This window comes from Arthrobacter sp. WCS2018Hpa-7, assembly GCF_031843805.1.
Taxonomy (GTDB): Bacteria; Actinomycetota; Actinomycetes; order Actinomycetales; family Micrococcaceae; genus Arthrobacter.
The window spans coordinates 115344-173014 of record NZ_JAVTJB010000008.1; the positions used below are offsets into that span (position 1 = coordinate 115344).

51 protein-coding genes and 1 tRNA gene (2 of these 52 cut by a window edge) are annotated in these 57671 nt (G+C 63.1%); 39 read left to right on the forward strand and 13 right to left on the reverse strand.

The annotated features are described in order from the left end of the window. A protein-coding gene (gene pepN, locus RQH14_RS11210; RefSeq protein WP_311213326.1) for an aminopeptidase N crosses the window boundary here: on the reverse strand, nt 1–203 show its beginning. It extends 2404 nt beyond the left edge of the window; 203 of the gene's 2607 nt are visible here — the first part of the coding sequence; its start codon is at nt 201–203; its stop codon lies off the left edge, out of view. A gap of 4 nt (nt 204–207) precedes the next feature. Then, complete coding sequence (locus RQH14_RS11215) at nt 208–1245, reverse strand: putative sulfate exporter family transporter (RefSeq protein WP_311213327.1); 1038 nt, start codon at nt 1243–1245, stop codon at nt 208–210. 111 nt (nt 1246–1356) lie between these two features. Here RQH14_RS11215 and RQH14_RS11220 point away from each other — a divergent pair, with 111 nt between their 5' ends. Genes RQH14_RS11220 through RQH14_RS11230 form a run of 3 tightly spaced genes read left to right on the forward strand, consistent with a single transcriptional unit; the run spans nt 1357 to nt 4743 of the window. Beyond that, nucleotides 1357–2913, forward strand: coding sequence for a circularly permuted type 2 ATP-grasp protein (locus RQH14_RS11220; protein WP_311213328.1), 1557 nt, complete (start codon nt 1357–1359; stop codon nt 2911–2913). 55 nt (nt 2914–2968) lie between these two features. After that, nucleotides 2969–3895, forward strand: coding sequence for an alpha-E domain-containing protein (locus RQH14_RS11225; protein WP_026540668.1), 927 nt, complete (start codon nt 2969–2971; stop codon nt 3893–3895). Beyond that, complete coding sequence (locus RQH14_RS11230) at nt 3892–4743, forward strand: transglutaminase family protein (RefSeq protein ID WP_089595100.1); 852 nt, start codon at nt 3892–3894, stop codon at nt 4741–4743. Before RQH14_RS11225 ends, RQH14_RS11230 begins: the two co-directional genes overlap by 4 nt. A gap of 86 nt (nt 4744–4829) precedes the next feature. On the opposite strand, the gene RQH14_RS11235 is transcribed toward RQH14_RS11230, so the two are convergent. Further along, nucleotides 4830–6281, reverse strand: coding sequence for an SDR family NAD(P)-dependent oxidoreductase (locus tag RQH14_RS11235; RefSeq protein ID WP_311213329.1), 1452 nt, complete (start codon nt 6279–6281; stop codon nt 4830–4832). 73 nt (nt 6282–6354) lie between these two features. Further along, nucleotides 6355–7767 (reverse strand): glucose-1-phosphate adenylyltransferase, encoded by a 1413-nt coding sequence (glgC, locus tag RQH14_RS11240; RefSeq protein WP_311213330.1) that lies wholly within the window; start codon nt 7765–7767, stop codon nt 6355–6357. A 93-nt stretch (nt 7768–7860) separates the two neighbouring features. Between glgC and glgA the strand changes: the two genes are divergently transcribed. Further along, nucleotides 7861–9057 (forward strand): glycogen synthase, encoded by a 1197-nt coding sequence (glgA, locus tag RQH14_RS11245; RefSeq protein WP_311213331.1) that lies wholly within the window; start codon nt 7861–7863, stop codon nt 9055–9057. Nucleotides 9058–9178: 121 nt separating this feature from the next. Here glgA and RQH14_RS11250 read toward each other — a convergent pair whose 3' ends face one another. Together RQH14_RS11250 and RQH14_RS11255 are read right to left on the reverse strand one after the other, a co-directional pair. Further along, nucleotides 9179–11281: an acyl-CoA dehydrogenase gene (locus RQH14_RS11250; protein WP_311213332.1), complete on the reverse strand. Its 2103-nt coding sequence runs from the start codon at nt 11279–11281 to the stop codon at nt 9179–9181. Between the two features lie 46 nt (nt 11282–11327). Next, nucleotides 11328–12083 (reverse strand): TetR/AcrR family transcriptional regulator, encoded by a 756-nt coding sequence (locus RQH14_RS11255; RefSeq protein WP_311213383.1) that lies wholly within the window; start codon nt 12081–12083, stop codon nt 11328–11330. Here RQH14_RS11255 and RQH14_RS11260 point away from each other — a divergent pair. Genes RQH14_RS11260 through RQH14_RS11270 form a run of 3 tightly spaced genes read left to right on the forward strand, consistent with a single transcriptional unit; the run spans nt 12082 to nt 15707 of the window. Then, nucleotides 12082–13434: an acetyl-CoA C-acetyltransferase gene (locus RQH14_RS11260; protein ID WP_311213333.1), complete on the forward strand. Its 1353-nt coding sequence runs from the start codon at nt 12082–12084 to the stop codon at nt 13432–13434. The genes RQH14_RS11255 and RQH14_RS11260 overlap by 2 nt on opposite strands. Nucleotides 13435–13443: 9 nt before the next feature. Further along, the gene (locus tag RQH14_RS11265; RefSeq protein WP_311213334.1) at nt 13444–14784 is read left to right on the forward strand and encodes a 3-oxoacyl-ACP reductase; all 1341 of its coding nucleotides are present in this window, start codon (nt 13444–13446) and stop codon (nt 14782–14784) included. Further along, complete coding sequence (locus tag RQH14_RS11270; RefSeq protein WP_311213335.1) at nt 14781–15707, forward strand: MaoC/PaaZ C-terminal domain-containing protein; 927 nt, start codon at nt 14781–14783, stop codon at nt 15705–15707. The genes RQH14_RS11265 and RQH14_RS11270 overlap by 4 nt, the downstream gene beginning before the upstream one ends. A 188-nt stretch (nt 15708–15895) precedes the next feature. Here the strand turns inward: RQH14_RS11270 and RQH14_RS11275 are convergent. Next, a tRNA-Leu gene (locus RQH14_RS11275) sits at nt 15896–15978 on the reverse strand. Between the two features lie 268 nt (nt 15979–16246). On the opposite strand from RQH14_RS11275, the gene RQH14_RS11280 reads away from it, so the two are divergent. Beyond that, nucleotides 16247–17551, forward strand: coding sequence for a M20/M25/M40 family metallo-hydrolase (locus RQH14_RS11280; RefSeq protein ID WP_311213336.1), 1305 nt, complete (start codon nt 16247–16249; stop codon nt 17549–17551). Between the two features lie 29 nt (nt 17552–17580). Next, entirely contained in the window at nt 17581–18741 is a 1161-nt protein-coding gene (locus RQH14_RS11285; RefSeq protein ID WP_311213337.1) for an acyl-CoA dehydrogenase family protein, read from the forward strand. Nucleotides 18742–18745: 4 nt separating this feature from the next. Here the strand turns inward: RQH14_RS11285 and RQH14_RS11290 are convergent, their stop codons facing one another. Continuing rightward, a complete protein-coding gene (locus RQH14_RS11290) occupies nt 18746–18979 on the reverse strand; it encodes a DUF5703 family protein (RefSeq protein WP_011774832.1) in 234 nt (77 codons plus the stop codon). 39 nt (nt 18980–19018) lie between these two features. On the opposite strand from RQH14_RS11290, the gene RQH14_RS11295 reads away from it, so the two are divergent. The 12 genes from RQH14_RS11295 to RQH14_RS11350 all read left to right on the forward strand — a co-directional run bounded on the left by RQH14_RS11295 (nt 19019) and on the right by RQH14_RS11350 (nt 32737). Next, on the forward strand, nt 19019–19276 hold the full coding sequence (locus RQH14_RS11295) for a hypothetical protein (protein WP_311213338.1): 258 nt from the start codon (nt 19019–19021) through the stop codon (nt 19274–19276). Between the two features lie 252 nt (nt 19277–19528). After that, nucleotides 19529–21211, forward strand: coding sequence for a sugar transferase (locus RQH14_RS11300; RefSeq protein ID WP_311213339.1), 1683 nt, complete (start codon nt 19529–19531; stop codon nt 21209–21211). Nucleotides 21212–21269: 58 nt separating this feature from the next. Continuing rightward, entirely contained in the window at nt 21270–22379 is a 1110-nt protein-coding gene (locus RQH14_RS11305) for a Gfo/Idh/MocA family oxidoreductase (RefSeq protein ID WP_311213340.1), read from the forward strand. Beyond that, entirely contained in the window at nt 22376–23395 is a 1020-nt protein-coding gene (locus tag RQH14_RS11310) for an NAD-dependent epimerase/dehydratase family protein (RefSeq protein WP_311213341.1), read from the forward strand. The genes RQH14_RS11305 and RQH14_RS11310 overlap by 4 nt, the downstream gene beginning before the upstream one ends. Continuing rightward, nucleotides 23392–24558 (forward strand): DegT/DnrJ/EryC1/StrS family aminotransferase, encoded by a 1167-nt coding sequence (locus tag RQH14_RS11315; RefSeq protein WP_311213342.1) that lies wholly within the window; start codon nt 23392–23394, stop codon nt 24556–24558. Before RQH14_RS11310 ends, RQH14_RS11315 begins: the two co-directional genes overlap by 4 nt. After that, on the forward strand, nt 24555–25217 hold the full coding sequence (locus RQH14_RS11320) for an acetyltransferase (RefSeq protein WP_311213343.1): 663 nt from the start codon (nt 24555–24557) through the stop codon (nt 25215–25217). Before RQH14_RS11315 ends, RQH14_RS11320 begins: the two co-directional genes overlap by 4 nt. Then, entirely contained in the window at nt 25214–26287 is a 1074-nt protein-coding gene (locus RQH14_RS11325; RefSeq protein WP_311213344.1) for a glycosyltransferase family 2 protein, read from the forward strand. The genes RQH14_RS11320 and RQH14_RS11325 overlap by 4 nt, the downstream gene beginning before the upstream one ends. Beyond that, nucleotides 26284–27792 carry an oligosaccharide flippase family protein gene (locus tag RQH14_RS11330; protein ID WP_311213345.1) on the forward strand — a complete coding sequence of 503 codons (1509 nt, stop codon included), beginning with the start codon at nt 26284–26286 and terminating at the stop codon, nt 27790–27792. The genes RQH14_RS11325 and RQH14_RS11330 overlap by 4 nt, the downstream gene beginning before the upstream one ends. Continuing rightward, nucleotides 27789–29060: a glycosyltransferase family 1 protein gene (locus RQH14_RS11335; protein WP_311213346.1), complete on the forward strand. Its 1272-nt coding sequence runs from the start codon at nt 27789–27791 to the stop codon at nt 29058–29060. The genes RQH14_RS11330 and RQH14_RS11335 overlap by 4 nt, the downstream gene beginning before the upstream one ends. Next, the gene (locus tag RQH14_RS11340; RefSeq protein ID WP_311213347.1) at nt 29057–30517 is read left to right on the forward strand and encodes an O-antigen ligase family protein; all 1461 of its coding nucleotides are present in this window, start codon (nt 29057–29059) and stop codon (nt 30515–30517) included. Before RQH14_RS11335 ends, RQH14_RS11340 begins: the two co-directional genes overlap by 4 nt. Then, nucleotides 30505–31377, forward strand: a complete 873-nt coding sequence (locus RQH14_RS11345; protein ID WP_311213348.1) for a chain-length determining protein — start codon at nt 30505–30507, stop codon at nt 31375–31377. Before RQH14_RS11340 ends, RQH14_RS11345 begins: the two co-directional genes overlap by 13 nt. A 10-nt stretch (nt 31378–31387) precedes the next feature. Next, nucleotides 31388–32737 carry a hypothetical protein gene (locus RQH14_RS11350; RefSeq protein WP_311213349.1) on the forward strand — a complete coding sequence of 450 codons (1350 nt, stop codon included), beginning with the start codon at nt 31388–31390 and terminating at the stop codon, nt 32735–32737. Here RQH14_RS11350 and RQH14_RS11355 read toward each other — a convergent pair whose 3' ends face one another. The 3 genes from RQH14_RS11355 to rfbB all read right to left on the reverse strand — a co-directional run bounded on the left by RQH14_RS11355 (nt 32738) and on the right by rfbB (nt 38161). Beyond that, nucleotides 32738–35560, reverse strand: a complete 2823-nt coding sequence (locus RQH14_RS11355) for a WecB/TagA/CpsF family glycosyltransferase (protein WP_311213350.1) — start codon at nt 35558–35560, stop codon at nt 32738–32740. 189 nt (nt 35561–35749) lie between these two features. Next, complete coding sequence (locus RQH14_RS11360) at nt 35750–37159, reverse strand: bifunctional dTDP-4-dehydrorhamnose 3,5-epimerase family protein/NAD(P)-dependent oxidoreductase (RefSeq protein WP_311213351.1); 1410 nt, start codon at nt 37157–37159, stop codon at nt 35750–35752. A gap of 3 nt (nt 37160–37162) precedes the next feature. After that, nucleotides 37163–38161, reverse strand: coding sequence for a dTDP-glucose 4,6-dehydratase (gene rfbB, locus RQH14_RS11365; protein ID WP_311213352.1), 999 nt, complete (start codon nt 38159–38161; stop codon nt 37163–37165). A gap of 53 nt (nt 38162–38214) precedes the next feature. On the opposite strand from rfbB, the gene rfbA reads away from it, so the two are divergent. Then, entirely contained in the window at nt 38215–39081 is an 867-nt protein-coding gene (gene rfbA / locus RQH14_RS11370) for a glucose-1-phosphate thymidylyltransferase RfbA (RefSeq protein WP_311213353.1), read from the forward strand. 6 nt (nt 39082–39087) lie between these two features. Here the strand turns inward: rfbA and RQH14_RS11375 are convergent, their stop codons facing one another. Continuing rightward, the gene (locus tag RQH14_RS11375) at nt 39088–40020 is read right to left on the reverse strand and encodes an aldo/keto reductase (RefSeq protein WP_311213354.1); all 933 of its coding nucleotides are present in this window, start codon (nt 40018–40020) and stop codon (nt 39088–39090) included. A gap of 52 nt (nt 40021–40072) precedes the next feature. On the opposite strand from RQH14_RS11375, the gene RQH14_RS11380 reads away from it, so the two are divergent. Beyond that, nucleotides 40073–40906, forward strand: a complete 834-nt coding sequence (locus tag RQH14_RS11380) for an undecaprenyl-diphosphate phosphatase (protein WP_089595127.1) — start codon at nt 40073–40075, stop codon at nt 40904–40906. 15 nt (nt 40907–40921) lie between these two features. Next, nucleotides 40922–42199, forward strand: coding sequence for a cysteine--1-D-myo-inosityl 2-amino-2-deoxy-alpha-D-glucopyranoside ligase (gene mshC, locus RQH14_RS11385; protein WP_311213355.1), 1278 nt, complete (start codon nt 40922–40924; stop codon nt 42197–42199). An 80-nt stretch (nt 42200–42279) separates the two neighbouring features. On the opposite strand, the gene RQH14_RS11390 is transcribed toward mshC, so the two are convergent. Further along, nucleotides 42280–43185: a PAC2 family protein gene (locus RQH14_RS11390; RefSeq protein ID WP_311213356.1), complete on the reverse strand. Its 906-nt coding sequence runs from the start codon at nt 43183–43185 to the stop codon at nt 42280–42282. Nucleotides 43186–43215: 30 nt separating this feature from the next. On the opposite strand from RQH14_RS11390, the gene RQH14_RS11395 reads away from it, so the two are divergent. The 15 genes from RQH14_RS11395 to tatC form a co-directional block, all read left to right on the forward strand. Then, nucleotides 43216–44028, forward strand: coding sequence for an HAD family phosphatase (locus RQH14_RS11395; RefSeq protein ID WP_311213357.1), 813 nt, complete (start codon nt 43216–43218; stop codon nt 44026–44028). Beyond that, the gene (locus tag RQH14_RS11400; protein WP_311213358.1) at nt 44029–45192 is read left to right on the forward strand and encodes a site-2 protease family protein; all 1164 of its coding nucleotides are present in this window, start codon (nt 44029–44031) and stop codon (nt 45190–45192) included. A gap of 115 nt (nt 45193–45307) precedes the next feature. Continuing rightward, on the forward strand, nt 45308–46387 hold the full coding sequence (locus tag RQH14_RS11405) for a tRNA (adenine-N1)-methyltransferase (RefSeq protein ID WP_311213359.1): 1080 nt from the start codon (nt 45308–45310) through the stop codon (nt 46385–46387). A gap of 97 nt (nt 46388–46484) precedes the next feature. Beyond that, the gene (arc, locus tag RQH14_RS11410) at nt 46485–48293 is read left to right on the forward strand and encodes a proteasome ATPase (RefSeq protein ID WP_311213360.1); all 1809 of its coding nucleotides are present in this window, start codon (nt 46485–46487) and stop codon (nt 48291–48293) included. A 50-nt stretch (nt 48294–48343) separates the two neighbouring features. Next, entirely contained in the window at nt 48344–49963 is a 1620-nt protein-coding gene (gene dop / locus RQH14_RS11415) for a depupylase/deamidase Dop (protein WP_311213384.1), read from the forward strand. Between the two features lie 119 nt (nt 49964–50082). Continuing rightward, entirely contained in the window at nt 50083–50286 is a 204-nt protein-coding gene (locus RQH14_RS11420) for a ubiquitin-like protein Pup (protein WP_026540702.1), read from the forward strand. Between the two features lie 80 nt (nt 50287–50366). After that, nucleotides 50367–51176, forward strand: coding sequence for a proteasome subunit beta (gene prcB, locus RQH14_RS11425; RefSeq protein WP_311213361.1), 810 nt, complete (start codon nt 50367–50369; stop codon nt 51174–51176). 1 nt (nt 51177) lies between these two features. After that, nucleotides 51178–51885: a proteasome subunit alpha gene (gene prcA / locus RQH14_RS11430; protein ID WP_311213362.1), complete on the forward strand. Its 708-nt coding sequence runs from the start codon at nt 51178–51180 to the stop codon at nt 51883–51885. Between the two features lies 1 nt (nt 51886). Further along, a complete protein-coding gene (pafA, locus tag RQH14_RS11435; protein WP_311213363.1) occupies nt 51887–53251 on the forward strand; it encodes a Pup--protein ligase in 1365 nt (454 codons plus the stop codon). Between the two features lie 112 nt (nt 53252–53363). Beyond that, a complete protein-coding gene (locus tag RQH14_RS11440) occupies nt 53364–54290 on the forward strand; it encodes an FKBP-type peptidyl-prolyl cis-trans isomerase (protein ID WP_311213364.1) in 927 nt (308 codons plus the stop codon). Between the two features lie 87 nt (nt 54291–54377). Beyond that, nucleotides 54378–54773: an FKBP-type peptidyl-prolyl cis-trans isomerase gene (locus tag RQH14_RS11445; RefSeq protein ID WP_011774867.1), complete on the forward strand. Its 396-nt coding sequence runs from the start codon at nt 54378–54380 to the stop codon at nt 54771–54773. 94 nt (nt 54774–54867) lie between these two features. Continuing rightward, on the forward strand, nt 54868–56880 hold the full coding sequence (locus RQH14_RS11450; protein WP_311213365.1) for a WYL domain-containing protein: 2013 nt from the start codon (nt 54868–54870) through the stop codon (nt 56878–56880). A gap of 9 nt (nt 56881–56889) precedes the next feature. Continuing rightward, entirely contained in the window at nt 56890–57240 is a 351-nt protein-coding gene (locus RQH14_RS11455) for a hypothetical protein (RefSeq protein WP_311213366.1), read from the forward strand. Between the two features lie 36 nt (nt 57241–57276). Then, the gene (tatA, locus tag RQH14_RS11460) at nt 57277–57546 is read left to right on the forward strand and encodes a Sec-independent protein translocase subunit TatA (protein ID WP_231340135.1); all 270 of its coding nucleotides are present in this window, start codon (nt 57277–57279) and stop codon (nt 57544–57546) included. A gap of 6 nt (nt 57547–57552) precedes the next feature. Then, on the forward strand, nt 57553–57671 hold the start of the coding sequence (tatC, locus tag RQH14_RS11465; RefSeq protein ID WP_311213367.1) for a twin-arginine translocase subunit TatC. Its footprint extends 718 nt past the window's final position; only the first 119 of its 837 coding nucleotides appear in the window; it begins with the start codon at nt 57553–57555; the stop codon falls past the right edge of the window.

Sequence of the window (57671 nt, forward strand, 5' to 3'; positions counted from 1 at the left end):
ACCGACTGCACGCCACCATGGATGAAATCCAGGAAGGTGGCAGAGCCCGGCTCGGCTGAAAAAGTGATGGTGCTGGTACTCGGGTAACCGGAAACGGCGGGATCTTCCGCGTCGCGGACATCGAGGGTGACGTCGTAGCTGTGGGTGGTGATCAGGGCTGAACGGGTAGCGGCTTCATCGCGCGATAGATTGTGATTCGACACACAGCTATCTAATCATGATCAAGGCGGCGCCCAGGCCCAGCGATGCGATGAGCAGCCAGGAGCCCAAGGCCACCAGGACAGCACGCCCTCCCGTGTGGATCAGGGTCCGTATGCGTACGGCTGAGCCCAGCCCGAACAGCGCCGTGGCCAGCAGAATGTCCTGAACCGCTGCCGCGACCTCCAAGGCCACCGGCGGTGCCCATCCCAGGGACCGAACGGCCACCAGTGCGAGGAAGCCCATCACGAACATAGGGACAATCGGCGGGAACCTTCTTTCCGTTCCGGCCGCGCCATTGGCGCGTTCCCGGACATCGAGGACCCGCTGATGAAGGCCCGCCGTGGCTGCTATCGGTGCCAACAGGACAACCCTCGTCAATTTCACGACGACGGCGATCGCAAGCGCCGAGGTCCCGGCGGTTTGGGCGGTGGCCACCACCTGGCCAACATCATGGACGGAGGCGCCTGTCCATGCACCGAACTGCGCCGGACTGAGGCTCAAGGGGTGCATGAGCAGGGGAAGCACCCCAATGGCCAAGGTGCCACAGAGGGTTACCAGCGCCACTGGCAGGACCGTGTCCTGGTGCTTGATCCTCCGGACTGCGGCCATGGCCCCGATCGCCGAAGCGCCGCAGATGGAAAAGCCCGTGGCGATCAACAAGGCCGCTTCGCCGGGGAGACGCAGCAAGCGGGCCAGGCCATACGTCCCCGCGAAGCTCACCAGTACCACCCCGGCGATCAGCAACAGTGCCACCCACCCGAGTCCGAGGACATCACCCATGCTCACTTTGAGTCCCAGCAGGACAATGCCCGCACGCATGAGGTGCTTCCCGGCGAAGTCGAGCCCCGGGCGGGCGCGCCCCGCCGTCAGGACAGCCGTGCCCGGTATATTTGCTGAGAGCAAGCCCAACGCAACAGCGAGCGTCATGGCAGGAACCGCCGGAAACACGGCGTGGATTGCGAAGGCAAGGCCCGTAGCGGCGATGCTCAGGACCAACCCGGGCCCCAGCCGGGACAGCTGGGGCACAAGACTGTTGAAGGGCATGCCTCAACCCTGCCGGATGGGGGCACGGAAAGGCGAACCGGGGGCATCCGGAAACCGCGACACAATCAGTGCGTAATGCGCTCGACTCAAAAAGGTGATTGTCTAATTCCCATGTCTGACCTATTCCAGGATTACTCCGAGGCCGCTGCGCGCAGCGGCGCCTATGACGAGATGTTTGCCCCCGGCCACGTTGCCAGAAAATCCTACGGTCAGGTTTCCGGCGCCTTGCGGGAGCTGTCCCTGGCCGACGTGACAGCCCGGGCCGACTCCATGGCGCGCACGTTCCTGGACCGCGGTGTCACCTTCGACTACGCAGGGGAGGAGCGCCCATTCCCGCTGGACATCGTTCCCCGCGTTATCCCTGCTGACGAATGGAATGTGCTGGAACGCGGGGTAGCCCAGCGGGTCAAAGCACTGGAGGCTTTCCTCAACGACGTCTACGGACGCATGGCGGTAGTCACCGATGGCGTGATCCCCCGGCAGCTCGTCACCACCAGCGCCCACTTCCACCGGGCAGTCCATGGATTCGAACCATCCGGCGGTGTGCGCGTCCATGTGTCGGGCATCGACGTCGTCCGTGATGCTGCCGGGACCTTCAGGGTGCTTGAGGACAACGTCCGCGTTCCCTCCGGCGTCAGTTATGTTCTGGAGAATCGCCGGGCCATGGCCAAGGGCCTTCCGGAGGCTTTCGGCCAGCAACACATCCGTCCCGTGGAGGAGTATCCCCGACGACTTCTCTCCGCACTCCGTAAGACAGCGCCGGCGGGCGTGGACGATCCCACGGTGGTTGTCCTGACACCGGGCGTGTTCAACAGCGCCTACTTCGAGCACACGCTCCTGGCCGGCCTTATGGGTGTGGAACTGGTGGAAGGCCGAGACCTCATCTGCCGCGGCAACCGCGTCTACATGCGGACCACTGCGGGCGAACAGCGTGTGGACGTCATCTACAAGCGCATCGATGACGACTTCCTTGATCCACTCCAGTTCCGTTCCGATTCCATGCTGGGTTGCCCGGGCCTGGTCAATGCCGCACGTGCCGGGGGAGTGACCATAGCCAACGCTGTGGGCAACGGCGTAGCTGATGACAAGCTCGTGTACAGTTACGTGCCTGACCTGATCCGGTACTACCTTCACGAAGAGCCGATCATCGCCAACGTCGACACTTTCCGGCTTGAGGAAAAGGAAGCCAGGGAGCATGTGCTGGACCGCCTTGAAGAACTGGTGGTGAAGCCCGTGGACGGCTCAGGCGGCAAGGGACTTGTCATTGGGCCTGATGCCACGAAGGACGAGCTCGATGCCCTGCGCAAGCGGGTTATTGCCGATCCCCGCGGATGGATCGCGCAGCCCGTCCTCCAGTTGTCAACCGTGCCGACGCTCTCCGGGGACAAATTTGGACCCCGCCACGTGGACCTCCGGCCGTTCGCAGTCAACGACGGCGACGACGTCTGGGTCCTGCCCGGCGGACTCACCAGAGTTGCACTCAAGGAAGGTTCCTTGATAGTGAACTCCAGCCAGGGCGGCGGTTCCAAGGACACCTGGGTGCTGGCCGACTCGCCGAAGCTCCCCGCTGAGGTCATCCCGCGCCAGTCCGTCACCGTCCGTGAACAGGTATCCGTGTGGCCCGTGGAAAGCAACTGGCGTGACCGCCAAACGGAGCAGCAACAGTGACCCCGCTCCATACCCACTTGAACTTCGACCTGCACCACTCGAAGGAGGCAGTTCCATGCTGAGCCGTATTGCTGAGTCTCTCTTTTGGATCGGACGCTACGTAGAACGCGCCGATGGCACGTCCAGGATCCTGGATGTGCACCTCGAACGACTGAACCACCTGCCCCTCGAAGAGCAGCGGAGCGTAGCCAGGGAACTCCTTGCCGTGATGGGCGCCAAGCCCCAGAGCGAGGATTTCGGCCTCCCTGAACTCCTGCATGCCCTGGCGTATGACAAACAGAGCGCGTCCTCCATTGCCGGCTCCCTGGGGGCTGCGCGTGAGAATGCACGGCGTGCCCGGGAAACTGTCTCGCAGTCCCTATGGGAAAGCCTGAACACCACGTATTACGGCCTCAACCAGCATCGCAAGGACGTGGTGGGAACCTACCGTTTCTGCAACTGGGTGCTGGAGCGGACAGCAATGGTCCGCGGCCTTGCGGACACCACCGTCAGCCATGACGAGAGCTGGTTGTTCATGGTACTGGGCCGTTCCCTGGAGCGGGCGGACATGACTGCCCGCATGCTCTCTACGCGCGATGTCCAGTCTGCAGGAATGTCGTGGGTCAACATGCTCCGGTGCGCAGGCGCCTATGAGTCCTTTATCCGTACACGCAGGGCGGCTTTCGGAGACCAGCATGCCGCGGAATTCCTGCTGCTGGACCGCTTGTTCCCGCGGTCCATCGTCTACGCCCTGCGTGATGCCGATGAATGCCTCGCGAAACTGGACCCATCAGCCCAGCGTGTGGGCTTCATCAACGATGCCCGGCGCATTGTTGGCCAGGCCCGCACGTTCCTCGAGTTCCACCGCACAGACGACCTCATGTCCGAGCTGCCCGAGCACATGGAACGCGTGCAGAAGGCCGTGACGCAGGCGTCCGATGCGATTTCCCGTAAGTACTTCAATCAGGCTGATGAGCACGCCTGGGTGGGAGAAGTTTCATGACCCGGCTGAGCATCGTCCACAAGACGGCTTACAAGTACAACCGCCGCGTGACGTTGTCATATAACGAGGCCCGGATGACACCCCTGACCGACGGCCAGCAGGTGGTCCTGGAGTCCTCGCTGAAGGTCTCACCAAACCAGGCGTCCGTCAGCACCTACCGTGACTATTGGGGTACCAGGGTCACGGCATTCGATATGCAAATGCCGCATGAGAGCCTTGAGGTCCTTGCCACGGCCACCGTGGAAGTGCACCGGACCGAACGCGTGGCAGTCGAGGACGACATCGTCGGATGGGACGTCATTGCGTCGGACAAGGTCCAGGACGAGTTCAGCGACTGGTTGCCCCAGTCCAGGCTCAGTGGACCGGGCGAGGAAGTCCTGGGCATTGTTCCCGGTGTTGTGGAGGGGAAGAATCCCCACGAGGCAGCCTTGGCAGTGTTCGCCTGGATGGCCGGTGAGATGACCTATATGAAGGGCACCACCGGGGTGACGACCAATGCCGAACAGGCCTGGTCCCAGCGCCAGGGCGTGTGCCAGGACCTGGCCCATTTGGCCATTGGGGCATTGCGCTGCAGCGGCATCCCCGCCCGCTATGTTTCGGGGTACATACACCCGAGGTCCTCGGCCGACATTGGCGAAACCGTTGCGGGCCAGTCGCACGCGTGGCTGGAATGGTGGGATGGGGAATGGCGCAGCTGGGACCCCACCAACCACAAGCCGGCAGGTGATTACCACGTCACGGTGGCGCGGGGCCGTGACTACCGCGATGTTCCCCCGCTGAAGGGCATCCTGTCCGGCGGCGGCGGTTCGGGACTCTCGGTTTCCGTGGAGATCACGCGCCTCGCGTAGGAGTTGGCTCGCACAGGAATTTGAGTACAGATAAGGCCCCTAAGAACCGCTCTTAGGGGCCTTATCTGTACAAAAACTTCAGATTTTTACCAGGGCGAGGGCTTGTAGTCCTTCAGGAAGACTCCGTATTGGTCCTCGCCCTTTTCGCCCATCACGATGGGGTCGTAGACTCTCGCGGCGCCATCCACCAGATCCAATGGCGCATGGAAACCTTCTTCCATGAGCCTGACCTTCGTGTAGTGCGGGCGTTCGTCGGTAATCCATCCCGTGTCCACTGCAGTCATGAGGATGCCATCGGAGTCCAGCATTTCCTGGGCGCTGGTCCGGGTCATCATGTTCAACGCGGCCTTGGCCATGTTGGTGTGGGGGTGTCCGGGGCCCTTGTACGCACGGGAGAACTGCCCCTCCATGGCCGAGACGTTGACGATGTACTTCCGATGCGCCGTGGATCGCTTCATGGCATCCCGAAGGCGGCTCACCAGCAGGAAGGGAGCAGTGACGTTGCACAGTTGGACCTCGAGCATCTCCAAGGGATCCACCTCGTCCACCACTTGAGTCCAGCTGTTGATCGACGCGAGGTCAGGAACCAAGCCGCCGGCATCGATCGCCGTTCCCGACTCGATCCGTTCCAGTGACGCCGATCCGGTGGAGAGTGCCAGGGAGGTGATCGCATCCCCCGCCAGGACGGGGTGCTCGGTGACGCTGCTGGCCAGGGCCAAAGGGTGTTTGTCATGGGCATGGCCGAACGTGACCAACTCGGGGCCACCGTTGGCAGCGTCAAGGGCCGCGGGCAATGGCTCGTCCTCTGCGTCGACCAAGGGCTTGTAGGCATTGCCGGAGCGCCGGACGGTCTGGGCCGCGTTGTTGATGATGATGTCCAGCGGGCCGGCCTTGTTGAGGGAGTCCGTGAGAGCCATCACCTGTGCCGGGTCACGGAGGTCGATGCCGACGATCCTCAGCCGGTGCAGCCACTCGCCGCTGTCTTCCATGGCAGCAAAACGACGGGCCGCGTCTTTGGGGAAGCGGGTGGTGATGGTGGTGTGGGCGCCATCCCTGAGTAGGCGCAGTGCGATGTACATGCCGATCTTGGCGCGTCCGCCGGTCAACAAGGCCCTGCGTCCTGTGAGATCTGTGCGTGCATCACGCTTGCTGTGGCTGAAGGCCGCGCATTCAGGGCAGAGCTGGTGGTAAAAGGCATCAACCTGCGTGTAGTGCTTTTTGCAGATGTAGCACGGACGCGAGCGGATGAGGTGACCGGCGACCTCGCCGGTGGCGGAGGGTGCCAGCTTGTTGCCGCGGGTTTCGTCGTCAATGCGGTCCGGAGCGGCGGTGGCCGTCAGGGCGATGACGGCCCGGTCTGCCTCGGCGATGGAATCGCGCTTTGTGACCCGGCGGTGTCGCTTGACAGCTTTGAACATCTTGCCGGTGGCACGGCGGACTGCAACGTAGTCCGGGTGCTCCTCGTCGTAGACGTGGATCGTGGTCAGAACCTTGAGGCAGGCCTGGATCTCTTCAGGCGTCAGATCGGTGGAGCTCATTGACCTGATTTTACAGCCTTGGGAGCCAGTGGCCTGCCTCGGGTTCTGTCGGCGTCAGCCGGGCGCCCAACGCTTAGTGCGAGGCCCCCTGCGCTGCGGCGTCCGCGACGCGTGACTGGATTCCTGCTGCTACCTTTTCGGCCGAGTCGCGGATGTCCGGATCATCGTGGGTGGCCGCCTTGACAGCCTCGGGCAGTCCACGGCGGTGTTGCGCGGACAGCGCGAGCTCCGCTTCGCCGGGCTCGGGCACGAGCTGGCCCTTTGCCAGTACCGTGATCCCTGACTCCGTCACCTTGTACCCCCGTGCCTTGTCCAGGGCGGGGTCCAGGCCGATGGCCGCTCCTGCAGGAACCTTCACGTTCTTGTCCAGGATGGCCCGCTTAATCACAGCGCCTTCGCCTACCCGGACCTTGTCCATGAGGACGGAGTCCTGGACACGGCTGCCGGCGGCCACATAGGCGTCGTTGGAGATCACGGAACCTTCGACGATGCCACCCGAAACCACCACGCCGCTGGCAACAATGGAATCGAGGGCCGTACCCACGGTGTTGTTCTCGCCACGGACAAACTTGGCAGGGGGCGAGATGCTCTGGCGCGTGTAGATCGGCCACTCGGAGTTATAGAGGTTGAAGATCGGCACGGGGGAGATGAGGTCCATGTGGGCGTCATAGAACGAGTCGATGGTACCGACATCGCGCCAGTAAGTCCGGTCCCTGTCGGTGGCACCGGGGATGTCATTGAGCGTGAAGTCATACACGCCTGCTTCGCCCTGGTCCACGAAGTAGGGGATGATGTCCCCGCCCATGTCGTGCTTGGTATCAAGTCTTTCAGCGTCAACATGCAGGGCTTCCACCAGGGCGTCTGCGTTGAAGACGTAGTTGCCCATGGATGCCAAGAACTGTGTGGGATCTGCTGCCAGCCCGGGGGTGCTGGCCGGCTTTTCGACGAACGCGGCGATTTTCTGGGGATCGTTCTGGTCTACCTCGATCACGCCGAATTGGTTGGCCATGTTCAGGGGCTGCCGCACTGCAGCAACAGTCGCTTTCGCGCCACTGGCAATGTGCTGCTCCACCATTTGGGAGAAGTCCATGCGGTACACGTGGTCGGCGCCGACCACAACCACGATGTCCGGGGCGTCGTCATGGATGAGGTTCAGCGATTGGTAGATGGCGTTGGCACTGCCAAGGAACCAACTCTTACCCACGCGTTGCTGCGCGGGAACAGAAGCTACATACCGGCCCAGTTGCGTTGACATACGCCAGGTTTCCGAGATGTGCCGGTCGAGGCTGTGCGATTTGTACTGCGTCAGTACAACGATTTTCAAATATCCCGAATTGACGAGATTGGATAGTGCAAAGTCAATTAACCTGTAGCCGCCTGCGAACGGAACCGCGGGCTTGGCCCGGTCCGCCGTCAGCGGCATGAGTCGATTGCCTTCTCCGCCTGCCAATACGATTGCCAGAACTTTCTTCAACGCCATGGTCACAGCTCCCCGTACGTCTTCGTATCCCCCAAAAGTCCGATTTTCCGGACTCTTTCACACTAGAACACATACGCCGGAACGACTACGTTGGTTAGCGTGCGAATAGACATTGTGACTAAAGAATTCCCTCCGGAAATTTATGGCGGTGCCGGTGTCCACGTTGCCGAGCTCAGCCGGGTGCTGGCAAAGCACGTCGACCTTCACGTCCGGGCCTTCGGCGCGCCGCGTGATGCCGACTATCACGGGGCTTCGGTGGCGTCCTACGCCACGCCCGACGACCTCGGCGATGCCAACGCCGCCCTCCAAACCCTGGGCGTGGACCTGAGGATCGTTCCGGACATTGCGGGAGCGGACCTGGTCCACTCGCACACGTGGTACGCCAACATGGCGGGCCACCTCGCCTCGCTGCTGCACGGAATTCCCCATGTGCTCAGCGCCCACAGCCTTGAGCCCCTGCGCCCGTGGAAGGCTGAGCAGCTGGGGGGCGGCTACGCACTGTCCTCCTGGGTGGAGAAAACAGCCTATGAGGCAGCAGCTGCGATCATCGCCGTCTCCGACGGCATGCGCCAGGACATCCTCCGCAGCTACCCCGACGTCGATCCCGACAAAGTCCGAGTCGTCCACAACGGCATCGATGTTTCCCTCTGGGAACGCGATGAAGAGGATGACGCAATTCGTGCGCTGGGCATCGATCCCGCCAAGCCCAGCGTGGTTTTCGTTGGACGCAACACCCGCCAGAAGGGGGTGCCGTACCTGCTTCGGGCGGCGTCAAGCCTGCCTGACGACGTCCAGTTGGTCCTGTGCCTGGGAGCCGCCGATACTCCCGAGCTTGCCGCCGAAACTGCACGGCTCATCGAGGAACTGCAGACCAAGCGCCAAGGGGTCGTCCTTATCGAGCGGATGCTGCCCCGAAAGGAACTCATCCAGGTGCTCAGCCATGCCACGGCATTCGCCTGCCCTTCGATCTACGAGCCGCTGGGCATCGTGAACCTCGAAGCCATGGCATGCGGTGCGGCGGTAGTGGCCAGTGCCACCGGCGGGATTCCGGAGGTGGTCCAGCACGGCGAAACCGGACTCCTGGTGCAGCTGGAGCAAGTCACCGACGGAACCGGGACGCCCCTGGACCCGGAGAAATTCGTCAGCGACTTCGCGGCAGCCTTGAACGAGGTAGTGGCAGATCCTGCACGTGCCCGCGAAATGGGTATAGCGGGGCGCCGCCGCGCGGAAGAGCACTTCTCCTGGGAATCCATTACGGAAACAACGCTTGAGGTCTACCGGTCGGTCCTGCGCTAAACCGGCAGCGCTCCAACAGCAGAAAATGAAAGCACGACGGCGCCGCCCCCTTTGGTGGGGACGGCGCCGTCGTGCTTTTCAACAGTTCCGCGAATGTTAACCTCGCGGCTGGTTGGCTCTGCTAGCGGGTTTTGGACGCTTTCAGGGCAAGAAGGGTTTTCTCGTCTGCGGGTGCACTGCCGCTGGCCCGCTGCTCACGGAAGTGCTTCCGTGCCTCGTCCTGACGGGTGGATTCTGCGCCGGTCGCGATCGAGGCCCGCAGGTGCTCAGGACCGTAGCCGAAAGCATCAACGAGGTCCACAGCGTGCGGGCGGATCTTGACGAGCAACCTGTTGATATACGTGCCCACCGTTCGGCCACGCTGCATCGAGAGCCTGCCGTTCATCAAGTACCAGGAAAGGTGCTTCTCAATCAGGGACAAACCGAACAGGTCGCGCAGCCAGGTCAGCACGCGCTTGGTTCCCTCATCCGTGACATGGGTCAGGGCCTCGGTGAAAGCTTCCCACTGGAGCAGTTCAGCGTGTGCCTGGGCCGCTTCTATGAGTTCGTGTTGGTGCTGGTTGAACAGGGCCGCGGCCTGGTGCTGGGGGAGTTTGTTGGCTCCCTTCAGTGCAGAACCGACCTCGGCGACCATGGACTGCACGCGGTCAGCCAGGAGGGTGCGCTGGCCTTCCTCGTCCCGCAAAGCCAAAGCCGCCTTCTGAACCGATCCGGTGTCGGCCACAAACTGGGCCACCTGGCGAAGGCCCGTCCGGTGGAGGGCCACACCGGCAGCCTGGTCCACCACATAGCGTGCAAGGACACCAAAATCAGCGCTGCGGAATTCCTTGGCGTAGTCGGCAAGGAGCCGCTTGGCCACCAACTGCAGCAGCACGGTGTTGTCGCCTTCGAAGGTGACATACACATCAAGGTCCGCACGGAGGGAGGCAAAGCGGTTTTCGATCAGGAATCCGGCGCCACCACAGGCTTCGCGGCATTCCTGGAGCGTGTCCAGGGCATGCCAGGTGCTCAGCGGCTTGAGGGCGGCTGCCAGCGTCTCCAGGTCCTGGCGGTCGGCGTCGGTGTCGTGCGCGCCGGAGAAGACGTCGTCGAATTTCTGCAGGAGTTGCTCGTGCGCGAAGCTGGCCGCGTAGGTAGTGGCGAGCCGGGTGGACAGTCGGCGCTGGTGACGCTGGTAATCCAGGAGGACTTCCTCATCGGTTGCCGAGGATGCGTTGAACTGACGGCGTTCGGTGGCGTACTGGATGGCCGTCTTCAAGGCCACCTTGCTGGCGGCAACCGCTGCTCCGTCCAGGGAAACACGCCCTTGGACGAGGGTGCCGAGCATGGTGAAGAAACGGCGCCCGGGGCTGCCGATGCTGGAGGAGTAGGTGCCGTCAACAGCCACATCCCCGTAGCGGTTCAGCAGGTTGGTGCGGGGGATCCGTACATCCGTGAAGTGCAACCGGCCGTTGTCGATGCCGTTGAGTCCGCCCTTGATGCCGTCGTCTTCGCCACCGATGCCGGGGAGGAATTCCTTGGTAGCGGGATCGCGCAGTTCCACATAGAAAGCGTGGACTCCGTGGTTGACGTTCTTGGTGATCAACTGGGCAAACACCACAGCGGCCAGGCCGTCGTTGGCTGCATTGCCGATGTAGTCCTTCCACGCCGCACGGAAAGGTGTGTTGATGACGAATTCCTGGCTGGCTTCGTCGTATGTCGCCGTGGTGGCGATGCTGGCAACGTCAGAGCCATGGCCGGTCTCGGTCATCGCGAAGCAGCCGGGAATCTCCAGGCTCATGATGCCGGGGAGCCACTTGTCCTGATGGTCCACCGTGCCGAGGTGCATCACGGCAGAGCCGAACAGGCCCCACTGGACGCCTGCCTTGATCTGAAGGGACGGATCGGCGGTAACGATCTCTTCGAAGCCTGCAATGTTGCCTCCGTGATCGTCGGAGCCACCCAACCGGGTGGGAAAGGCACGATGCACGGTGTTGTTGTCCACCAGGAACTTCAATTGCTCGAACACGCGGGCGCGGTGCTCGGTGTGGTGCAGCCCTTCGATCTTTTGTACCACCGGATTGCCGGCCACTTTGCGTGCCTCATGGCGGATATGAGCCCACTTGCCGAGGAGTTGCTCTCCCAGCGCGGCCACGTCCACCACAGGCTCGGCGCCAGTGGCGGCAGCGTCCTTACTGCCCGTGGGGTCTTGGGCGGATGCAGTCCGGTCCACTACTTCAGTCATGTTGCTTCCTTCTTTGGTTCCGACAACTGATGAGTCATTGCTGGTGTCAGGTGGATGTCTTGAGTGCTGGAGCAATGCCGAGGCACAGCCAGTCAGTGATTTGCGCCGCCATGGTTTCCTGGTCCGGCTTGGCTCCGCCTGCCGGGCTGCCGAGCCACATCTCTCCGGCGTTCCTGACGAGTCCGATTGCGGCGGTGGGCCAATACACAAGCACCGCTTCCTTCTCTTCGCCCAGGTACTCCCGCATGGGGGTGGCGATCATTTCAGTGATTTGCTCAAAGAAGTTCCCCAGCGCTCCAGACGCGGCGATGGCGTCCTGCGCTGACGCTTCACCTGGGGTGAGCCGGGTAATGAACGCATAGACGTGGGGGCTTGATTCGGCCATCTGCAGGTAGGCGGAGACCATGGCAAACAACCCTTCGCGGGGGGTCTGGGCCAACTGTGCGGCTTCCTGCATGCGGCGCTGCATCTGCCCCAGCACTACCTCGCCCATGGCTTGCTGAAGTCCGGCTTTGTCACCGAAATAGCGGTAGAAAACGGACTTGGACGTTCCGGCGGCTCCCGCGATGTCCTCCATGGACGCGTCACTGCCTAGCCTGTGAACGGCCTTGCGGGCTTGCCGGATGAGTTCGGCACGCCGCTCCTCGCGGTGGGACTGCCAGCGGGCGGTCCGGCCGTCGACGGCGGTATTCTGCGCGTCCGCTGCAGCACTGGCGAATTCTTCGTGGCGGTTGTTCACGATACCCAGCGTATCAGGTACGCTGGGTATCAGTAACTGGCATTGATCGAAGGAGACCAGCATGGCTGCAGCAGACGTCACCACGGGTGGAACCGGCGAACCGGCTACCACCACCCACGCACCACGCAAAGCGGTCATTGTGGGCGGCAACCGCATCCCGTTTGCCCGCACGGGGGGAGCGTACGTCAAGTCCTCCAACCAGGACATGCTCACCGCGGCACTGGACGGGTTGATCGCCAGGTTCGGGCTGCAGGACGAACGCATTGGCGAGGTAGCTGCCGGAGCCGTGCTCAAGCACTCGAGGGATTTCAACCTCACGCGGGAAGCCGTCCTCGGCTCAGCGCTGTCACCTGAAACCCCTGCATATGATCTTCAGCAGGCTTGCGCAACCGGGCTTGAAACAGTGATCGGGCTGTCCAACAAGATCAAGCTGGGGCAGATCGATTCAGCCATTGCCGGCGGAGTGGATTCGGCGTCCGATGCCCCCATCGCCGTAAGCGAGGGACTGCGCGAGATCCTGCTGGACCTGAACCGCGCCAAAACCCCTGTACAAAAGCTCAAGATCATCGGACGCATCCGCCCCAAGGACCTGGCCCCGGACGCACCGAATACGGGTGAGCCTCGCACCGGCCTGTCCATGGGGGAGCACCAGGCACTCACCACGGCGCAGTGGAAGATCACCCGCGAGGCCCAGGATGAACTTGCCTTCAACAGCCACCGCAATCTCGCTGCAGCTTACGAGCGTGGCTTCTTTGATGACCTCATTACCCCGTACCGCGGCCTCAACCGCGACTCCAACCTGCGCGCAGATACCACTTTGGAGAAACTCGGATCGCTGAAGCCGGTCTTCGGCAAGAACCTCGGCGCGGAAGCGACCATGACAGCGGGCAACTCCACACCACTCACTGACGGCGCGTCCACCGTCCTGCTCGCAACCAATGAGTGGGCCGACGCCCACGGCCTGCCCAAGCTCGCAACGGTCCTGGACGGAGAAGCCGCCGCGGTAGACTTCGTGCACGGCAAGGACGGCCTCCTCATGGCGCCCGTGTTCGCCGTTCCGCGACTCCTGGCCCGTCACGGCTTGACGTTCGAGGACATCGATTTCTTCGAAATCCACGAGGCATTCGCCGGCACGGTCCTGAGCACGCTCTCCGCCTGGGAGGATGAGGACTTTGGCCGCACCAGGCTTGGACTCGATGGCGCACTCGGAAAGGTGGACCGGGCCAAGCTCAACGTCAACGGCTCGTCCTTGGCTGCCGGGCACCCATTCGCCGCTACAGGTGGCAGGATTGTGGCCTCCCTTGCGAAAATGCTGCATGAGAAGGGCGCAGTTGACGGGCGTCCGGCCCGTGGCCTGATCTCCGTTTGCGCCGCAGGCGGCCAGGGCGTCGTCGCCCTTCTGGAAGCAGCATAGGGGAGCTCCATGACGGACAAATACACACAACTGGTGAGCCGCGGACTGGGCAGGGACGTTGCCAAACGGCTCGGATTGCCGCAACCGGTGGAACTTCGCCGCTACCAACCCGGCAGCCCGCTGGTCACCGGCCCAGTCCTGGTCAACGGAGACAGCCCAGGTGCGGATGATATTGCCACCACACTCCTCGGATGGGGTCTTGATGTCCGGCGGAACGCGTTGCCCAAGGAAAAGCTGGGGGCCATCATTATGGTCCTCGATGCCGTCCAGCATCCCGCAGACCTTGCCAAGCCGGTACTGACCGCAGGCACTTCGCTCCGTGATCTGGGCACCAACGCAAGGGTGGTCACCATCTCCCGGACGTCCCAATCAGCCCAAACCCCTGCCGCGGCTGCTGCGCGCCAAGGCATTGACGGGCTGGTCCGGTCCTTGGCCAAGGAACTCCGCACTGGCTCCACCGCCAATGGCATACTGCTCGACGACGACCTCGCCACCACCAGCCCGTCGGCATTGGGCGCACTGAGGTTCTTCCTCTCCGGGCGTTCTGCCTATGTGGACGGACAGTTCCTGACGGTCAGCTCGGCGTCAGGGGCTTTGCCCAGCGACCCGGACAAGCCGTTGGCCGGCAAGGTCGCAGTCGTCACCGGGGCGGCCCGGGGTATTGGAGCTGCCATCGCCCGGACTCTGCACCGCGACGGCGCCACAGTGGTTGCCGTGGACATTCCGGCGGCCGGGGACCACCTGGCTGCAGTGGCCAACGAGGTACGGGGCACCGCCCTTCAGCTCGATATCAGTCGTGATGACGCCGGGCACCGGATCATCGAACACGCAGTGGAACGCCACGGCCGGCTCGACATCGTGGTCCACAACGCGGGAATCACCCGTGACAGGCTGCTCGCGAACATGGACGAAAGCCGTTGGCAGTCAGTGATCGCCGTCAATATCGCAGCCCAGCTGAGCATCAACGAGGTCCTTCTCGCGTCCGAACACTTCAAGGTCGCACCGCGCATCGTGTCGGTGGCTTCCACCAGCGGCATCGCCGGCAACAGGGGCCAGACCAATTACGGCGCCTCCAAGGGTGGGGTGATCGGGATGGTGCGGTCTACAGCCCCGCTGATGGAACCTTTTGACGGAACCATCAACGCGGTGGCCCCCGGATTCATTGAAACCGAAATGACGGCCAGGATGCCCTTCGCCATCCGCGAGGCTGCCCGCAGGCTCAACTCGCTCAAGCAGGGTGGTCAGCCCCGGGACGTCGCCGAGACCATTGCCTTTTTGGCCAGTGATGCCGCTGGCGGAATTTCTGGTCAGGTACTGCGGGTCTGTGGTCAGCAATTGGTGGGAGCATGACCAATCCCCAGCCAGTGATCCTGGGCGAGCTGCCCTCACTGTCCAAGCTCTACGTCAACGCGGCAACAAGCGCCGCCCGCCGTCGGGTGTTGGGCGCGTCCACGAGCCAGCACACCGTGCCCTCGGTCAGCCACGAAGTGCGTAACGTCAAGGCAGACGTGGGAAACCTGACCGCTTACCAACATCTGGTAGGGGAGACCGCCAGCGACACCCTGCCGGCCGGATATGTCCATGCCCTGGCCTTTCCGGTCTCGTTGAGCGTCATGAACCGGGATGATTTCCCGCTGCCGCTCCTGGGCATGATCCACCTGAAGAACCATGTGGAACAACGGGTTCCCATAGCCTTCTCCGAGGCCCTGGACATCCGGTCATGGGCTGAGAACCTTGCTGGCCACAAAGCCGGAACGCAGGTGGATGTTGTGGCGGAGGTCCGCTCGGCGTCCAGCGGCGCCCTGCTCTGGCGTGGCGTCTCCACCTGCTTGGCCAAGGGCGTCTTCCTGCCGGGCATCGACAAACCCGGAAGCGCGAACGGAGCATCAGCACCCAGCGACTTTTCTCCTCCCAACCCCACCGCGCTGTGGCAACTCGGTTTGGACACAGGCCGAAGCTACGCAACGGTCTCCGGCGACTTCAACCCGATCCACCTCAGCGTCCTTTCTGCCAAGGCACTGGGCTTACGAGGGTCAATTGCCCACGGAATGTACCTTGCTTCCCGTGCGCTGGCTGACGTGGGGGCCGTCAAATCCGATTCGTATACCTGGGACGTTGCCTTTGAGGCCCCGGTGTTCCTCCCGGCACGGGTCGCCGTGGATATTTCCACGGTTCAGTCTGGTTCAGGCAGTTGGGAACGTTCGGATTATGTAGCGTGGAATGCCCGCAGCGGCCGGCGGCACTTCACCGGCACTGTGGCGGCGTTGGGCTGAGCAAGCTCCCGTCGATAACGGAACGACGGCGGTCACCGAAAGGTGACCGCCGTCGTCGTCGTTAATCCTTGACTGCTGCCCTGAAACTGCCCTGGAAACGCGGGCGGGACATAAGGCACGACGCCGGCACAACCCGGGCCACAGACAAAACAAGGCCCGGAATCCGTGGATTCCAGGCCTTGCGATAGTGCGCGGAGGGGGACTTGAACCCCCACCCCCTTTCGAGGACTAGCACCTCAAGCTAGCGCGTCTGCCATTCCGCCACCCGCGCAGGTGGTGTTCGGTTGAGCCGTTTTGCACCTTCCGGTGCTTCACTTTCCTCCGAAGCAGCGAGAAAAACTCTAACACGGTTTCCGGTGGCGGAAAAATCGGCGCTGGTCAGGACGGCCTCGAGGGACACCCGGAGACTTCCGGCGCCATGCGTTCCTGACGCGGTGCCGGTCCGGTGAGTAGGCTGATGGGATACGGGACGGTGCCGCTGCGGGAGCCGCAGTGCACGTCGCCGGAACCTGCAGCCCAGCCACGCAAGGAGAGTTTCCATGTCTGTCATCCGCCCCGAAGATGAAGTTGTCCGGATCTGCCAGGAGCTGATCCGCATCGACTCCTCCAACTTCGGCGACGACACCGGACCGGGGGAGCGCGCGGCGGCCGAATACACGGCCGGCCTCATTACGGAAGTGGGCCTCGAAGCTGAAATCTTCGAATCCGCCCCCGGCCGCGCCAACGTCGTGACCCGGATGGCGGGCGAAGACCCGTCTGCCGACGCCTTGGTGGTTCATGGACACCTGGATGTTGTTCCTGCCCTGAAAGACCAGTGGAGCGTTGATCCGTTCAGTGGCGAATTGAAGGACGGGCTGGTCTGGGGCCGTGGTGCGGTGGATATGAAGGACATGGACGCCATGATCCTGTCAGTCATGCGCGACTTCGCCAGGACGGGCCGCAAACCCAAGCGCGACATCATTTTCGCGTTCTTTGCCGACGAGGAAGCCGGTGGCACCTACGGCGCCCGCTACGCCATCGAACACCGGCGCGAACTCTTTGATGGCGCCACCGAGGCGATCTCGGAAGTGGGTGGCTTCTCCGCCACCATCGGCGGCCAGCGGACCTATTTGCTCCAAACAGCCGAGAAGGGCCTCTCCTGGCTCCGACTGGTGGCACACGGCCGTGCCGGCCACGGATCCCAGATCAACACCGACAACGCCGTCACCCGCCTGGCCGCTGCCGTCACCAGGATCGGCGAGTACAAGTGGCCGGTGGAGTTGACCCCTACCACCCGCCAGTTCCTGGACGGCGTTACCGAACTGACCGGCGTCGAGTTCGATCCCGACAACCCGGACATCATCCTGAAGGAACTCGGCACAGTAGCCCGCTTTGTGGGTGCGACGCTGCAGAACACCTCCAACCCCACGCTGCTGCGTTCGGGGTACAAGCACAACGTCATCCCGGAGTCGGCAGAGGCATTCGTGGACTGCCGGACGCTTCCTGGCCAGCAGGAACTGGTGTTCGAGACCATCAAGGAACTTGCCGGCGAGGGCATCGACATCAACTATGTCAACAAGGATGTTTCCCTGGAAGTGCCGTTCGCCGGCAATCTGGTGGATTCCATGATCGATGCACTGCACTCCGAGGATCCCGGCGCCAAGGTGCTTCCCTACACGCTCTCCGGCGGCACGGACAACAAGTCCTTGAGCAAGATCGGCATCACCGGGTACGGTTTCGCCCCGTTGATGCTTCCTGATGAGCTGGACTTCACCGGCATGTTCCACGGCGTTGATGAGCGCGTTCCGGCCGAGTCCCTCCAATTCGGCGCACGCGTCCTGAACAGGTTGCTGAGCAACTACTAGACCGCAATCAGCGAGAAAGAGGCCTGGAGATGTCTCCCGAGGAAATCCTCCCCGACGCCCTGCTTGAGCGGCTGCGCGGCCGCGCTGCCGGCTACGACCAAAACAACGCGTTCTTCCATGAAGACCTGGAGGAGCTGGCCGCGGCCGGCTACTTGAAACTTTTCGTACCGGAGTCCGACGGCGGATTCGGGCTCGGTCTCGAAGCGGCAGCTGCCTTGCAGCAAAGGCTCGCCACGGCGGCCCCGGCCACAGCGTTGGCCGTCAACATGCACTTGGTGTGGACCGGCGTCGCGCAGGTCATGGCTGCACGAGGCGATAACTCCCTGGACTTCGTCCTCAAGGAAGCGGGGCAGGGGGAAGTCTTTGCCTTCGGCATTTCCGAAGCCGGCAATGATTCGATGTTGTTCGACTCTGGCACCGTCGCCGAGCCGCTGCCCGATGGAGGTTACAAGTTCACGGGCCGGAAGATCTTCACGAGCCTGTCGCGTGGCTGGACCCGGTTGGGCACTTTCGGTAAAGACTCCGACGCCAGGGCCGGAGAGGGGGAGCTGGTGTTCGGCTTTCTTCGCCGCGACGAGCCCGGACACGAAACGCTCAGCGACTGGGACACCCTGGGCATGCGGGCCAGCGCTTCGAACACCACGCTCCTGCATGGCGCTGTGGTCCCGGCGGAGCGGATCTTCCGCAAGCTCCCGGCAGGACCTAACAATGACCTGCTGATCTTCGCAATTTTCGCGTGCTTTGAAACCCTTCTCGCCGCGGTCTATACGGGGGTGGCCCAGCGTGCTTTCACTCTTGGTGTAGAGAACGTCAAACGCAGGGTATCGGCCAAACACGGTGGACGCAGCTTCGCGCAGGACCCTGATATCCGGTGGAAGGTGGCCGACGCCGCACTGGCCATGGATGGCATCGCACCACAAATATCCAGCATTGCCCGCGACGTGGACAACCTGGTGGACCATGGAGCCCAGTGGTTCCCCCGGCTGGTGGGACTCAAATCCCGGGCTACGGAAAACGCGCGCTACGTGGTGGATCTTGCCATCCGTGTCACAGGAGGCTCCAGCTATTTCAGGGGCTCAGAGATGGAACGCCTCTACCGGGACGTCTTGGCGGGCATTTTCCATCCGTCCAACGACGAATCTGCACACAACACGGTGGCCAACGCCTGGTTGGGGCCGCTGGACGGTTAGGAGCCTAGACGGTCCGCTGGACCGAATACACCTTGCGGCGCAGCCAAAAACGGCGGCCACCGCCGAGGTAGAGCACGCTGCGTTCGAGCTCCCACTTGCCGTACTCGGAATGTTCGGCGAGCCGGCGCCGGGCGTCGGGCAGCGAATCGTCAGGTCCCACCGTCAGGACGAGGTACTCGTACTGACGTGCATAGTCTCGTTGGCGCTCTACGGAGCTACCCGGAAATTGTTCTCTCATCCCTCTCCATTTTCGTCCTTTTCCGGCTAACGTGAAGGCATGAGCATCGATCCGCGTGTCGCGCTTCAATCATTGACCGCCGCCCTCGAAGAGCACCTGGCTGCGTCATCCGCCCGCCGCGGTGAGGGCGACCCCAATGTCGAGGCCGCTTTTTTCGCTGTTGCCGATGCTTTCGAAGTGTACGAGGACGCACTCTACGAGGCGTATTCCGAGGTTACTCCGCTTCAGGTCTTCGATGACGAGGAAGACGAAGACGACGAGGTGCTCGACGAAGACCTCGAAATCGTCGAGGACTAGGAACGCCATCGACCGGCCGCCTGCGGGCGGCCGGTTTTTTGTGCCTTGACGTCTTGTTGGCAGCGTTTCACGCCCGGATTTCCGGGGTTTTTACTCGTCAGGGCACGTAGTCCCGGCACCCCTGGGTAGGTACTTGCACGTAGGGGTCATAGGTAATCCTGCGCAAAGTTGAGTATCGACTACTGGTGCGCCTTCGGAGCGCCGCGGCTTCACTGATAGGTAGGCAACGGCAGGTCTGTAAAGAGGGCTGACATGGTAAGAGTTCCAGTCTTGCGGTACGGCAAGGCAGCGGCACCCCAGGGTGCGGCTCACGCCCCCACGGGGTCAGCCTTCCGCGCTCACTCTGCCGCCGCCAACGTCAATCCGCCGGCGTCTCCTTGGATTGGCAAGCCCGCTGCTGCACAGCGGACTGAAAAGGCGGGACTGGCGGCGCCGGGGTCCGATGTCACCTTGGACCCCGTGCCGCCGCCAGTCACCCACCGCCGCCAGCGGGTCAAGGTACCGTTCAAAGACCGTTTGACGTGGACGCGATTCCTGACATACAGCCTCCGGCTCGCTGACACGGCGCTGGTTGCCGGAGCCGTCATCGCCGGGACAGTGCTGAACACCGATGGAATGGGAGGATCTCCCGGAGGGCCGGCGCAGGCCCAACACCTGGCCATGGGGTTGATCCTGGGAGTGGTCTGGTTGGCGGCCTTGGAGGTATACAGGACACGCGATCCGAAAGTCCTCGGTGTAGGCCCCGAAGAGTACAAGCGGGTACTTTCTGCCAGCTTCCGGGTTTTCGGGTTCCTGGGCATCGTTGCGGTGGTTTTCCGTTTGGAGGCAGTCAGTTCCTTTGTCCTGGTCTCCTTGCCGCTGGGCCTGGTGGCCCTGACCGGAAGCAGATGGGGTTTCCGCCGCTGGCTGAGCCACGAAAAGTCCAGGGGCCGTTGCCTGTCCCGCGCGATCGTTGTTGGCGAACCCCAGGACGTCAGATACGTCATCAAGCAAATCAATCGAAAGTCCGGCGCCGCCTACGACATCCTGGGGGCCTGCCTCCCAGGTGCCCGCCGCGGTACCGTCCTGGCCGTGGACCACCTGCGCGTACCGGTCTTGTCCTCCATCTACGGCGTGGCGCAAACCGTCCGGCAGACCGGTGCCAACGCAGTGATCGTGGCAGGCCCGGTTCCTGGTGGAAACCAGTTCATCCGCGAACTTGGATGGCGGCTCGAGGAAAATTCCGCTGAGTTGGTTCTGGCAGCAACCTTGACCAACGTGGCAGGACCGCGCATCCACTGGCGGCCCGTTGAAGGCCTTCCCCTGATGCACGTTGATATTCCGCACTACTCCGGCGGCAAGCATACGCTCAAGCGGCTGATGGACATCGCGGTATCTGCAGCGGCCTTGTTCGTTCTGGCTCCTGTCCTGCTCGTCCTGGCCTCGATCGTCAAGGCCGACAGCCCCGGGCCTGTCTTGTTCAAGCAGGAGAGGATCGGAAAGAAGGGCACTACCTTCCCGATGCTGAAGTTCCGTTCCATGGTGGTGGACGCCGAAGCACATCTTGAAGCCCTCAGCAGCCAGGATGAGGGCGCCGGTGTCCTGTTCAAGATCCGCGGAGACCCCCGCGTTACCCGGTGCGGCCGCTGGATGCGCAGGTACTCACTGGATGAGCTGCCGCAGTTCTGGAACGTCCTGGTGGGAAACATGAGCCTGGTAGGGCCCAGACCGCCACTGTCACGGGAAGTCAGCGGATACGAGCGCCACACGCACCGCCGGCTGTTGATCAAGCCCGGAATCACGGGATTGTGGCAAATCAATGGACGCTCGGACCTTCCGTGGGACGAGGCAGTCCGGCTGGATCTCTATTACGTGGAGAACTGGTCAATAGCGGGGGACCTCATGATCATGTGGCGGACCTTCCGGGCCATGACCCGACCGTCCGGCGCCTATTAGTAAACGCCATGCAGTACCTGACAAGAACCGCGCTTTCAGCACAGAAGTCGAGTGGGAAATGAGCATACGAACTATTCCATCAGGACAACGGAACGGCCACGCACTGCGGCCCAGGCTTCGCATTGCAGTGGTCGGAGCAGGCTATTGGGGTCCCAATCTCGCCAGGAACTTGAAAGCCAGCCCTGACTGGGACCTGGTGGCCATTTGCGACCTGGACGTAGAGCGCGGCCTCAGGCTCGCCGAAACGGTGGGTGGCGTGGCCGTCGTCGAATCTTTGGATGAACTGCTGGACACCTACAACCTCGACGCCGTCGCGGTGGCGACGCCGGCCCATACCCATCACGGAGTGGTGATGACGGCGCTGCGCGCAGGCAAGCATGTGCTGGTGGAAAAGCCCCTGGCGGACAGCCGGGCAAAGGGTCTGGAAATGGTGGAAGAAGCCAAAGCCAGGGGTTTGGTGCTGATGGCAGACCATACCTACTGCTTCACCCCTGCCGTTTTGAAAATCCAGGAGCTCGTAGCCACAGGCGCGTTGGGCGATATCCTCTACGTCGATTCGGTCCGCATCAACCTGGGCCTGGTCCAACCGGACGTCAACGTCTTCTGGGATCTGGCTCCCCATGACCTGTCCATCCTGGACTTCGTCCTGCCGGGTGGCTTGCATCCCACAGAGATCGCAGCCCACGGGGCAGATCCGCTGGGTACCGGCCGTGACTGCGTGGGCCATTTGACGTTTGGCCTTCCCAACGACGCCATGGTGCACATCCATGTGAACTGGCTCAGCCCCACCAAGATCCGGCAGATGATCATCGGGGGGTCGAAGAGGACCCTCGTGTGGGATGACCTCAACCCGCAGCAACGCCTCAGCGTCTATGACCGCGGGGTCAGCCTGGAACACCAGCCCCGGTCCACCGCCGACAAGCGGACCTCCGCCATTTCCTACCGCCTCGGCGACACGTGGTCACCTGCACTGCAGGAACGCGAGCCCTTGGGCCAGGTGGTGGCCGAACTCGCCGCGTCCATCCGGAACCACACCATGCCCCGAACCAGCGGTGAATCCGGGCTGCGCGTCCTCTCTGTCCTGGAGGCCGTCACCCAAAGCCTGAGCACCGACGGGCAGTCCACCGTGGTGGCCGGCAACGAGGTCAATCTCCAGGTTGCGCGGTGAAACGGCTCCTCGGCGCCAGCGTCCTGGTCACCGGTGGTGCCGGAACCATAGGCTCCACGCTGGTCGACCAGCTGCTCGACGCCGGTGCGGCGCACGTGGACGTCCTGGACAACCTGGTGCGCGGACGCCTCGCAAACCTGGACGACGCCCTGGCCAGTGAACGGGTGGACCTGGTGGAAGGTGACCTGCGGGACCGCGACCTGGTACATGACCTCACCCGTGGCAAGGACCTTGTGTTCCACCAGGCCGCCATCCGCATCACCCAATGTGCCGAGGAACCTCGTCTGGCACTTGAAGTACTGGTGGACGGAACGTTCAACGTGCTCGAGGCCGCCGCCCAAAACTCCCCGGACAAGCTCATCCTGGCCTCCAGCGCCTCTGTCTACGGCCAGGCCGAGGAATTTCCCACCTCTGAACGCCACCACCATCACAACAACGACACGTTCTACGGCGCAGCCAAGTCCTTCAATGAGGGAATGGCAAGGAGCTTCCGGGCGATGTCGGGCTTGAACTATGTGGCACTAAGGTACTTCAACGTTTATGGGCCACGGATGGACGTCCACGGGCTGTACACCGAGGTGCTGGTCCGCTGGATGGAGCGGATCGCTGATGGCCGTCCGCCGCTGATCTTCGGCAACGGTCAGCAAACCATGGACTTCATCCATACAGCCGATGTGGCACGGGCCAACGTCCTTGCAGCAGTCAGTGATGTCACCGAGGGCATATACAACGTAGCCAGCGGAACCGAAACCAGCCTCGCCGGGCTGGCGCAAACGCTGCTGGGGGTCATGGAGTCACCGCTGCACCTTGAGCACGGACCGGAACGGACCGTCAACGGCGTGGCGCGGCGCCTGGCCGATACCTCGGCCGCACGGGCGGACCTTGATTTCGAGGCTGCCGTCGGCTTGGAGGATGGACTGCGCTCGCTGGTTGCCTGGTGGCAGCCACTGCGCGATGAGATTGCCGCAGGACGGACCACCAACAGCCCTGATGTTCCGGTAGTTGGTGCGAGATGACCGCCTCCGGGCTCCACCTGGCACGCATCGACGTCATGAAGCCGTGGCTGGGCGAGGAGGAGGCCCAGGCAGTGGCCGAAGTGATCGCCTCAGGTTGGGTGGCCCAAGGCCCCAAAGTCCGCCAGTTCGAAGAAGCGTTCTGCCTGCTCCAACAGGCAGACTTCGCCGTGGCGACGTCCAACTGCACTACCGCCCTGCACTTGGCCCTTGTAGTGGCCGGGGTGGGCCCGGGTGATGACGTGGTGGTGCCATCGTTCTCCTTCATTGCCACAGCGAACGCGGCAACGTATGTGGGAGCGCGTCCGGTGTTTGCCGACGTCGACGTCACTACCGGCTGTGTCACCGCAGAAACTCTGCGGGCCGCCCTGACTCCGGCCACCAAGGCCATGATCGCTGTTGACCAAGGCGGGGTTCCTGTTGACCTGGATCCCATCCGTGCGTTGTGCGATCCCTTGGGCATCACCGTGGTCGAAGATGCTGCCTGCGCCATCGGATCCCGGTATCACGGCCGGCCGGTGGGGGCAGGCTCGGACGTGGCGGCCTGGTCCTTCCACCCACGCAAGATCCTCACCACAGGGGAGGGTGGCATGCTCTCCACCTCACGGCAGGACTTTGCGGATAGATCAAGGCGACTCCGTGAACACGCCATGAGTGTCTCTGCTGCCGACCGGCACGCAAGCATCCTGGCGCCCCCGGAGGAGTACCTCGAGATCGGGTTCAACTACCGCATGACTGATCTTCAGGCCGCCGTCGGTCTCGTCCAACTGGGCCGGCTCCGCGAAGCCATCCAGCGGCGGCGGGAACTGGCCGCCACCTACGCAAACGCCTTCGCAGGCGTTGAGGGCCTCCGGCTGGTCAACGACCCGGACTATGGAACCAGCAACTTCCAGTCCTGCTGGCTGGAAGTCGGGCCGGGGTTTCCCGTGGGACGGGACGGGTTGATATCTCTTTTGGCCGAAGATGGAATCTCCGCGCGTCGGGGGATCATGGCAGCCCACCGCCAACCGGCCTACGCCGGCAAGGACAGCGGTAAGGCAGACCTGGATGCCACAGAATGGCTGACTGACCACACGCTCATCCTGCCCTTGTACCACCAGCTTTCCCTGCACGACCAGGTCCGGGTCATCGATTCCGTTCTTCGGGCAGCAGGTCGACTGACATGAGTGAACTTCTCCTCATCGCCGCCAGCGGCCTGGCCAGAGAGGTCCTGGCCATGGTCCGCAGCAACGGGCCCTTTGACGTGATCGGGATACTCGACGACGACGAAGACAAACTCGGGCGGGTGGTAGACGGCGCACACGTCCTTGGCCCCATCCGGGACGCCCTGAAATTCCCTCATGCTCTTTTGCTGGTGTGCATCGGATCCGGAACCGGGCGGGAGGCCGTTGTGATGAGGCTCAGGACCCTGGGACTGGATGAAGAGCGTTATGCCACGGCCATTGACCCCTCCGTGCAGATTCCCGAAGGCTGCATGATCGGCAAGGGCAGCATCCTCCTTGCCCATGTGAGCATGACGGCGTCCGTGACGATCGGCAACCATGTAGTAGCCATGCCCGGAGTCACTTTCACCCACGACGACGACATCAGCGACTTTGCGACCTTCGCCTCCGGAGTGTCGCTTGGGGGCAACGTTCACATTGGGCGTGCCGCCTACGTGGGGATGAATGCCAGTGTCCGCGAGCGCACGTCCATCGGCGCGAATGCCACGATCGGGATGGGGGCGGCCGTTCTCACCGACGTACCGGCGGAAGAGACGTGGGCCGGGGTCCCGGCCCGGGTCATCAGGCGGGGAAATTCCCCTGCCTTGGAGGGCATCCAATGAAACTGATGCGGCCTGTTCCCCTGCGGCACCCGGTAAGCGTTTCGGTGGTGGTGCCGTGCTACAACTACGGACACTTCCTGCCTGAGGCTGTTGCCAGTGCGTTGGCCCAGGAGGGCGTGGACGTTGAGGTCATTGTGGTCGATGATGCGTCCACTGATGGCAGCGCCGCCGTGGCGTGGCGGCTGGCCTCCGAGGACCCGCGCATCAGCGTTGTTCTCCACGACAGCAACAAAGGGCACATTGCCACGTACAACGACGGCCTCTCCAGGGCGCGGGGCCGCTACGTGACGCTTCTCTCCGCGGATGATGTGATCGCCCCCGGTGCGTTGGGCCGGGCTGCTGCGCTGATGGAAGCCAACCCCCGGGTGGGAATGGTGTATGGCCTTCCCCGGGACTTCACTGGCGAGCCCCCGGCCCCTTCCTCCCATGACCACAGCACATGGACTGTGTGGGAAGGCCGGGCATGGATTTCCCTGGCGTGCGCCCGTGGAAGGAACTTCATCCTTTCACCCGAAGTGGTCATGCGGACCGCGGCTGTGCTCAGCGTGGGTGCTTACAGCACCACCTTGCCGCACTCCGGGGACCTCGAGTATTGGCTGCGGGCCGCCGGCTCCTGGGATGTGGGCCGGATCAACGGGCCGGTTCAGGCGTTCTACCGTGTCCATGGGGCCAACATGCATCAGACAGAGTTCGCAGCGGCCGCCGTGGATCTCAAGCACCGCTTGGAGGCTTTCCGGGTTCTTGAAGACTCCCGCTTTCCGGGCAACCCGAAGAACCGGGCACGGCAGGTGCAGCGGGCCAAGTGTGCCCTCAGCAAGGAAGCTGCCCGGTTGGGGTTCAGGGAAATCAACCGGGGCGGATCGGTGGAGACCGCAGTCGAGCTCCGTAAATTCATCGAGGGCCTTCACGAGGTTCCCGGGAACATCCATCGGGCCAACGTGTTGCATGCCAGGATCTCCCGGGCAGCCCGTAGACGGAAACCCCGGACGGGACGGCTCGCCGCCGGTTTCGTGCGGAGCCAGCTGGATCGGGTCCGATGGCGGCTATGGGCCATGACGGGAATCTCGTGACCGCCGTCAGCGGCCAGGACCGCACACTGGGCAACCGGGCTGCGAGCGCCACGCTCTGGGGTGGCGTCAATATGGCCCTGGGCCGGATTGTCCAGTTTGCCACCACCATCATCGTGGCCCGGATGATTGCTCCGGAGCACTTCGGGGCGCTGGCGGTTGCCATTGTGGTGCAGACCATCGCCACCAACATGGCCGAGCTCGGTGCGACCGCCGCCTTGGCACGCGGCACCGGGGATCCGGACAAGATCGCCCCTACTGTCTTCTCCATTGCACTGGTCACCAGCGTCGTCATGACCGCGGCAGCCATCGCCCTGGCACCTGCCTTGGCGGCTGCCTTTGATGACCCCGCGGCGACGCCCGTGATCCAGGTGCTCTCGCTCACCATTCTTCTCCAGGGGGTTGGCGCCGTCCCTTCCACCATGGTGTGGCGGGAGTTCCTGCAAAAGCCGCGGGTCGTCGTCGACCTCTGCAGCCTGGTCACCGTGCTGGTGCTGGTGGTGCCGATGGCGTTGGACGGTTGGGGAGCGATGGCGCTCGCCTGGTCCAGGGTGGGTGGGCAGCTGGTGGCCATGGCCGGCTATTGGATCATCACTCCCAAGAGGTACGCCCCTGGCTTTGACCGTGCGGTGGCAGCGGAGATCCTGCGTCTGGGCATGCCGTTGGCCCTGGCCAACCTGGTGGTTTTCGTGACACTGAACGTGGACTATCTCCTGGTAGGCAGGATGCTGGATCCAACCGCATTGGGCCTGTACCTGTTGGCATTCAATCTGGCCGGGCTGCCAAGTTCAGTGATCACTGCGGTCATCCGGGCCACAGCGGTGCCCACTTTTGGCAGGCTCTTCTCCGAAGGAACATTGGGTGTGTTGGCCGCCCGGTTCGTGACCGGGGTTTCCTATGGCGCTTTTCCGATCTCCGCCCTGGTGATAGCGCTGGCCCATCCCTTGATCGTCACCGCCTATGGCGGGGCATGGGCGCCGGCGGGCGTTGCACTTGCCACGCTGGGGGTCTTCGGCGCCACACGGATCCTGGTGGAACTCTTCGCTGACCTGAGCGTGGGTGCAGGCAGGACCGGATGGCTCTTCTGGGTCCAGGTCGCCTGGCTTGCCGCCCTGACCCCGGCCCTTTTCGCCGGCATCACGTGGTGGGGGATTGCCGGGGCAGGGATCGCCCATGCCGCGGTGGCCTGCCTGGTGGTCATTCCCCTCTACGTCACGTCCTTGACCTCGGTCCTGCAGACCAGCGCCTGGCAGCTCCTGCGCGGAAGTGTCCGCCCGTTGGCGGCGGCTGCAGTGGCGGGGGGCTGTGTTTGGCTGGCCACCCAGGGGATAACCAACCCTGCCTTGGCCTTGGTCTGCGGCATAGTGCTCGGTTCGGTCCTGTATGTGCTTCTGACTTTCCGCCAAGGCAAAGAGCTCGTGGTTGAGATCCGTGGGCTGCTCAAGGCCGGGGATGCCACGCCTGAGCCGTCCCCTGCCGGCATTCCCGGAAGCACGGTCCAACCATGATGCCCATCACTCTGTCTGCCGCCCGCCTGGCAGCCCAGCGTGTCCGCCGGGATGGCTGGCGGCCTGTTGCCCGGCTGGTGGCGGCAAGACTGGTCACCTCCGCTGTGGAGGCCTGGCATCTGGCGGAACCGGGCCTTCCCCTGAGGGAGGAAGACATCATGGACTCCAGGCCTCCTGCCCGTCCCGCCCCCGCACCCGTCACCACCGGACGCCTCAGGATCGGCTGGATCTGCACACCGCCGGCGCCCGGTTCCGGGGGACACACCACCTTCTTCCGCATGGTGGAGGAGATGGAAGAGCGGGGCCATCAGTGCACCTTGTTCCTCTATGACACCAACGATGACGACACCAGCCGTCACGAAGAGACTATCCAACGCCACTGGCCGGCGCTGCGTGCCGGGGTTCGCAGCGCCACACATGGGATGGAAGGGGTGGATGCACTCATTGCCAGTTCCTGGCCTACGGCACATGTTGCCGCGGGACGGGCACCGGGCAGCGTCCACCTCTTCTATTTCATCCAGGACTACGAGCCGTACTTCTACCCCCGCGGGTTCCTCTACTCACTGGCAGAGGACAGTTACCGCCTGGGGTTGACCAACGTGGCACTGGGCGGCATGATCGCCGAAGTCATGCAGGAAGAACTCGGCGAAAAGCCCCAAGCCGTTGTTCCGTTCGGATGCGACACCGGCACGTACAGGCTTCCCGCGTCCACTGAGCATCCGCCGCGGTCCGGCGTGGTCTACTACGCCAAGAAGAAGGTGGACCGACGCGGCTACCTCCTGGCCAAACTGGCCCTGCAACGCTTCCACGCCCTCCAGCCTGAGCAGGAAATCCACATCTACGGAGACAACGTCACTGGGTGGAGCATCCCCGTCACGAACCACGGCAACCTCACCCCGGCGGAATTGAACAGCCTGTACAACCGAACGGTCGCCGGGCTGGCCATTTCCTTCACCAACATTTCCCTGGTCCCCGGCGAGCTCCTCGCCGCAGGAAACATTCCCGTGTTGAACCAAGCGCCCTTCGCTTCAGGACTGCTCAACGACCCGGACGCCGTGTGGGCACCGGGAACACCCACGGGCTTGGCTGCTGCGCTCGCGGACGTTGTCAGTGCACCGGACATCGAGGAGCGTGCCGCAGCCGTTGCCGGCAGGAAACGACTGGATTGGGGAGATTCCCGTACGTCATTTGCTCACTTCGTGGAAGCCTCCTGTGCCCGGCTCCCACAAGAGACCCTTCAAGATTCCCTGCGTGGAGGCCTCACATGAGGCGGATGAAGAAGATCCTCATTTTCCCTCCGGCCCGCGAAATCGAGGTACGCGATCTTGAAGGAACGTCGGGCACCGCCGGCCATGTGGGCCTCCTGCTCAAATTCACGGCCTTTGCCGTGTTCTTCTTCCCGTCCAACATGGTGGTCAAACCGATCGGTGCCGTGGGGACGGTCCCCATCATGCTGGCCCTCCTGCTGCTGACTTTTTGGCTCTGCTCGGCATTCTTCGGCCTGCACCATCCACTGCAGACCCGGTATCCGGGACGGCTGGGGCTGGGACTGCTCTGGGTGGGAACGTGTGCGTCCTATGTGGCACTGTTCTCCGGCTTCACCGGTAATACCAACGTATCGGCCCAAGCTGCGGCCGACCGTTGGCTGATCCTGATCCTGGCCTGCGGCGGGATCGCGTTGGTGGCAAGCGAAGCCGTCCGCACCCTGGACAACGCCATGTCACTGGTCCGGGCCATCCTTGCCGGCGCCTTCTTCTGCTGCCTGGTGGCCTTGGTCCAGTTCCTCTTCCGGGTCAACCCGATGCTCTGGATCCAGGAGGCCATGCCGGGATTCACCGACAACGGAGGAAACACGGCCTTCCAAGTGCGCGGGCTCATGACCCGTGTTGCGGGAAGCACGTTCCACTCCATTGAACTGGCCGTTGTCTGCGCCATGCTCCTGCCTTTGTCCATCTGGCGGGCCATCTATGACCGGACGGGCTACAAATGGTTGCACTGGACGGGTACAGCCTTGCTGATCGTCGCCATCGCCTCCACGGTGTCCCGGTCCGGCGTCCTCGGACTGTTCCTGGGAATGCTGGTATTCATTCCCTTCCTCCCACGCTCAGCGCGGCGCTGGGCGGTGGTGGCCGCGCCGGCAGCCATGGCGGCACTCTTCGTTGCCATCCCCGGACTGGTGGGGACACTGACATCCTCCTTCACCGCGGGAGACAGCGACCCCTCCCTCACAACCCGCACCAACAACTACCCCCGCGTGGCCGAGATGTTCGGTGAACTGCCCTTCCTGGGGCTTGGACCCGGAAACTACATGCCGGAGAACGCCCTCTACATCCTGGACAACCAGTACCTCAACTCCCTGGTCACCCTGGGCCTGGTGGGCTTCATCGGCATGGTGGCATACCTGATCCTGCCCGCCGTATCATCCTTCATCGCCGCCCGCGCATCCCGTATCCCTGCCCTGCGCTGCCTGGCAGGAGCGGCCGCGGCTGCCGGCGCCGTGGCAGCAGGCTGCTCACTGACGTTCGACTCCATGGCTTTCCCCGTGTTTGCCCTGATGTACCCCTTTATTGTCGGCCTCGGAGGAGGCGCTTGGATCATGATCCGCCGTGAAATCGAGCTCAGGAAAACCACAGCTCCTGACCTGTTCAAGAACGGTCCGCCCCACGACGGACATCTCCGCAACCCATCAACTCCGAATGTCGAGGCGATCACATGGACCCGGTAGCAGTCATCAAGACGTTGTGGCATCACAAGTTCGTCGTGTTGCCTGTCCTGCTGGTGACGGTGCTGGCGGCCGTCTACGTGTACTCCTTTGCCCCACGCTCCTATGAAGCCAAGGCAACATACGCGATTGTCAATCCAAAAATCCCCACCGCTGCCGAGCTGGAGAAGAACCCGGCCCTGAACCTGCTCAACTCGGACAACCCCTACCTTCGATCAGCGGATTCCTCGTTGATTGCCCAGGTAGTGGGTACCAGGCTGAACGATGACACCACCGGGGATGCCCTCCTCCGGGAGGGACTGAGCACGGACTTCACAGTCCAACGTCCGCCTGCTTCTTTCCTGATCGAGATTGCCGCAGCGTCCGAGACCAAGGACAAGGCCGTTGCCACGGTCAAAGCCCTGGGGTCCCGGCTGGAAGCTGACCTGCTGGCCATCCAGTCCATCAACGGGGCAGATGAGCGCTTCCTGTACACCTCGCTGATGGTTGCCGCGCCCGACAACGCCACCGAGCAGTTCTCCAGCCGTCTCCGCTCACTGATCGTTGTCCTGGTGGCCGGAATCGTACTCACCTTTGGGGCCGTGTCCATAGCCCGGGGCCTGGAAACATCGCGGGTGCGGGCCCGTTCGGCGTCCCCTGCAGGGGAGCGGAAAAAGTCCCGCCGCAAAGGCCATCATGACCCCGACCCGAACGGGCCTGCAACCGGCGTCCCCGGCCTCGACGAGCTCACCATCCAGGAAATCCTGGCACCCTCCCAGGCAAGCCACAAAACAGAGCGGCTTTTCGCAGCAAACAGCCACGGGAGCGAACCCCTGCGGTCCACCAGCAACGGGAAGTCTCCCGTCAAGGAAACATCTGCCTGAAAGGTAGCCCGTGAAACCAAGGACAGCCGGGGTCCTCGGCGGGACTGTTCTCGCCGGCCTTGCCGTCGCCGTTGCGGCTGCTGCTGCCAGCGGAGTAGGTCCCTTCGCCGGGGCGGCCACACCCGAAGAAGGGCCAAGCAACGCCTCAACAACGTTGGCAGCAGGCCATGAAGGGGTGACGCTGCGCCCCATAGACGGTGGCGCCGACTACTACGGACGGTTCAAGGGCGGCCTCCCAGGCGATCCCTCGTTCTTCCCCATCGCAGTCTGGTTCGAAAGCGTCCTGGACAAAGGAAACATTGCCCTGGACACGGAAGCCGGACTCAACACCTACGTTGAGCTGACCGCCAACTCCGACCTGAACCTGGTGAAGGCGTCGGGCATGTACGCCATTCCCACCTTCGAGTCCCCGGACGCCTCCGGCTTCGCCCTCAGCGACGAAGTAGACATGTGGGCAGGGCCCGGCAGTGCTCCCTGGACGGGAAAGTACCCCGGCGAAGGCCCCCTCTGCGTGCCGGAGAGCAGCAAATGCGGGTACACCGTCCAGAACGAGCGGCGCGCAGCAGCACCCCCGGGGGCCATGCTGTACTCCAACTACGGCAAGGGCATCGCCTTCTGGCTCTCCGACGAAGAATCCGTGGAATTCTTCAAAGGAATCCAGGACGTCGTATCCGCAGACACCTACTGGTTCACCGACCCCAGCATCTGCGCCAAAGGCGAAGGCGGTGCGATTGTTAACTACACCCGGGACCTGACACAGGATGAATGCCGGTTGGCAGCCAACTACGGCTGGACCATCGAGCGGATCCGCACCCTGCAGGCCGGCGGCAACGCCACACCCATTTGGGCCTTCGTCGAAGCCGGGCACCCCTTCAAGGACTCCGCCAACGCCACCACCATCACAGCGCCACAGATCCGCGCAGCAGTATGGAGCAGCCTGATCCACGGCGCCAGGGGAGTGATCTACTTCAACCACAACTTCGGCGGCCCCTGCATCTCCCAACACGTCCTCCGCGACTGCGGAGTACAGGTCCGCCCCACCGTGACTGCGCTCAACCAACAAATCACCGCCCTCGCCCCCGTCCTCAACGCCCCGTTCCTCGACGGTGCCACCACGGCCACAGGCCCCGTGGACTTCACCACCAAACTCCACAACGGAAAAGTCCATGTTTTCGCCGGGGCGAACAAGAACGCCGGCGGCCAGGCAAGCTTCCACGTCCAGTGCGGCGGCAGCACCGCCGTCGTGATTGACGAGAACCGGACCATCCCGGTGGTGGGCGGCACCTTCACCGACACGTTCGCTGACGGAAACACCGTCCACCTTTACCGCATCGAAGGCGGCGGGAGCTGCGGCTTCTGACTAACGGCTGCTGTCGTCCCGCTCCCAGCCGGCTGACACCGAACGCCCCAACAGCGGACGACGGCGGCCGGCAACGGCGAAGGCCACGTAAACTACGGCGTCAACCGCCGTCAACGGCCCCCTGACGGCGGCAATAAGCTCCCGCACCGTCCGGGACGTCCCAACCCCACGCTCCTGCCCGTCCTGTTCCGCGTTGCCACGGTAGGCCCGGCGAAGGACAGCCAGCAGGGCTGACCGGGTCCGCGGGGTTCGCACCACCACAGGCACCGTGGGCAGCACAGCCTTCTCCACCCCACTGAAAAGGCGATCCACGTAATAGTCATCACCCGTCAGGATCGGAAACCCACCCAGGCGATCATGACCAGCCCTGCCCAGGGCGTACGCACCCGCACCCCACAGCCCCTGGGCGTTCGACGGTATCCTGGCCCGCGCCCGATAGTAGGACCGCACCAATGCCGAAGCGCCCACAGTGTCGTAGCGGAACGCCGGACGGGCCGCCAACAGCGGACCGTCCCCCAGTGCGGTCAAGACAGCGTGGACGGCCTCCGTGCTGACCTCGATGTCCGCGTCAAGATAAAGGCGGGGCCAACGCTCCGCCACCTGATCCGCCGCGTTCAAAGCAGCAGACTTCGAAGCCGCCTCTACCTGGAGGACCCTCACCCCCCGGAACCCCGAAGCAACGGTTTCCGTCCCATCCGTGCACCCGTTGCACGCCACAATGACCTCCACAGTGCCCCAAGCAGCCACCCCCTCCAGCGATTGAAGCGTCCGCCCAATGACGGAGGCTTCATTATGGGCGGGGATGATCACCGCACCTGATGGCGGCGCCATGCCCTGTATCAGGGGCTGCTGCGCAGCAGACCGTTCGCCGCTGGAAGCGTGAGGCAACGCCTTCCACCGCCTCCGGTCCACCACAGCCAAAGCAGCCTCACGATGCCCGGGCCTATTGAGCCGGACAAGCTCCGAAACCAACACCACAGCCCTGAACGCCGCCACCCTGCCCCGGCCGCCATACTTCGCTGCATACCGGACACGATTCACGGACATCAACGCCGTCAACTGCGGCGAAGACCCCGAACCCCCACGTTCATGCCACATCCGGGCCAACGGCTCACACCAGATCGAACGGCCCGCATCACGGACCCTCCGGCAATAGTCCGTTTCCTCCGAATACAAGAAGAACTGCTCATCCCACCCGCCCACGTCCCTGGCAGTATCGGCACTGATCAACAGCGCGGCACCCGTCGCCCAATCAACGCGGTGCGCATGGAGGTAACTCTCGGGATCAAAATCCATCTCAGACAACCACCCCGGCCTGCCCTGCACCCGGCCACCCAAAGCCGCATCACCCAGCGCTCGCAGAACGCCAGGCTCCCGCCGCAGCGATGGGTACACAGTGCCGTCGTCATCCAGCAGGACAGGAACCACCATTCCAGCGCCCGACAGTGCCATCCTTCGACGCAGCGCAGCTACCGCACCAGGCTCCACCCGGAGGTCCGGATTCAGGATGAGATACGCGTCCGCGTCTCCGGCCATACGCATTGCGGCATTGATTCCGCCGGCGTACCCGAGGTTGCCCCCAGTGCGTACGGCAGTGATGTCGGGATGCCTCAGTACCTCGTCCATGGTCCGGTCATCGGGGGAGTTGTCCGCGACCACGACCTTGATGGACTGCACCACCGTTTCTTCCCGCAGGCTGGCAACCAACGCCGGGACGTCGTCGGCGTTGTTGTACGTCACCACCAGCACTGCGACATCGGCCCTTGCACCTGCCGGGACGAACTGCCCCGGAGCACGGCTGGGCCCGTCCTCCGGGGCGCTGGTAACGGCAGGGGATAGGCCACCCGCAGCCGAGGCCACCGGGTCAGGCGGGGCGGCACTGCTACTGGAGGTCCTCAGCGTCAGGTAGGCCGCCGGGCCGTCCACCAGGTACCGGCGGGCCAGCCGTCGCGGTTCAAGCAGCAGCCGCCACGCCCATTCGAGTCCATGGGTGCTCACCCACACCGGAGCGCGCCTGATCCTGCCGGCGAGGAAATCAACAACCGCTCCGAAGGCCAGCAGGACCTTGGCCCCCGCCAGCTGCCCATATTCGGCAATCCAGAGCTCCTGCCGTGGCTTTCCCAAACCCACCACCAGGACGTCCACGCCGGCGTCAGCGATGTTCGCCGCCAAAAGCGTCGATGCGTGCACATCCACGAGGACGGGACGCTCTGGAGCCCACCAGCCCGCCACCGTCAAACCGGGCCGTTCCCGGGCAAACCTCTTCCGGATCAGTTCCTGCGCCTGCGGGCTTCCACCCAGGAAACCCACGCGAAGACCCCGGCGTTCGGCCTCATCCAGCAAGGGTTCCACCACATCGCTGCCGGCCAGCCGTGGCCAGGCCTGACCCGTGACTCTGGCCGCTTCGGTCACCAATGGCGCGCCGTCGAGCAGTGTCAGCCATTCCACCGGTGCAGGCTGGTCCAGCGTTCCGTTCCACCGGCTCCCTGCGCCGAAATGACGGAGGTGGTCAAGATTGGCGGAACAGACGCCCATAGGTGTCGCACCGCCGGACTGCGCACGGTCCATGATCAGCTCCACAGCCCGCTCGAAGTCCATCAGGTTCACCAAGGCGCCACCCAGGTTCACCGATTGCTCTGCGCTGGCTTTGCCTCGGCTGGGGCGGCCTGCGGTGGCGTTGCCCGTCGTGGAGCGGCCTCGGCCGGACCAGCCTTTGGACCGGCGCCCGCGGGGAGCCAGCAGCAGTGCGCTGCCGTTCATCTCCAGGGCGGACGAAGGGTGGGGGAGTGCGTCTTGTCGGGGCGCGATCTTCGGCAGCAGCATTCTCGGCTCTCCAGGCTTCAGGGTCCAGCTCAGGACACAACAATTGAGCCGGCGATCCATGCTGCTGCACTGCCTGGATCGCCGCGGACAGCCAAGGCTGCCCATCCAACGTGTTCACTTGAGTTGTCTCCCGGGCCCACCTGGGGCGGGCTGCCGTACGGCCACTGTAGGCCCTTTTTCCGGACGCCGCTAGGGTTCCAAACCCTCCAAATACTCCGCCAGGCGCAGGTGTGCCGGAGCCGGGTCAAATCCGGTGGCCCGGATCTTCGACAGGTCCAGAACGCTGCTTCGGGGGCGCGGCGCGGTACCGGGCTTGGCATAGTCTGCAGTGCTGACGGGCTGCACCCGGCCGGGATCGGCTCCGCAGTGCCGGAACACATCGCGGGCAATGCCGGCCCAGGATGCCCGCTCGCCGCTGTTGCTGACGTTGTACGTGCCATAGGGGGCCTGATGGTCCACCAAGTGGCGGATCGCGGCAGCGACGTCGACGGCGAAGCTCAGCCTGCCCCATTGGTCATCAACCACGGACGGCGAAATCCCCTGGGCGGCCAAGGCGGCCATGGTTCGAACAAAGTTTCGACCCGGGCCCACTACCCAACTGGTCCGCACGATGTAATGCTGCGGAACCGTCGCCGCGGCCACGTCTCCAGCTGCTTTGCTCTGGCCGTACACCCCCAGGGGCGTCAGGTTCTCGTCCTCCCGGTGAACGTCTGCAGTTCCGTCAAAGACGTAGTCGCTGGAAACATGGACCAGCGTCAGTGAATGCTCGACGGCGGTCCTCGCCAAGCGGGCCACGGCAGTTGCGTTGATGGCCCAGGCGGCCTCACGGCCCTCCGCGGTTTCTGCAGCGTCAACTCCCGTGAATGCTGCCGCGTTGATGATGGTGGAGTACTTCCCCCAGTTCCGTGCCGCAAACAATTCAGGGGCAGTGAGATCGAAGCCGGCCCTGTCGGCGAATTCCACGCTGGTCTCTCCGGCATACGCGCTCCGCAAGGCTTTGCCGAGTTGCCCGTCCGCTCCGAGAACCAGCGTCCGCCGCGGCTGCATGGGCTTGACGTCCCGCAAGCGTGGATGGTTCTTGTCCTGGGCCGACAGGACAGCACGGGCCAAGGGAATGGGCCACGGAACGGCCACGTGGTCATCGGCCGCGTTGAGGAAGGTGTAGTCCTTCTGCGCCTCAGCACTCCAGTGATCATTGACCAGGTACGTGTACGCCGTGTCATCGTCCAGGGTCTGGAAGGCGTTTCCAACACCGCGGGGAACGTACACCGCATCCTTGGCCGTCATTTCCGCACAGAACATGGTGCCGAAGCCGGGCCCTTCGCGCAGGTCCACCCACGCGCCGAAGATCCTCCCCGTCGCAACCGAAATGAACTTGTCCCACGGTTCGGCATGGATTCCCCGGGTAGTTCCCCGCGCAGCGTTGAAGGAGATGTTGTTTTGCACCGGCCCGAAATCCGGGAGCCCCAGGTCCAGCATCTTCTTCCGATGCCAGTTTTCCTTGAACCATCCTCGGTCATCCCCGTGAAGCGGCAACTCGAAAAGCACCAACCCGGGGATCGGCGTGGTCCGTGAACGCAGCTGCTGTGCCGGCTCCACGGCTTAGTGACCCTGGCCGGCGTATTTGGATTCCGTTGAGGCTTTCTGGGGCCGCCACCAGTCCTCGTTGTCCCGGTACCACTGAACGGTGGCAGCCAGGCCGGCGTCGAAATCCGAATACCGGGGCGACCACCCCAGTTCACGGCGGAGCTTGCTTGAATCGATGGCGTAGCGGAGGTCATGGCCTGGGCGGTCGGTCACCAGGTCGTAGGCGTCGCTGGGCTGGTTGGTGAGGGACAGCAACTTTTCCACCACCTCCTTGTTGGACCGTTCTCCGTCGGCCCCAATCAGGTAAGTTTCGCCCATTCGGCCACCGTCAAGAATGGCCACCACTGCCGACGAATGGTCTTCGACGTGGATCCAGTCGCGCACGTTGCGGCCATTGCCGTAGAGGCGCGGCCGGGTGCCCTCGAGGATGTTGGTGATCTGCCGCGGGATGAACTTCTCAACATGCTGGAACGGACCGTAGTTGTTGGAGCAATTGCTGATGGTTGCCTTGAGGCCGAAGGACCTGACCCATGCCCGTACCAGCAGGTCCGAGCCTGCTTTCGTGGCGGAGTAAGGACTGGTGGGCCGGTAGACGGAGTCTTCGGTAAACCGGCTCGGTTCATCCAGGGCAAGGTCCCCGTAGACCTCGTCCGTGGAGATGTGATGGAACCGGGTGCCGTGCTTTCGAGCGGCTTCGATCAGGGTGAACGTTCCCAGCAGGTTGGTGTCAAGGAAGGGCCGGGGCTCTTCCAGGGAGTTGTCGTTGTGGGACTCGGCAGCAAAATGCACCACTGCATCCACTGCGGCAGTCAACGGATCCACCACCGCGGCATCACAGATGTCACCCTGGACAAATTCGAGGCGTTCAGGTGGCAGCCCGGCAAGGGATTCGAGATTGCCTGCATAGGTCAATTTATCCAGGACCGTGACATGAAGGCCGGTGTGCCCCATGATGTAGTGGACAAAGTTGCATCCGATGAATCCGGCCCCGCCGGTGACAAGGATTCTCTGCATGGCCCTAGAGTAGCCGTCCGCGGCGGGACAGGGCACAGGTGAGGACGGCAGGTTTGCGAGGAATTATTCTTGCAGGTGGGACGGGTTCAAGGCTCCATCCCATCACGCTCGGAATCAGTAAACAGTTGGTTCCGGTGTTCGACAAGCCCATGATCTATTACCCGTTGTGCACACTGATGCTCGCAGGGATCCGCGATGTCCTCATCATCACCACTCCCGGCGATGCCACCCAGTTCCAGCGGCTCCTGGGCGATGGTTCCCAGTTCGGCATCAACCTTACCTACGCGGAACAGCCGACGCCGGACGGGTTGGCCCAGGCGTTCATCCTGGGGGAGCGGCATATCGGGTCAGGCAAGGTGGCCCTGATCCTCGGGGACAACATCTTCAATGGACCCGGCATGGGCAACCAGTTGCGCCACTACGTGGATGTCGACGGCGGTGCCATCTTCGGCTATTGGGTCAAGGATCCGTCCGCCTACGGTGTGGTGGAGTTCGACGACGACGGCCTGGCAGTATCCATTGAAGAGAAACCGTCCATGCCCAAAAGCAATTACGCCGTCCCCGGCTTGTACTTTTACGACAACACCGTGGTTGCCATGGCCAAGGACCTCAAACCCTCCCCGCGCGGGGAACTGGAAATCACGGACATCAATAGGAAGTACATGGACCTTGGCCGGTTGCACGTACAGAAGTTCCCCCGCGGAACCGCATGGTTGGACACCGGCACCTTCAGTGACCTGAACGATGCTTCAAACTACGTTCGCACCACTGAGAACCGGCAGGGCTTGAAGATCGGCGCACCGGAAGAGGTGGCGTGGCGGATGGGCTACCTGAACGACGACGAACTTCGCCAGCAGGCTGCCAAGCTGGCCAAGAGCGGGTACGGCAACTACCTGCTGGACATCCTGGACCGCCAGTAGCCCGGGCTACGGGGCCGAAACGTCCTCCAGGGCGCGTCCTATCTCCGCAGGCAAGGCCGTCAATTGTGCGTCCAGCAGTTCCTTGAGCTGGACGGCGTTCCTCGCCCCGACGATCGCCGTCGCGACACCGGGGCGTGAGAGCAGCCAGCTCAATGAAACATCCATGGGGGTGCGCCCCAGCCCGCGGGCGGCCATGGCCACCGCTTCCACCACACGCGAAGCCCTTGGTTCCAGGTACGGCTCAACATAGGCGGCGAGGCGGTTCTGCGCGGCGCGGGAGTCCACTGGAATCTGTCCACGGTATTTGCCGCTAAGGACGCCCCGGCCCAACGGCGCCCACGCCATAAGACCCAATCCGGCGTCTTCCACAGCAGGGATCAGTTCGTCTTCGGCCTTCCGTTGGACCAGGGAATACTCCGACTGGTTGGCTACCAGGGTGAATCCGGCCACGGCAGCGGCTTTGGCGGTCTGCCAGCCGTTGTAGTTGGAAATTCCCACGTACCGGGCGCGGCCGGTCCGCTGGGCCAGTTCCAGCGCTGAAAGGGTCTCATCAAGAGGTACGTTGGCATCCCACTCGTGGGCGAACCAAATGTCGATGTAGTCGGTTCCCAGCCTTGCGAGGCTGGCATCGAGCGCGGACAGCATGGCCCCGCGTGATGCATTGATGCTGCGCCTTGAGTCCGACGACGACGCGCCGGCTTTGGTGGAGATGACCAGTTCGGAGCGGGCCACGACGTCGCCCAGCATGGAACCCAGCATGGCCTCGGCCTGGCCTTGGGCATAGGAGGCTGCCGTGTCGACCACCGTGCCGCCGGCAGCGACAAAAGCGTGGAGAACTTCGGCAGCGTCCTGCTCATCGGTCTCCTGTGCCCAGGACATGGTTCCAAGGGACAAAGAGGACACGCGGAACCCACTGTTCCCGACATAACGCTGCTGCATAGCTGCTAGCTTACGGGGAGTTCCCAGTCTTCATGACGTAGGGTCTATTCACGTGAACTGGATAGAAGCAGCCTTGCTGGGCCTGGTGCAGGGCCTCACCGAATTCCTCCCGATCTCTTCGAGCGCACACCTGCGGATCGTCGGCTCATTCCTCCCGAATGCTTCCGATCCCGGTGCCGCGTTTACTGCCATCACGCAGTTGGGAACCGAAACCGCCGTCATCGTCTATTTCTGGCGCGACATCGTGAGGATCGTCCGCGCCTGGTTCGGGTCCCTCACCGGCAAAGTCGAACGCAGCAATCCCGATGCCCGTATGGGCTGGCTCGTCATCCTGGGCAGCCTTCCGATCATCGTGCTGGGCCTGCTGTTCCAGGATCAGATCGAGTCGGTGTTGCGCAGCATGTGGATCGTCGCCACCATGCTGATCGTCTTCGGCATGATCCTGGCTGTCGCGGATGCGATCGGGCGGCAGGAGAGGGATCTCACACAACTGACGTACAAGCACGGCATCCTGTACGGGTTCGCCCAGGCCATGGCCTTGATTCCGGGGGTCTCCCGCTCCGGTGGAACCATCACGGCCGGGCTCCTCATGGGCTACACCCGTGAAGCCGCTGCTCGGTATTCGTTCCTGCTGGCCATCCCGGCTGTCTTCGGCAGTGGCCTGTACCAGCTGTACAAAACGGTTTCCAATGATGGCCTGGCCGGTCCTTACGGCTTGGCGGAGACTGCCATGGCTACGGTCATCGCTTTCGTGGTGGGCTACATCATCATTGGCTGGTTCCTGAAGTTCGTCTCCACCCGCAGCTACCGGCTGTTCGTCTGGTACCGGATCCTCCTGGGCCTGGCCTTGTATGTCTTGCTGTATTTCAATGTCATCAGTGCCTAGCACTAAGGTTGAGTCGTGAAATCGTGGACCTCCCGCCCTGTTCCTGAGCTGCCCGGCAGCATGCCGCAACTACGGCTGTTCGACACAGCCCTTGGCCGTGTAGTGGAGGTTGAACGGCAACCGGAACAGTCCATGTATGTTTGCGGCATCACGCCGTATGACGCGACCCATATGGGTCATGCCTCCAGTTACGTGGCCTTCGATCTCCTGAACCGGGCATGGCGCGACGCTGGCCTCCGCGTCTCCTACGTCCAAAACGTCACCGACATTGATGACCCCCTGCTCGAGCGCGCCACGGCCACGGGCGTGGACTGGCGCGAACTGGCCCAGAGCCAGATCGAGCTGTTCCAGACAGACATGGACGCACTCAATGTCCTGGCACCCGATCACTACATCGGCGCCGTTGAAGCCATCCCGGACATCGTGCCTGCCATCGAGCGCCTCATTGCTGACGGCGTTGCCTACCGCGTTCACGGTTCTGACGGTGAGCCCGACGGCGATGTCTACTACGACGTCGAAATGGCCGGCAAGCGCTCGGACGCAACAGACGCCTGGACGCTGGGGGCAGTGTCGGGACTCGGTGAAACAGAGATGCTGGCGCTGTTCGCCGAACGCGGCGGAGATCCCGCAAGGGCCGGAAAACGCCACGCACTGGACCCCCTGCTCTGGCGTGCAGCCCGTGACGGCGAACCAAGCTGGCCCGGAGGCTCCCTGGGAGACGGCCGGCCCGGTTGGCACATCGAATGTACGGTCATCGCACAGAAGTACCTTCCGGCTCCCTTCACTGTCCAAGGCGGAGGCTCGGACCTCGTGTTCCCGCACCACGAAATGGGTGCCGGCCACGCGTACTCCCTGTCCGGAGTGCCGCTGGCACGGCACTATTCACATGCCGGCATGGTGGGCCTGGACGGAGTGAAGATGAGCAAGTCCAAGGGCAACCTTGTTCTTGTCTCCAAGCTCCGCGCGGCTGGTGAAGAACCGGCGGCCATCCGCCTGGCGATTCTGGCCAACCACTACCGTTCGGACTGGTCCTGGACCGATGAGGATTTCGAGGCAGCCAAGATGCGGCTGGCGCGATGGCGTGAAGCAGCGGAGCATGCCCAGGCAGGTTCAGCGGGACCGCTGGTGGCCGCCATGCGCAAGGAACTGGCCAACGACCTCAACGCGCCCGGAGCCATTGCAGCGATCGATCGTTGGGCGGAAGACGCCCAGCAGACCAATGCTGCGGCGTCCGAACACGACAGTGCCGTCGTTGCTGACGCCATCAATGCTTTGCTTGGCGTCGAACTCTGATCCCACAAAATCCTTGGAAACACAGCAGCGGCCCCGACATGACGTCGGGGCCGCTGCTGGTTTGTTACGGTGTTGGCGGGTCAGGGCCGTTCCTTGCCGCGTCGCTTGAGATACCGCTCGAATTCGCGGGCTATGGATTCCCCGGACGCTTCAGGAAGATCCGCTGTGTCCTTGGCCTCCTCCAACTGCCGCACATACGCGGCAATTTCCGGGTCCTCGGTGGCGAGTTCGTCCACGCCGCGCTCCCAGGCTTCCGACTCTTCAGCCAAGGCCAAGCTGTCCAGCGGAACCTGAAGCAGATCCTCAACCTTGTGCAAAATGGCGAGCTGGGCCTTGGGGGAGGGCGGCTGGGCCACGTAGTGGGGGACTGCTGCCCACAAGGAGACAGTCGGCAAGCCTGCAAGCATGGCAAACTCAGCGAGCACACCTACGATGCCCACGGGCCCCTCGTACTGGGAGGCCTCAAGGTTGAGCCGCTCCCGCAATGAGCTGTCCTCGGTGGTGGTGCTCACCGGGATGGGACGGCTATGGGGCACGTCAGCCAGCAACGCGCCAATCAGAATGACTGAGTCAACCTTGAGGGCTTCGGCGTGGACCAGCAATTCTGTGGTGTAGGCACGCCAACGATAGGAAGGTTCGGTGCCCAGGACAAAGACGACGTCCACGTTGCTGTCCGGTACCGCTGCCTTGTAGATGCGGGTCGAGGGCCACTTGACCTTGCGGGCCCCGGAGGATGTCCGCCGCACAGTAGGCCGCGTGAACTGGAAGTCGTAGTACTCCTCGGCATCCACGGTGGCAACCTTCTTGCCGTCCCACAGCTTGTTGAGATAGTGCAGCGCATCGCTGGCGGCTTCACCGGCATCGTTCCAGCCCTCAAAGGCGGCGAGCATTACGGTGACACGCTGGCCTTCCGCAGGTTCCTTGAGGAAACGCTCGGGCTCCGCGGTGCTGTCCTGTCCTTCGGGTGTCCCGTCCACACTGTTCATCCACTCACCCTACGTCCAAGACCCTCGTGGATGCATGGCATTTCATGTGGGTGCGTGTCCGGTATTCGCCCACAGCGCAAAGCAGGCACAGCCGGTCGCCCGGTTCCACGTAGACTGGAAACCATGCATTCCTCACCCAGCCAGCCCCTCCTCAAAGCCGTGCTCTGGGATATGGATGGCACACTCGTGGACACCGAACCCTACTGGATCGCTGCCGAGCGCGCGCTGGTGGAGGAACATGGCGGGAGCTGGTCCCACCAGGAAGCCATGCAACTGGTGGGGCAGTCGTTGCTGCATTCCGCTGCTGTCCTGCAAGCCGCCGGAGTCGGGCTTGAAGCCCGCGAGATCGTGGATACGCTCAGCGCCCAGGTCATTGAGCAGGTCCGCAAGGAAGTTCCCTGGCGTCCAGGCGCCCGCGAATTGTTGGACGAACTCCACCAATCAGGCATCCGCTGCGCCCTGGTGACGATGTCCGAGGGCCCGCTGGCCGGCGTTGTAGTGGACAGCCTGCCCAAGCCCTACTTCGAGTTCATGGTCACCGGGGATACCGTCGCCAACGGAAAACCGCACCCCGAGGCGTACCTTACGGCCGTGGAACGCCTCCGCCTGGATGATCCGTCTTTGACGATCCACCACTGCGTCGCCCTGGAGGATTCCATTCCGGGCGCCACCGCGGCCATCGCTTCGGGCGTGGTCACCGTGGGAATTCCGCATCAGGTACCACTGCCGGAGGATCACCGCATGGTCATGTGGGACACTCTGGTGGGCAGGACTGCCTCCGATGTACAGCAACTGGTCGTTGACCGCTTTCAGGCAGCAAACCTCCTCGAAGGGGCCAACTAGGTGACAAGCTCCTCCACCCCGCATCACGCAACCAGCAAGAAGGACGGCATACCCCTCGGAAAGATTGCAGGCATCCCTGTCTTTCTCGCCTACTCATGGTTCGTGATCGCAGGCTTCACGGTCATCGTGTACGGACCCGCGCTCCTGGTACGGATGCCGGATCTCGGCATCGGGGCCTACTTCGTTGCCTTGGGTTACGCCTTGCTGCTGGCCGTCTCTGTCCTGGTCCATGAACTGGCGCACGCCTTGAGCGCCAAAGTCTTCAACTGGCCCACGGAAAAGATTGTGCTGAACCTCTGGGGTGGCCACACCCAGTTCGAGAACTTCACGGCTTCACCCGGACGTTCAGTAGTGGTCGCCCTGGCCGGCCCTGCCTCCAACTTCGTCCTGGCGGCCGGGATGTGGGCCGTCCTCTCTACAGGCCTCCTCAACGGGGTCTCGGACATCCTGGCCAACATCCTGATGTGGGCCAACCTCCTGATCGGACTCTTCAATGTCCTCCCTGGCCTGCCTCTGGACGGCGGGCGTTTGGTTGAGTCGGCCGTGTGGAAAGCTACGGGCAGCCAGGACAAAGGCACCATCGCCGCCGGCTGGTCCGGCCGAATCATCGTTGCCGCCTTGGTCATCTGGTTCATCGGCCTGCCAGTCATCAGTGGTTCGCCGTTGGACATCAGCCTCATGCTCATCACCGTCCTCGTCTGTGGTTTCCTCTGGATGGGCGCGTCCAGTTCCATTCATCACGCGAAACTTCGCAGCCGCCTTTACCTCGTGAGCGCTGCGGGCCTGGCAGAGCGCGCCGTGGGCGTACCGAACTCAGCCACCGTGGCCGATGTCCTGGGCATATCACCGTCCGGAAGTCCCGCCGTCGTAATTTGTGGGCCGGATGGCAAACCGCAGGGCGTGGTGGACTTTGGCGCAGCGGCCGCAGTGCCTCCGCAGTCGACGACGACGACGCCGGTCACCGCAGTGGCCCACGCCCTCGGCGCCGGGGCTTACGTCCCGGAATGGTCCAAGGGCCAGGAACTGATCCAGTACTTGGCACGTCTTGAGGGCGGCGAATACGCTGTGGTGGACCACAACGGAATCGTCACCGGGCTTCTCCGTCAGCAGGCAGTAGTGACGGCCATAACAGGTAAGGAAGCCCGCCGGAGCGGGCGCCCCTGACATCCTTGCCGGTAGAGTTGCATGCCGGCGGTTTTACCGAAGAACCCATTGATTTTTGGCGCCCACCCGCCAGCACGATGTTGCGGCCAAGCCGTACAGGAGCGAGGAACAGTACATGAGCAGCGAAACCGCCGCCCCCGAAGCAAACGCAGGCACCGACGAGGCATCTGCTGGCCAGGCGATGACCGGCCAGGCTGTGCGACCGACGGGCGCTGCGCGTCGCCGCGGGCCGTTCCGCGTGGGTGAGCGGGTCCAGCTCACTGACGAACGCGGCCGCATGAACACCATCACCCTGGAGGTGGGCGGTGCTTTCCACACCCACCGCGGCTTCCTGAATCACGACGAAATCATCGGCAAGGTAGATGGCTCCGTGGTCAGCAACAACGTCGGCCAGCAGTACCAGACCCTGCGTCCGTTGCTCTCCGACTTCGTGTTGTCCATGCCTCGCGGTGCCGCTGTGGTCTACCCGAAGGACGCCGGCCAGATCGTCACCATGGCCGACATCTTCCCGGGCGCACGCGTCGTGGAAGCCGGCGTCGGCTCCGGTGCGCTCTCCATCTCCCTGCTGCGTGCCGTGGGTGACGGTGGCTACCTTCACTCCTTTGAGCGTCGCGAGGAATTCGCCGACATCGCCCGTGGCAACGTGGAGACCATTTTCGGCGGACCGCACCCCGCATGGCAGATCTCCTTGGGTGACTTCCAGGAAGAAGTAGTCAAGGCTGAGGCTCCCGGCTCCGTGGACCGCGTGGTCCTGGACATGCTCGCTCCGTGGGAATGCCTTGATGCCGTGGCCACCGTCCTGGCGCCCGGAGGTGTCTGGATCAACTACGTTGCAACCGTCACCCAGTTGTCCCGCACTGCCGAAGCCATCCGTGCTGACGGACGCTTTACCGAGCCTGATGGTTGGGAGTCGATGGTCCGCGGTTGGCACCTTGAGGGCCTTGCCGTCCGTCCGGACCACCGCATGGTGGCCCACACCGGCTTCCTCCTGGTGACACGCCGTCTCGCGGATGGTGTTACCGGAATTTCAGTCAAGCGCCGCCCATCCAAGACAGAGTTCAGCGAAGAGGACCTCAACGCCTGGACCCCCGGCGCAGTGGGGGAGCGGTCGGTCTCCGACAAAAAGCTCCGCCGGGCTGCCCGTGACGCCATCGCCGGAACCAACGTCCAGGATGATCCCGCAGTCACAAACTGACAAAGGTCACAATAGGGTCCGCATTCCGGATGTCGCCCAGCACCCTGAGCTTTTCGGGACTAAGGTCTTCTTAAGCGCAGGAAGGGGCTGATGAATCGTGGATACGTCAAACAACGACCTTGGACGGCCGACGCCGGAGGAAGCACACGCCGCAGCGGAAGAAGCAGCAGGCCGGGGGCCTGCCGCGGTCCAACCGCCAGAGCCCTCGAGTGATCTGACTGTTGCCGAACGGCAAATTAATATCCTCCGGGACAAGCTTCGCCACATCGACCGACAGTTGGCAGCCGCTACCCAGAACAACGGCAAGCTCGTGAGCATGCTGGAGACGGCGAAGGCCGAGATCCTCCGCCTAAAGGGTGCACTTGAGCAGGAGGGCCAACCACCCTACAGCTTCGGAACCGTGGTGCAGATCAACGCGCGGAAGCAGCCGGCTGCCGGTCATTCCGGCCAGGCCGCGACCGAAGAGTCGGTGGACATTTTCAATTCCGGCCGGAAAATGCGTGTGGGTGTCAGCCCGCTGGTCAACCTGAACCAGCTCGCAGTGGGCCAGGAAGTCCTCCTGAATGAAGCACTGCTGGTGGTGGCCGGCCTCGGCTACGAGCGTGCCGGCGAACTTGTGACGCTCAAGGAAATGCTCGGCAAGGACCGCGCGCTGGTGGTTGGGCGGGCCGATGAAGAGCGGGTGGTCCGGCTTTCGGGCGCCCTGCAAAGTGTTCACCTGAAGGTCGGAGACGCACTGTCCTTGGACTCCCGCACCGGTTACGCCCTTGAGAAGGTGCCGCGGGCCGAGGTGGAGAACCTGGTCCTCGAAGAAGTCCCGGATATCACCTACCAGGACATCGGTGGCCTTGGCCCCCAGATCGAACAGATCCGCGACGCCGTGGAACTGCCGTTCCTGCATCCGGACCTTTACCGTGAGCACGGGCTGAAGGCCCCCAAAGGCATCCTCCTCTACGGCCCTCCGGGCTGTGGCAAGACCCTCATCGCCAAAGCCGTGGCCAATTCGCTTGCAGCACGTGCGGCGGAGCGTGCCGGCAACACCGACCTCAAGAGCTACTTCCTGAACATCAAGGGTCCGGAGTTGCTGGACAAGTACGTGGGCGAGACTGAGCGGCACATCCGGTTGATCTTCTCCCGCGCACGGGAAAAGGCGTCCGATGGCAGCCCGGTAGTCGTTTTCTTCGATGAAATGGACTCGTTGTTCCGGACCCGCGGTACCGGCGTTTCCTCCGACGTGGAAACCACCATCGTTCCGCAGTTGCTCAGCGAGATCGATGGCGTGGAGCGCTTGGACAACGTGATCGTCATTGGCGCCTCCAACCGTGAGGACATGATCGATCCCGCCATCCTCAGGCCGGGCCGCCTTGACGTCAAGGTCAAGATCCAGCGCCCCGACGCCGAAGCCGCGGCTGACATTTTCGCTAAGTACATCACCACTGACCTGCCTTTCCATGCGCAGGACCTGGCTGAATATGGTGGAGACGTCCAGGCCACCGTCGATGCCATGGTCCAGCGCACCGTGGAAGCCATGTACTCAACGGAGAAGTCCAACGAATACCTTGAGGTCACCTACGCAAATGGCGACACCGAGATGCTCTACTTCAAGGACTTCAACTCCGGTGCCGTGGTGCAGAATGTGGTGGACCGTGCCAAAAAGTACGCCATCAAGGACCTCCTGACCAACAATCAAAAGGGACTCCGCATCGAGCACCTGCTGCGGGCCGTGGTGGACGAGTTCCGTGAGCACGAGGACATGCCCAACACCACCAACCCGGACGACTGGGCACGGATCTCCGGCAAGAAGGGCGAGAGGATCACGTACATCCGCACCATCGTCCAGGGAAAGGCCGGCCAGGAACCGGGCAAATCCATTGAAACCACTGCCAACACGGGCCAGTACCTGTGACAGCAAGACCCGAAGGTACGCCCTCTGAGAAGTTGCCCGCCGGCGGTGCCATGCGCGTCATGGGCTCGGAAACTGAATACGGCATCCATGCACCATCGGCTCCCGGAGCGAACGCCACCATGATGTCCGCGAGGATCATCCAGGCGTATGCCACAGTCACCCGGCAACGGGCGGCGGGGGGAGCGGAAACACGCTGGGACTACACCGATGAGGAACCGTTGCACGATGCCCGCGGCTGGACCGTGGACCGGGCAGCGGCGGACCCAAGCCAGCTGACGGACCAGCCACCAGTGCTCGACGCCGAGGCAGTCGCGTTGGCCTATGGCCGCCAGGAGCTGGAACTTGATGGCGCGGACGAGTCCGGTTCCCTGCTGATGAACATGGTCCTGGGTAACGGTGCACGCCTTTATGTGGACCATGCGCACCCGGAGTATTCGAGTCCTGAGGTCACCAACCCCCGGGATGTTGTTGCATGGGATGCGGCAGGCGATGTGGTTGCCTTGGCCACTGTCCGGAAAGTGGCGGCCGATGCGGGCCTCCCTCCCATCAACCTCTACAAAAACAATACGGACAACAAGTCAGTGTCCTATGGTTCGCATGAAAACTACCTCATGCCGCGTTCGGTTCCCTTCGGCGACATCATTCGCGGCCTGACACCGTTCTTTGTGTCCCGCCAGGTCATTTGTGGGGCCGGACGCGTGGGACTGGGGCAGGACAGCTCGACCCCCGGTTATCAGATCAGCCAACGCGCCGACTTCTTCGAGGCAGAGGTGGGTCTGGAAACGACAATCCGGCGCCCCATCATCAACACCCGGGATGAGCCGCACGCAACAGCCGACAAGTACCGCCGCCTCCACGTCATCATTGGCGACGCCAACCTCAGCCAGGCATCGAACTACCTCAAGTTCGGCACCACTGCCATGGTCCTGAGCCTCATAGAGGCCGGCCAGGCACCCAGGATCGAGGTCCACGAACCCGTCCAGGCCCTTCAGGCCATCAGCCACGACACAACGCTGACGGCAACCGTGAGGTTGCTTGATGGGCGGAGGGTGACTGCCCTGGACATCCAGTGGATGTACTACGAGGCTGCCGCCAAGCTTTCCCAGGAAACGGGAGTGGCGGATTCCGTGACCGGTGACGGCCACACCCATGGCGTTTTGTCGCGGTGGGAATCAACGTTGACCACGCTGGGCATCGACCTCGACGCCGCCGCATCCTCTGTTGAGTGGGTAGCCAAGAGATCGCTCCTGGAAGGGTACCGGAAGCGCGACGGACTGTCCTGGGACGACGCCCGGCTTGGTCTGGTTGATCTTCAGTGGTCCGATATCAGGCCGGAAAAGGGTCTCTACTACAGGCTGCTGTCCAAGGACCGCATGCTCAAGATCGTCGACGACGCCGACATCGCCCGGGCGGTGACCGAACCGCCGTCGGACACCCGCGCATACTTCCGCGGCCGTTGTGTTTCGAAGTTCGGCAAGGACGTGGTCGGGGCCAGCTGGGACTCGGTTATTTTCGATGTTCCTGGGTTGGGCAAGCTGCAGCGGGTCCCCACCCGCGAACCCCTCCGGGGCACGGAGGCGTTGACTGGTGCGCTGTTTGAGCGTCACCAGGATGCAGGCGCCTTCCTGTCCGATTTGATGGGCCGCAATGTACCCCCGGCGAAGAGCTGAGGGCGCTCCGCCACGGGAAGATCCGGGCCTGGTCAAAGCCATACGCAGCAGCCCGCAGCGTGGCAATATGGCAGTAGGAAGTCTCCGTCATCAGGAGACTGACAGTAGGGAGAAAGAAAATGGCAGCACAGGAGCAGCAACAACCACAGTCCCGCGACACGGAAACTGAGGTGGATGTCCCTGAGGCCCCGCCCGCAGCACCTGCGGCCCAGGCTTCGGACGCGACGCAAGGCGTGGATGACCTCCTCGACGAAATCGACGGCGTTCTCGAATCCAACGCTGAAGAATTCGTCAGGGCGTTTGTCCAAAAGGGCGGCCAGTAACCCAGACCCGCTACAGGATGTACTGCCCGGCAGGCGTGAGGCCGCCGGGCATCGGAACGCAGAGTCGAAGGAGTGCAGCAATGCAGGACCCATCAACCGGCCCCCTGGCCACCCAGGCAACATCCTCTTTCACGGAGCATCTCCAACGCTCGCGTCCCGAACTCCTCCCGTTCAATCAGTCATTACCCGCCGGCACCGTCCCGTCCTCGCCGCACGCCACCACGATCGTTGCTTTGACGTATCCGGGCGGAGTGCTGATGGCGGGAGATCGTCGCGCCACCATGGGCAACATCATCGCCAGCAGGCACATCGAGAAAGTGTTCCCTGCTGATGAGTACTCCGTCTTGGGAATTGCCGGAACAGCGGGCCTGGCCATCGACATCACCCGTCTTTTCCAGGTTGAACTGGAACATTACGAGAAAATCGAGGGCACCTTGCTCAGCCTCGTGGGCAAGGCGAACCGTCTGGGCGCCATGATCCGTGGGAACCTGCCGATGGCCATGCAAGGAATGGCGGTCATTCCGCTGTTTGCAGGGTTTGACCAAGTCTCCGGCGTGGGCAGGCTGTTCTCCTACGACGTCACCGGTGGCCGTTATGAAGAACAGGAACACCATTCGGTGGGTTCAGGTTCAGTGTTTGCCCGCGGAGCCCTGAAGAAATTGTGGAAGCCGAACCTCTCCGAAGAAGCCGCGGTTGCAGTGGCCGTCGAGGCGCTCTACGACGCCGCCGATGACGATTCCGCCACCGGCGGGCCCGATCCCGTCCGCCAGCTGTGGCCTGTGGTCTACACAGTGAACCGCGCCGGAACACGGCGTGTCCCGGAACGGGATTTAGCGGCCATAGCGGGCGCCATTGTCGAATCCCGCGCCATCGCCGGACGGGAGGCCTGAAATGACCCAGCAATTCTATGTCTCGCCTGAACAACTCATGAAGGACCGGGCGGACTTCGCACGGAAAGGCATCGCACGGGGCCGGTCAGTAGTGGTGATCAGTTGTGCCGACGGCATCGCGCTGATCGCAGAGAACCCCTCACCGTCCTTGCACAAGATTGGTGAAATCTACGACAAAATCGCGTTCGCGGCAGTGGGCAAGTACAACGAGTTCGAAAGCCTCCGGCAGGCCGGCGTCCGCTACGCCGACGTCCGGGGCTATTCCTACGATCGCGAAGACGTCACCGCCCGCGGACTGGCCAGCGTGTATGCCCAGAGCCTCGGTGCTGTGTTCACGGCCGAACAGAAACCCTTCGAAGTGGAACTCGCTGTTGCTGAGGTCGGCTTGGCGCAGGAGCAGGACCACCTTTATCGGCTGACGTTTGATGGCTCGATCGCCGATGAGAACGGCTTCGTGGTCATGGGCGGGCTCGCCGACCAAATTTCCGACGTCGTCAGCGGGGCTTGGGATCCCGAGCTCACCCTGGCCGGCGCCATGGGCTTGGCCCTGCGCGCCCTGTCGACAGACAAGGACGCGGATGCCCTGCCGGCCACCGCCGTCGAAGCTGCGGTCCTGTACCGCGCGTCCGAGAGCCACCGCGGTTCCCGGCGGGCGTTCCGGAGGCTTTTGCCGGAGGACATGACCCGGTTGCTCACAGAGGAGGCTTGAGATGGACAAGAGAATATTTGGCATCGAAACGGAATTCGGGATCTCATATTCGAGCCCGGACTCGCGGCCGCTGGCTCCCGAGGAAGTGGCCCGCTACCTTTTCCGCAAGGTGGTCAGTTGGGGCCGTTCGTCGAATGTGTTCCTGACCAACGGCTCGCGGCTGTACTTGGATGTGGGTTCGCATCCGGAGTATGCCACCGCCGAATGCGACGACCTCGCACAACTGATTGCCCATGACAGGGCCGGTGAACTCATCCTGGACGACCTCGTGGATGAGGCCCAGGCAAGGCTGGCGGCAGAGGGCTTCAACGGCACTGTTTATCTCTTCAAGAACAACACCGACTCCGCGGGAAACTCCTACGGCAGCCACGAGAACTACTTGATTCCGCGTCGCGGCGAATTTTCCCGGCTGGCTGAGATCCTCATTCCTTTCCTGGTGACGCGCCAGCTGATCGCCGGTGCAGGCAAGGTCCTCAAAACACCGCACGGGGCCACCTTCGCTTTCTCCCAGCGCGCCGACCACATCTGGGAAGGCGTGTCCTCAGCAACCACCAGGTCCCGGCCCATCATCAATACCCGCGATGAACCCCATGCGGATGCCGAGTTCTACCGCCGCCTCCACGTGATCGTGGGGGACAGCAATATGTCCGAAACCACGGCACTGCTCAAAGTGGGAACAGTGGACCTGATCCTCCGCATGATCGAGTCGGGAGTGATCATGCGTGACATGCGCATGGAAAACCCCATCCGCAGCATCCGCGAGATCTCCCATGACCTTACGGGCCGCGCGCTGGTCAGGCTTGCCAACGGCAGGCAGCTCACCGCCCTCGATATCCAGCGCGAGTACCTCACCAAGGTCACTGAATTCGTCGCCACCAATGGGGCACACAATGCCCACGTACCGCTCATCCTGGACCTCTGGAAGCGCACGCTGGACGCCATCGAAAGCGGCGATACGTCTACCATCGATACCGAGGTGGACTGGGCGATCAAGAAGAAGTTGATGGACGGGTACATGCGCAGGCATGACCTCAGCCTGGATTCTGCACGAATCGCCCAGCTTGACCTCACTTACCACGACATTTCGCGGCAACGCGGAATCTTCTTCCTGCTGCAGGCACGGGGAGCGGCCCGCCGCTTGGTCACGGAAACAGAGGTGAAGGACGCCGTGGACGCACCGCCGCAAACTACCCGGGCCAAATTGCGTGGAGACTTTGTCCGCAGGGCTCAGGAACTTGGCCGTGACTACACCGTGGATTGGGTCCACCTGAAGCTGAATGACCGCGCCCACCAGACAATTCTGTGCAAGGACCCGTTTCGGAGCGTCGACGAACGCGTGGATGCGCTGCTGGACTCTATGAGCTGACTCCCAGCTTCACGGGCTATTCTGGATAGTGGTCTCTCCACGGGACCCAACCTGCTTGGAAGCGCAATGCGCCCTTCCGAGTGTCCCTTGCCCCGACGAAAGTGTCTTTTTTGTGCGCCGACTCCTAGCAATCCTCCTGCCCGCCCTTCTGCTCATCACCGCCTGCGGCGGAGAGAGCACTCCGGCCGCCGAGCCCACCAGCAAGTCCGTTGGCGACGTCTCCAAGCTTGATTCCGTGAAGGTGACGGACCACGGCAACGACAAAGCGCCGGGCATTGAGTTCTCCAAGCCCCTCACCGTGGCCGAGCCCACAGTTGATGTCGTCAGTGAAGGCGACGGAGCCCGCGTGAAGGCGGGGCAGACAGCCGAGCTGGCCTACGTCGCCGTGGACGGCAACGATGGCAAGACCCTTGAGGACGGCTACGCGACCGGCCCCCAGCCGATCGATCTGACGGACCAGATCAAGTCCAGCAATGAACTGATCTACAACGCCATCATCGGTGCCAAGGTGGGCAGCCACGTTGCCATCGCCGCACCCGGCAATTCCTCGGGCGACACCCCGGCCGGCACCCAGCTGGTGGTCTTCAAGATCATCTCCGCCAAGGATGCCGCTCCGGTCCTGGAGAAGCCCGAAGGTGAAGCTGTTACTCCTCCTGCCGGCCTGCCCGCTGTGAAGGAAGACGACAAGGGCATTCCGCAGATTTCCGTGGATGGCGTTGCCGCGCCCAAGGAACTCATCGCCCAGGACCTGATCAAGGGCTCCGGTGCTGCCGTCAAGGCCACTGACACCCTGACGGTCAACTACGTCGGTGTGAACCTCGTGGGTGGCACCAAGTTCGATTCGAGCTTCGACAGGGGAGAGCCCACCAGCTTCCCCCTCACCGGCGTCATCAAGGGCTGGACGCAGGGCCTTGAAGGCAAGACTGTTGGCTCCCGCGTGTTGCTGGTCATCCCCCAGGACCTGGCCTACGGCGAAACCGGCCAGGGTGAAGCCAAGGGCGACCTCGTGTTCGTCGTCGACATTCTGGGCGTCAAGTAACCACTGCCGAACCGTCTGCAAGACTGCCGGGCACTGGCTTAAGCTGGTTCCTGACACCATTTCCGTTTCTCACACCAAGGAGCACCCATGTCATTTGGTCAGCGTGACTTTGACCGCACCAAGCCCGAAATCGACTTCCCGGAAGGCGACGTCCCCACGGACCTCGTCATCACGGACCTCATCGAGGGCACGGGCACGGAAGCCAAAGCCGGAGATACCGTCTCCACCCACTACGTCGGCGTCGCCTGGTCCACGGGCGAAGAATTCGATGCTTCCTGGGGCCGCGGCGCACCGCTGGACTTCCGCGTTGGCGTAGGCCAGGTCATCCAGGGCTGGGACCAGGGCCTGCTGGGCATGAAGGTCGGCGGCCGCCGTCGCCTGGAAATTCCTTCGGAACTCGCCTACGGTTCCCGTGGCGCCGGTGGAGCCATCAAACCCAACGAAGCCCTCATCTTCGTTGTAGACCTCGTGGCTGTCCGCTAGGACCCCACTCAGGGCAAGGCGCGTTACCTTCCGGTTTTACCGGTCGGTGACGCGCCTTGCTGCTTTCCCGCCGGACTTTAGTAACGTAGCAACCGTGTCCGCATCCCGCACCGAACGACTTTTGAACCTTCTCCTGGCTTTGCTCAATACCCGGGTGGGCCTTCCACGCTCCGTCCTGCGCGAGAAGGTCTATCACGATTCCGCAGAGAATGACGTTGCCTTTGGGCGCATGTTCGAGCGCGACAAAGTGGACTTGAAACAGTTTGGCTTTGAGATCGAGACACTCACCGATCCGCGCCATTTTGGCGTCGATGACCCTGCCTCCACGCGCTACCGCATCGGCAAGGACTCCAACCGGCTGCCTGATGTGAGCCTCACGCCTGCAGAATGCACCGTGTTGCTTCTCGCCGCGCAGTTGTGGGAACGGGCAGCGCTTGGCTCCGCGGCAGCCAACGCCGTCCGCAAGCTGCAAGCCGCAGGAGGCTTCACGGAAGTGGATCTTCCCGCCGGTGTCCAGCCGCGGATTAAACCTGCAGGACAGGCCTTCGACGACGTCGTGGCAGCCATGCACGGCAACCATCCGGTCCGTTTCGGCTACCTCGCCGTCAGTACCGGGCGTGAAGAAGTCCGCGAGGTTGAACCGTGGGGACTGGGCAGCCGCTTTGGCCAGTGGTACCTCGTGGGCTTTGACCGGGGGAGAGGAGCCAAGAGACTCTTCCGGCTTTCACGCATGACTACCGCTGTCACCTTGGTGCCCGGGAGCAGCTTCGAGCCTCCGGTCGGTTTCAATGCCCGGGCCGAGCTGGATGCCCTCCATGAATTACCCTTGCAGCGGGCCACTCTCTCCGTCGACAAGGACCGCCTGCTTGCCTTGCGCAAAAGAGGCGTCGAAACAACATCCGTCGATACGCACCGTGATCGCGTCATGGTGGAGTTCCGCGATCCCGAGGTACTCGCCGAAGAGCTGGCATCTTACGGTCCCCAGGTAAAGGTGGACGGCCCGGCTGAACTGCGCGCCGCCGTCGTGCGCCGCCTCCAAGGTGCCCTTGACTTCGACGCTCAACCGCCCGTACCTGTGGCGTTCCCGGAGGTCGCCCGGGCGCAGCGTGCCCGAAAGCGGACCTCGGAGGACCAACTGGCCAGGATGCTGCAGTTGGTCCCGTTCCTGGTCCATCACCAGGGACTCCATATCCAGGAAGTGGCAGACCACTTCGGCATCACCCGCAAGGCGCTGATTGACGATCTCAAGATCCTCATCTGTTCTGGACTCCCTGAGGGATATCCGGATGACCTCCTGGATATTCAATGGGAGAACGACCATGTGTACATCTCCGAACACCTTGACCTGAACCGCCCGGTACGCTTCAGCGAGGATGAAGCCGCTGCCTTGCTGACCGGCCTGGCCATGCTGGGAGACCTTCCGGCGCTGGCCGGCGTCTCCGAAGACGAGCCCGGGAGTGCGCTGGAATCCGTCACCCTCAAGCTGACTGGTGCTGCAGGGCAGGCAGGACGGTTGGCAGGCGCAGTAGCCGGGCAATCCGTCGAGCCAGAACAATCGCAGGCGTTCGCCGTCATTACCCAAGCCATCAGGGACGGCCGGCAGTTGCACCTGAAGTATCTTTCCCGGCAGCGGGATGAGCTGACGGAACGCGACGTTGACCCCTTGCGGCTCTATTCGTTGGACAGCACGTGGTACTTCGAGGCGTATTGCCACAGCAAGGCCGGGATCAGGAACTTCCGCCTGGACAGGGTGGAAATCGTCGAACCGAACGGACGCCCTGCCTCAGGCACAGCCACTGCCGGGCAGGACTTCCCTGCCCGCTTGTTTACGCCCAGCGATGATGACGTCCTGGTAGTGATCCACCTGACAAGGCAGGGTGTGGGGCTGGCGGATGACTATTACGCGGAGCGCACGGCGCAACTGTCCGACGGCGGCCTCCTCGCCGAGGTGCGGTTTGGCACGGCGGAGTGGCTGCCGATGTTCGTCTCCCAGCACGGCGGTTCGGTCCGGATCGTGGACCCTGAGGCCCTGCGCGAGCAAACCAGGGCATGGCTTAACTTGGCCGTGCAGCAGTACGACTCTCCGTCCGACGGCGCGGCTGGCTAGACTACTCAGATGCCTTGGTGGTTCTGGATCCTGTTGTGGATCGCGCTCATAGCCCTGTCGTTGCTGCTTCACCTGACGCTGGGGTATCGCCTGTTCAGAAAATTCATGTCAACTGTTCATGAACTGGGCGACGCGGGTAAACGTTTCAGCAACCTTTCACCTGCGGCCGAAACCTCCGACGTTGAAACCGCGGAAGACCGCCCCGAGCCGGGGTCCGCAATTTTTGCCTCACCGGATCAGATGCGTCATGATTACCTGACGGCCAAAGCCTTCCGCCAGGAAGTTCGTCGCCAGAGGCGCGTCAAGCGCAAAGCAGAACGGGGTCAACCCCAATCCCTGCACGACATTGAATTCAGATAGACGTAGGATGTATCCAAAAGGAAAGGACCTCCCCACATGAGGCTCGAAGGCTGGCATCTCATCATCATCATCGTCCTGGCTCTGGTGCTCTTCGCAGCGCCGAAGCTGCCGTCCATGGCGCGCAGCATTGGGCAGTCGATGCGCATTTTCAAGTCTGAAGTCCGGGAAATGAAGAAGGACGGTTCTTCCGAAACGAAGGACTCCCAGGACGCTTCCGACGCCGTTGAAGGCAAGGTAGTAGGCCACCCGGACGCTAAGGCCAAGAACAACGGCGAGACTGACGTTCCGCCCTCCAACCGCGTCTAAAGAGAAGTGGTAGAAACGAAGGGGCGCAAGGCCAACCCCGAAGCCCGGATGGCGCTCCTTGACCACCTCAAGGAACTGAAGAACCGGCTCTTCAAGGCTGCAATCGGCATCATCCTGGGCACCGT

Bases quoted from the DNA above. Each gene is read 5' to 3' on its own strand.
- RQH14_RS11215 (WP_311213327.1), bottom strand. From the start codon at position 1,245: ATGCCCTTCAACAGTCTTGTGCCCCAGCTGTCCCGGCTGGGGCCCGGG.
- RQH14_RS11220 (WP_311213328.1), top strand. From the start codon at position 1,357: ATGTCTGACCTATTCCAGGATTACTCCGAGGCCGCTGCGCGCAGCGGC.
- RQH14_RS11225 (WP_026540668.1), top strand. From the start codon at position 2,969: ATGCTGAGCCGTATTGCTGAGTCTCTCTTTTGGATCGGACGCTACGTA.
- RQH14_RS11230 (WP_089595100.1), top strand. From the start codon at position 3,892: ATGACCCGGCTGAGCATCGTCCACAAGACGGCTTACAAGTACAACCGC.
- RQH14_RS11235 (WP_311213329.1), bottom strand. From the start codon at position 6,281: ATGAGCTCCACCGATCTGACGCCTGAAGAGATCCAGGCCTGCCTCAAG.
- RQH14_RS11250 (WP_311213332.1), bottom strand. From the start codon at position 11,281: ATGACTGAAGTAGTGGACCGGACTGCATCCGCCCAAGACCCCACGGGC.
- RQH14_RS11260 (WP_311213333.1), top strand. From the start codon at position 12,082: ATGGCTGCAGCAGACGTCACCACGGGTGGAACCGGCGAACCGGCTACC.
- RQH14_RS11255 (WP_311213383.1), bottom strand. From the start codon at position 12,083: ATGCTGGTCTCCTTCGATCAATGCCAGTTACTGATACCCAGCGTACCT.
- RQH14_RS11265 (WP_311213334.1), top strand. From the start codon at position 13,444: ATGACGGACAAATACACACAACTGGTGAGCCGCGGACTGGGCAGGGAC.
- RQH14_RS11270 (WP_311213335.1), top strand. From the start codon at position 14,781: ATGACCAATCCCCAGCCAGTGATCCTGGGCGAGCTGCCCTCACTGTCC.
- RQH14_RS11280 (WP_311213336.1), top strand. From the start codon at position 16,247: ATGTCTGTCATCCGCCCCGAAGATGAAGTTGTCCGGATCTGCCAGGAG.
- RQH14_RS11285 (WP_311213337.1), top strand. From the start codon at position 17,581: ATGTCTCCCGAGGAAATCCTCCCCGACGCCCTGCTTGAGCGGCTGCGC.
- RQH14_RS11290 (WP_011774832.1), bottom strand. From the start codon at position 18,979: ATGAGAGAACAATTTCCGGGTAGCTCCGTAGAGCGCCAACGAGACTAT.
- RQH14_RS11295 (WP_311213338.1), top strand. From the start codon at position 19,019: ATGAGCATCGATCCGCGTGTCGCGCTTCAATCATTGACCGCCGCCCTC.
- RQH14_RS11300 (WP_311213339.1), top strand. From the start codon at position 19,529: ATGGTAAGAGTTCCAGTCTTGCGGTACGGCAAGGCAGCGGCACCCCAG.
- RQH14_RS11305 (WP_311213340.1), top strand. From the start codon at position 21,270: ATGAGCATACGAACTATTCCATCAGGACAACGGAACGGCCACGCACTG.
- RQH14_RS11315 (WP_311213342.1), top strand. From the start codon at position 23,392: ATGACCGCCTCCGGGCTCCACCTGGCACGCATCGACGTCATGAAGCCG.
- RQH14_RS11320 (WP_311213343.1), top strand. From the start codon at position 24,555: ATGAGTGAACTTCTCCTCATCGCCGCCAGCGGCCTGGCCAGAGAGGTC.
- RQH14_RS11325 (WP_311213344.1), top strand. From the start codon at position 25,214: ATGAAACTGATGCGGCCTGTTCCCCTGCGGCACCCGGTAAGCGTTTCG.
- RQH14_RS11335 (WP_311213346.1), top strand. From the start codon at position 27,789: ATGATGCCCATCACTCTGTCTGCCGCCCGCCTGGCAGCCCAGCGTGTC.
- RQH14_RS11340 (WP_311213347.1), top strand. From the start codon at position 29,057: ATGAGGCGGATGAAGAAGATCCTCATTTTCCCTCCGGCCCGCGAAATC.
- RQH14_RS11345 (WP_311213348.1), top strand. From the start codon at position 30,505: ATGGACCCGGTAGCAGTCATCAAGACGTTGTGGCATCACAAGTTCGTC.
- RQH14_RS11355 (WP_311213350.1), bottom strand. From the start codon at position 35,560: ATGCTGCTGCCGAAGATCGCGCCCCGACAAGACGCACTCCCCCACCCT.
- rfbB (WP_311213352.1), bottom strand. From the start codon at position 38,161: ATGCAGAGAATCCTTGTCACCGGCGGGGCCGGATTCATCGGATGCAAC.
- RQH14_RS11375 (WP_311213354.1), bottom strand. From the start codon at position 40,020: ATGCAGCAGCGTTATGTCGGGAACAGTGGGTTCCGCGTGTCCTCTTTG.
- RQH14_RS11390 (WP_311213356.1), bottom strand. From the start codon at position 43,185: ATGAACAGTGTGGACGGGACACCCGAAGGACAGGACAGCACCGCGGAG.
- RQH14_RS11395 (WP_311213357.1), top strand. From the start codon at position 43,216: ATGCATGGCATTTCATGTGGGTGCGTGTCCGGTATTCGCCCACAGCGC.
- RQH14_RS11405 (WP_311213359.1), top strand. From the start codon at position 45,308: ATGAGCAGCGAAACCGCCGCCCCCGAAGCAAACGCAGGCACCGACGAG.
- dop (WP_311213384.1), top strand. From the start codon at position 48,344: ATGCGCGTCATGGGCTCGGAAACTGAATACGGCATCCATGCACCATCG.
- RQH14_RS11420 (WP_026540702.1), top strand. From the start codon at position 50,083: ATGGCAGCACAGGAGCAGCAACAACCACAGTCCCGCGACACGGAAACT.
- prcB (WP_311213361.1), top strand. From the start codon at position 50,367: ATGCAGGACCCATCAACCGGCCCCCTGGCCACCCAGGCAACATCCTCT.
- prcA (WP_311213362.1), top strand. From the start codon at position 51,178: ATGACCCAGCAATTCTATGTCTCGCCTGAACAACTCATGAAGGACCGG.
- pafA (WP_311213363.1), top strand. From the start codon at position 51,887: ATGGACAAGAGAATATTTGGCATCGAAACGGAATTCGGGATCTCATAT.
- RQH14_RS11445 (WP_011774867.1), top strand. From the start codon at position 54,378: ATGTCATTTGGTCAGCGTGACTTTGACCGCACCAAGCCCGAAATCGAC.
- RQH14_RS11455 (WP_311213366.1), top strand. From the start codon at position 56,890: ATGCCTTGGTGGTTCTGGATCCTGTTGTGGATCGCGCTCATAGCCCTG.
- tatA (WP_231340135.1), top strand. From the start codon at position 57,277: ATGAGGCTCGAAGGCTGGCATCTCATCATCATCATCGTCCTGGCTCTG.